Source organism: Bacillus sp. FJAT-45066 (genome assembly GCF_002335755.1).
Lineage (GTDB): Bacteria > Bacillota > Bacilli > Bacillales > Bacillaceae_I > Bacillus_CD > Bacillus_CD alkalisoli.
Genome location: NZ_NISQ01000001.1, coordinates 2,076,175 through 2,133,845, shown reverse-complemented (window position 1 = coordinate 2,133,845; position 57,671 = coordinate 2,076,175). Strand labels below are relative to the sequence as shown.

The following is a 57,671-nucleotide window of genomic DNA, read 5'->3' as shown; positions in this document are numbered from 1 at the left end:
GTAGGTCCAGGAATAGGAGGCTGGCTGGCCGAATATAATCTATCTTTACCTTTCATTTTTGCAGGAACTTTAGCAACAATTGCGGGTATTGTTTCTATACTTGTTTTACCTGAGTCGTATCCGAAAGAAAAAAGGGAGCAAGATAGACTGCAAGAAGCGGGAGTAAAACAAAAAAACCAATTTGTCATGATGGCAAATGCCATTAATAGTCCTGTAGGGTTTTTGTTAATATTAGTTTTTATTATGAGCTTTGCATTAGCAAACTTCCAATCAATCTTTGGTTACTATACAATGATTCGATATGAGTATACACCTAGTCAGGTAGGGTTAATTGTATTACTTGTAGGTCTAGTTGGGACTATTGCACAAGGAGTATTGGTAGGAAGATTAACTCGTAAATTCGGAGAACAAAAAGTGGTCATGTTTTCTCTACTGATAAGTGCAATTGGCTTTGTCATCATGACATTTGCAACAACTTTCTTACTCGTTTTACTAACAACAAGTATATTTTTCTTAGGCAATTCATTGTTACGACCATCTCTGAACTCTTTTATATCTAAATTAGCTGGAAAAAAACAAGGGTTTATAATGGGATTAAACAATTCATTCTTAAGTCTCGGCAACACAGTAGGACCAATATTAGCTGGGATTTTATTTGAAATAAATATCCATATTCCATATTTGTTTGGAGCTTTTATTTTACTTGTAGGCTTAATCGCAACAAAAGTATGGCTTAGTCAGAAAGCAAAACAAGTCGAAGTGACCACGTGATTAATAAAAATAAAGTGACGGAGGAGAACGATATGAAACAAAAGGGGATCTTAAATTACGAAGTTGGAGAACAAGTAGAATGTTTTCTCCTAATAAAATCTTCTACTAAAGGCATTGCTAGTAATGGCAAGCCATTTTTAACATTAATTTTGCAAGACAAAACAGGTGATATTGAAGCAAAAGTTTGGGACGTTTCTCCGGAAGATGAAACAGTATACGTTGCCCAACACATCGTTCGTGTATTAGGAGAGATTCACCATTATCGCGGGCGTAATCAACTAAAACTTAAGAAATTAAGATCAAAAGAAGAACATGAACAAGTAACACTAGCAGACCTATTAGAAACTGCTCCACTAAAACAAGAAGAAATGATATCCAAAATTACAACGGCAATATTTGAAATGGAAAACCCTAACATACAACGTATTACGAGGCATTTATTAAATAAATATAAAGAGGAATTTTTACAATATCCAGCTGCAACAAAAAATCATCATGAATTCGTATCTGGACTTGCTTATCACGTAGTATGTATGTTGGATTTGGCAAAATCTATTGCAGACCTGTATCCATCGTTAGATAAGGATTTATTGTATGCTGGAGTAATTTTGCATGACTTAGGGAAAGTAACAGAGCTATCTGGACCTATTTCTACAATGTATACGGTTGAAGGAAATTTACTTGGTCATATTTCTATTATGGTTAGTGAAATTAAAAAAGCGGCGGAAGAGTTAAATATTGATGGCGAGGAAGTAATGGTACTTCAACATTTAGTTTTATCTCACCATGGAAAATTAGAGTGGGGAAGCCCTAAACAACCAATTATAAAAGAAGCGGAAATCTTACACTATATTGATAACATTGATGCAAAGATGAATATGTTAGACAGAGCTCTACAACGTGTAAAACCTGGTGAATATACGGAACGAATATTTGCTATGGATAATCGCTCCTTCTATAAACCAACTTTTCATAAATAAGTAGTCATAGGTTTGTCCACTTCTTCATATACATCCTATTAAATAGCTTGTCTAATGAAGAAAGGATGAAGCATGATGGGTTGGTTAATCTTTTTAATTATTATAGGAATATGCTTTAGCGGTTATATGACAGTTAAATCAGCACGAGAAGACAAAGAAAAAGAAGATGTACAAATTGAGCAAGAAGGCAGAGTATACATGGAACGCATGGAAGAAGAAAAAGAAAAACGTCAATACTCTCAACAAGTTGGTTCTTGAAAACATAACGAAAAGAGGCATCCATATTCAAATAGTGGATGGCCTCTTTTTTATTTCTATTGTCAGTACTCCGAAAGGTCAAAAGCCTCTTTTAGAGAAGGATCATTCACCTTCACATTCGCTTCGTCTAAATGCTTTTGTACAGCTTCGTTAATTAGCTCTTGGTTAATTTTCTCTTTTATGACCTCTTCACGAAGCTGATCCTTCATTTGTTCAAAAGGCTGCCGCTCCTCTATGTCCACTACCTTGATTATGTGATAACCATAAATAGTTTCAACAGGATCACTTATTTCTCCAACTTCTAAGCTAAAAGCAGTTTTCTCGAATTGTTCTAACATTTTCCCAGGACCAAACCAACCTAAATCTCCTCCTGCTTCAGCCGTGGCTGGATCTGTTGAATTTTCTTTTGCTAGCTGTGAAAAGTCAGCACCTTCTTCTAACTTCTCAATAAGTAATAGGGCTGTTTCTTCATCATCGACTAAAATATGGTTTGCCTTAATGGGTAATTGGATATTATCGTAATAAGCTAGTAACTCTTCGTCTGTTACTTCTACTAATTCCATAGCAGCTTTTTCTTGAAGCATGGCTGTTCGTAATGTCTTTTTAAATTGTTCTTCCGATTTAAAACCACTTCTCATTAAAGCAGCTTCAAACTGTGCTCCTAAGTCCTCTTTAAATTCATCAAAACGTTCAATTACTTCCTCGTCCGTAAGATTAAACTGATGAGTTAATACTTTCTCATATACCAACTCACGCAGTACCTCTTCACCGAAGCGGTTTTTTAATGATTTATAAAACTCTTCTTTTGTAATGTTTCCGAACGTAGTTTCTACGACGAACTCAGGTGTGTCTTCTTCCTTCGATTCATTATTACAGCCTACAAGTGCTATGTATGTAAATAAAATTATAAAGAGTAGCCTACTTTTATTCATAATCTTTCAACTCCTTTGTATGGAAATATTTTACCAATACTATAACATAACAAATGTGCACTTAGGAATTTATGGAAAGAGCACATTACAATTTTTAGAATATAGGCATTAGTCCACACGATAAATACACCAATACATATGTATATATGGAAGCATGAAAACAAATAAAATTACGTAATCAAGTTAACCCAGGGAATAAGTAAAACATTTATTTGTAGGGCTTATGCCTATGCTTTTTGAGGAACAGACGCATAAGATAGCGTAACAACTCAAAAGGAGGTGTTACTCAATGGGTGCTTCATATGCAGGTGGATTTGCGTTAATCGTAGTATTGTTCATCTTGTTAGTAATTGTAGGTGCAGCTTGGTTATACTAACCAGTTAATTCGTGTAGTAAAAGGAGGAAAACGGAATGTCACATTCACACGGCGGCGGCTTCGCGTTAATCGTTGTATTGTTCATACTTTTAGTTATCGTTGGTGCAGCTTGGTTGTACTAATCTAAATCAAAAAAAAGCGATGAAGGAAATCTCCTTCATCGCTTTTTTCTTTTGGCTCTGTTAAACACCGCTGTTGATTTCCGCGGGCGGGCCGGGAGCCTCCTCGTCGCTAGTGCTCAAGCGGGGGTCTCCCGTTTCCCGCTTTTCCCGCAGGAGTCTTCGATATGCGCGGAAATCAACCGCTAGATTGACAATGATTCAACAACAAACTTTAACATAGCCTTTCTTTTAAAGATTGTTACTATAAGTTCAATTACTTGATTTACTATGTATTCATTACAAATTAACTACAGGGTGGAGAACAAAATATCAACGTAAGAAGAAATTAATAAAATTAAAATCAAGACATTAATAGTTCGGAACACTTTGCCTTGGCGTTCTTCTGGAATTTCTTTTTGTTCACAAAGTGCGTTCGTTAATTTGTTTATGTAGAAGAGTATGAATACAGCCACTGGAATAAATAAAATAGCCATATAGCTCCCCTCCTTTAATCTTTTCTATTTATTATTCTAATCAATTTCATAAATACGTTTCATTTAGTGAAAAACGGAAACTTTATTTACCAATTAAGTTGCTTGTTCCTACTTTGGTTACTTCTGATTAGAATTTATTGGTAATTTTTCGTTTTTCAAAAAGTAAACATATTTTTGAAACTCACTCACTTAACAATACCAAAGTTTTGCCAAAAAAGATAGGAATACGCAAGATAAAATATATATTTAATTTTACCAATTTTAAAAAACAGCTGTGTTATTAAATGTTTTTTATTGTGGCCTAAATACAAAAGTCGCTCCCATAAAGTTTAAAATATTATGGAGAGCGACTTTTATTTCATTTCACTATTGTTTATTAAGATGTCATATCCATCTTCTAATTCTTCGATCTGACAAGATTTTGGAGCAGACTTAATGTATGATAAAAACAATAAATCAGGTACAGAAAGCCCAACATTTAGTGCAATAAGCATCGAAAAATAATGAAAGTATGCTGGGAATATAAAGATTGCCATCAATAATACGCTAGTTATGAGTAATAATGGCATGGTAAAAATAATGTACGATTCAAGCTTTGAAAAAGATTTTTTTGTTTTAATTTCACAAATTGGTACAAGAAAAGAAAAATGCCATTTTAATCGAAATTTTCTTTTGGTAAACATTAGTGGAACTGCATGACATATTTTATGCACACTGAACATACTCACGATACTTAAGCAAAGTACCCAAAAGTAGCTAGATGATATGTCTACACCTGAAAATAGTAAACTAAAAGAAGTAAATAGTAGAATAAAAGTTAACAAAGATATGATAATCGAAATTATCGTAATACGCTGTACACCATATTCTTGGTGTACATTAATACTTTTCCAACAGTTCATGTTGCCTCACCGCCGTTGCTATTATATCAACTGAGTCCGTATCATAGTGTATGAATACTATCTGAAAAAAGTCATTATTACTAGTCATTAATAAAATTTAAGATCAAAATCAAACATTTTATATTAAAAGACTAGCAAAATCTATTTTTCAATAAACGAAGCGTAAATATGAAATTTACCCAGAAGTAATTTATTATTGAAATTACTAAACTACTTTACGATTTTATCAACAAAAAATCAATAGCAAAATTTATATTTTTTTGTCAAAATATGATGGTGAGATATAATAAGAAAGAGGTAAGATAATAAACATAAGCGATTTACATATTAGGAGAGATAAAATGGACGATTTACGTAAAAAAGTAGAACGGATGGAGTATCATTTAGAATTGTTATTAAAAAATGTGAAAATAGAAGAATATCCATTTGATGTGCTCATTATGAGAGAGAAGTGGGATAAAGATTCTGTAGACAAGATTTTAGAAGTATGTGAATATATGAGCAAAGAAATAAAAAATCAAAAAGCGGAAGGTTTTGTCAGCTTTCCATCACTTATTACATTGTTAGAAAAAACAATTCCTACAAATGTTCCAACAATAAAAGTAATGGAGGCTATGATTCAACAAAACGTACATGCTCCGCTTATGAAAGAATTACTACATACTATTACGAAGAGGAAGTAACTTTGTTATCTTCTTTATCTTTGTTGCCTTCGTTTAACTTTTTAGCTAGTTTACCATCTACTTCTGTGAAGTCAGCTTCTACATTACTGAAAGATCGCTCAAAGATCTTCATAAAGTCATCCCCATATACATTCTTAATGACACTCATAATGTCTAAAAACTCTGGGAACTTTCCATATAAATCTTTTAATGGTAAGGCTCCGTTAAAGATGGAATTGGAACTAGGATCATAGCTTTCCATTAATTCTAATAGAATCTCTTCTCCCTTATCCGTCAATTCAATGTACGTATTTCTTTTGTCATTCTCTTTTTTAGAAAACTGTAAAAGTCCACGCTCTTCCAACTTCTTAGAGAAGTTAAAAGCAGTAGAAACGTGCATTACTCCAAATTTAGCAATCTCTGATATACTTGCGCCTTTTAAATGATAAGCAATCCATAAAATATGATGCTCATTAATATTAAGATCATAAGGCTTTATCCAGTTCTGCCAATCTTTTTCTACCGTTTTCCATAATGCTTTACTAAGTTGAGCGACACGCTGACTAAAAAGCATAGCTTCCTTTAATGAATACTCGCGTTCATTTGTACTCACTTTTGCTCACCTACTTTTTACTAATATACTTCCTTCTATTATGACAATAAAGTAATAATTAATAAAGGTCAAAATATACAAAAAATTAAAAATTATTTTGTTTGGAGTGATTTTTCTAGTTTTTCTATTTCATCTTGAATCTCAACGATGTTTTTTTCGATTTTTTCTTTGTTAGGTTCAATTTCATTTTGCCACGTATAGAGTGAGGTCTTTAAGTCTTCTGAAACATCGGTAACGACAGATTTACCTACAAGGATCGCTTTATTTACTTGATCTTTTACGTTTATGCCTTCTCCTTTAATTTCATGAAAAGATTGTTGTAAATGATCTTTCGTTCTTTTTACATTAGTGCGAGCTTGCTTTCCATTTTGTGGAGTGGATAACAAAGTGGAAACAGAAGCAATTACACCACCGATTAGTACACCATATAAAAATGACTTCGTATTCACATCTATCACCTCGTAAAAGTTATTGAAATATAGTTCATTAATATAAGATTATTATATAATTCAACAATAATCAAAAGAATCCCTCTTTTCAATAAAAACGTTTTCATAAATTTAAAGAGGACAAAGCTACACAACTTGTTCATATGCTCCTCATTTTTGCATAAATATTAGTAAAGGGGGAGAGTTCGTTGGCTGGCATTTCGTTTGGTTTGTTTGTCATTAGCTGCTTATTAATTTTTGGAGGAGTAAATTATTTCTTTGCTTCAAAGCGAACGGGTGTTTATCCACCTAGAAAAGCACTTCAAGAAAGAGCCTTCGTGCTAGGTGGGGCAGGAGGTATGTTTTTATTTTTAGCTTTAATCGTTTACTGGATAAATTAAAAGGAAGGCCACCCGATCAGGATGGCCTTCCTTGTTTTTATTTTTTATGCTGCAATCGTTATGTTTGAACGCTTTGCAACATTTAAGACGATAGGATATATCAGTACCATTAATGCAGTATTCACAGCCGTAGTTGGTAGAACAACAGTAAGGAATAGGATGGAGAAAGTTGCTCCTCCAGGTAAACCTACTAGAAGTAATGCAGTGCTTAAAAAGATCGTTCCAGAAATTATTGTTCCAACCGCAGTAAGTAAGCCTGCATTAAAAACAGTGCCGACTTTATATAAAATTTTATATTTCGCTAACAGTGCCGCACCTTTATTTAGACTTAATAGCAGTAAGAAAAAAGCAAAGCCTGTTAATGGTTTGTCAACTAAGTTTGGTATTTGTCCCCCAGGAAAACCAGTTGTAATAGCTGAAATAACTCCAGTTGCCACACTAATTAAAAATACATTTTCCTTCTTAGGAAACAACAAAATACCTAAAAACATCATCGCTAAAGCTAAATCTGGTTTCATACCTAATATTGGTGGCACAACTGCATGTAGTACCGCTCCAATACCTACAAATAAGGCTAAAAATACAAGAGTCTTCGTGTTCATTCCTCATCTCTCCTCAACTAAACTTATTTTATTGTGTCATGAAACTCCACTAGTACACTCATTGTCTAGTGCGAATCTCATATTGTTAGTATACTTGTTTTAATTATAGATTTAAAGTGTTAAAGTAATAATTATTTCGGAAAATTTCAATAATAAATTCATCAGGAAGGACAGATATTAAATGTTTCGAGAAAATAAACCGTACGACTTAAGTCCATATGATCATCCAGATATATATCCAGGACCTAGAATAAATAGCTCTTTTTTGTTCTTTCAAAAACAAGCACATAAAATAGAGGAGATGGATGGGGTACCATTTGAAAAATCATTCGTACATATCTCTAATCAGGACGTTTTTTCAAAACCTGTATCGTTACAAGAAGTATTAAAGGAAAGGTCGATAGAAGACAAGGTTCCTGTAATAGGATATGGCTCCAACGCCTGCCTTGCACAACTGCGATACAAATTTTCTTTACGTCCAAAAGAGGATGACTTTACAATTTGTATGCGTGCATCAATAGAAGATTCTGATATTGTATATGGTCCTTTCTTAGCTCCATACGGCGCGGTCCCTGCAGTGATTGCTCCAGTAAAAGGAGCTAAAACAGAAGTTTGGATTAATTTTATGGATAAAAAACAATTACAATTAATGAACTCTACCGAAAAAGGCTATGAACTGCGCGAACATGATGGAGGAAAAGTGAGATTAGTGAATGGGGAAGTTTTTGAAAAAGTGTACGCCTATTATGTTCCAAATGCATTGTCTTGGAAAGGACAATGGATTAGGTTTACAGACATACCTGGAGAATCCCCTTTAGAAAGTTTTTGGCAAGCGGATATTCTAGATGAAATAAAATTAGCTTTAGCAAAAGAGGCGACTCGTGAAGAGTTTATACATTTACTAAGATGGGACACAACATTTAAGAATAAGGTGATGAGCTATTTGGCAAGAATGTCAGATGAATTTGATCACCCTGACTTCCATTCATGTGAAGACGTATATTCGTTAGGGGAGATGAAAAGGGATTTTTAATAAAAGAAGCTGTATCGGATTAAAGGTCCGACAACAGCTTCTTTTTTATCAATTGATTCCGTTTGAAATTTGGTTCGCAATGTCTTTTAACATCTCTGGAGTATAGTCGCTCTGATTAGATTTCCAAACAGCACCGAATCCATCGCCCTTACCATAACGAGGGATTATATGTATATGATAATGGAACACAGATTGACCAGCATGTTCTCCGTTATTGTTTAATAAATTTAAGCCTATCGGATTAAATTGCTCTTTAATGGAGTTTGCAATCCTAGGTACGACTTCAAATAGGTTGCCTGCAATTTCTGGTGTTAGTTCATAAATGTTTTCTTTATGTACTTTCGGGATTACAAGTGTATGTCCTTTTGTTACTTGGCTAATATCTAAGAAAGCAACAACATGTTCATTTTCAAAAACCTTTGCAGCCGGTATGTCTCCATTTACAATTTTACAAAAAATACATTCATGCATAAACTTTCACCTCATCTCTATTTTGTAGTATTTTACCATATTTAATCGTAGGGTACTAAATTTGTGAGTGAAAGTTTAGGTTTGAATGTGGATATGTGTTTAGGGAGGTGGATTGAAACAGAAAAGCAGGAAATTGAAACACAAGTTGGGAAAATTGAAACAGAAGGAGCTAAGATTGAAACACAAACAGAGCGGTGTGAAATTTAGAATGAGGATTGAAACAGAAAAGTAGGAAATTGAAACACAAACTGAGAAAATTAAAACAGAAAGAACTAAGATTGAAACACAAACAGAGCGGTGTGAAATTCAGATTGAGGTTTGAAACAGAAAAGTAGTAAATTGAAACAGAAAGAACTAAGATTTAAACACAAAATAATAAACCACTCAGAAACAGAACCATTTCCGATAAATTAAAAGCAGAAGCAACATAAATGTTACTTCTGCCTAAAAGAAGAGGAGGTGGCTGAAACCTTAACATCTATATAAAGCCTCTCGGTCGAATAAGAGAAGCGAAGTACAAACATTTTTTACAAATAATTGTGTTTGATAAACACCTCATTCATTAAAAAATGTGCTAGTAGTTAGCGCCTTCGTTCAATCGAACCATCCCCTTGTTACTTTAGTTTTAAATAACTTTTAGTAACGAAGTTTCAGACTAAATTGTCCTTGATGAACACCTCATTTTCAAAATGAATCGTATACAGGCAATTAATTAGCATTAGCTTAACTGTCGCCCACAAACACCTCATTTAGGTCATCAAAAGTGTTCATTGATGATTGTTTTTTCGGTTATGGTGGTTAAGTCCCACAACACACGAGAGATAAATTTAGAAAGATACGAACCTGTCTGCGACAAGCACCTCATTCCAATTTTAGTTGAAGGCTCATTTCCGCCTCCTCTTCTTTCATTATGATGCGCAAATCGATTACAATTATACAAAAAACCATAAAAGGAAATATGTGTTAATAATAAAGAACTTCATTTGAATTATTGATGTTTATAAGAAGGAATTTCCTCTTTCTTGTAGTAGACTACATATAATACTTTATTTAGAAAAAGGAAGGACTGGATCATGACAAATTTATTAGAAATTAATCAGCTAACAGGTGGTTATACAAATCAAGCTGTTATTAAAAATATAAGTTTTTCCGTTAAGCCTGGAGAGTTGGTTGGGCTCATTGGATTAAATGGAGCAGGTAAAAGTACAACAATCAAACATATTATTGGCACGATGGAGCCGAAAAAAGGGTCCATTACGATTGATGGAACGGCTATTCACGAGGACACGACCAAATACCGATCACAATTTACTTTTATACCTGAAACACCCATACTCTACGATGAGCTCACATTATACGAGCATCTTGAGTTAACGGCAATGGCTTATGGATTGTCAAAAGAACAATTTGAAAAACGTCTTCAACCTCTGTTAAAGGAATTTCGTATGGAAAAGAGGTTAAAGTGGTTTCCTGCCCATTTTTCTAAAGGAATGAAGCAAAAAGTAATGATTCTTTCTGCTTTTTTAATTGAACCGAAACTCTACATTGTTGACGAACCTTTTGTTGGATTAGACCCACTGGCGATAAAATCATTGTTAGAACTTATGTCTAAAGCAAAAGAAAATGGGGCTGGAATTTTAATGTCCACACATATTTTAGCAACGGCGGAGAGGTATTGTAATTCATTTGTTATTTTACATAACGGAGAAGTGAGAGCGAAGGGGACGCTAATCGAGCTGCAAAAGCAATTTAACATGTCAAACGCAACATTAGATGATATTTATATTGAATTAACGAAGGAAGATTCCCATGTTTAACGTTGATCAGTTTTGGAAGACTCGCTTCGTTCAATACGTAGATGATAATCGCCGTTATTTACGTTATATGTTTAATGATCATTTAGTCATTGTCATGATTTTTCTATTAAGTGGACTTGCCTTAGCTTATCAAAATTGGTTGGAAGTAGTACCTCCAACTTTTCCGTACGAATGGTTAATGGGAATTGTTTTGGCTTTGTTATTGACGAGAGGAAGCATTCATACATTATTGAAGGAACCAGACTTAGTATTTTTACTGCCATTAGAAGAAAAGTTAAAACCTTACATTAAAAAGTCGTTTAACGCTTCAGTTGTATTAGAAAGTTATTTTCTTTTAATAATCTTTGGTATATCCGTACCGTTGTTTTTAAAAGTAACAGAAACTACGATGCAATCCGTACTTATCGTTTTCGTTTTATTAATATTACTTAAAATATGGAATTTATCGATGAAATGGCATTTAGATTTTTATACGAATAAGAAAAGTCATTATGTCGATCTTTTAGTACGTCTGGCTTTAAACTTTGCGTTCCTTTTCTTGTTGTTTTCAAAAGCGTATCTATATGCTGTTGCGATTGCAGTCATTATGATGGGATACTTCCTTTACTTCCGTCAATCTACTAAAAAAATGAATTGGAAGTGGGATAATTTAATTCAAAATGAAATAAGCAGGATGCAACTGTTTTATAGAGTAGCAAACTTGTTCGTCGATGTACCCGGTTTAAAAGACAAAGTGAAAAGAAGAAAATGGCTTGATTTCATGTTGGGCAATATTCGTTTTCAGAAAGAAAGTACTTTTACGTACCTATATGCGAGAACCTTTTTACGTTCAGGTGATTATTTCGGACTGTACGTGCGATTATTTGTCATTGGTGCAGTGTTATTAATAACATTACCAGAAGGCTATGCAACGTATTTTGTACCTCTGTTCGTCCTATACTTAACTGGTTTTCAGCTCGTACCTTTATGGAGACACCATTACAATAAACTTTGGTTAACGATTTATCCTATCGATCCCACTGTACAGAAAAAATCGTTTCTTAAGCTGTTACTAACGGTGTTGATTGTTCAAACGTTACTTTTAGCCATTATCGTTGCGGTAACATCTACAATCGTTAACATGTTAGTTGTCCTTGCAATAGGAGCAGCATTTTCTTATGTTTTTGTACATTTTTCAGCAAATAAAAGAATATCGACTATTATATAAAGTATTTAATGGCCTCTCTTTAGTAATTTAAAGTCGTGCCGGTTGTGTGGTCGCTTTCCGCGGGTGTCTAGGTTAAGCGGCTAGCCCCCTCGAGCCCAAGGGCTCTGTGGGGTCTCACATGTCTGCCCTCTCCCGCAGGAGTCGTCCACTCAACCGGCACTTTTATTTACTAAACTACACTTATAGTATTTCAAAAAAAATTGCTACAGCTCCAGTTATAAAATTCTAAGGGGTGAAACATGAAGGAGACAAAAGAATTTCACTTAAGTTTTTCCAACAAACGTGTTAGATATTGGTTTTACTTTAATACCCCTGCCATTATCATTTTTATCGTACTTACGTTCCAATTGCCAATGGACCAAAAATATATTAGCTCAATTCCACCTCTCGTAATAGGTTTCATTTCTTTCTTAGTAGATTCTTACTTAAAAAAGCAACAAGAAAATGAAACAAACTCTATCACGTAACGTAATATATAAAAGTAAGAATGGAACGGGAGGAAGAAAATGAACTACGAAGAAAGTGTAAAACATGAAATGGAAAAGTGGCGGCTAGAGATGGCTAGTAAGCCGAATCTATTCAAACGAATGTCCAAAGGAACACAAAATAAAGTGAATGCACTTATCCCTGAAAAAGTGCACAACTTCGTAACAGAAAGCATTAAAAAGATGGTCCAAGCAACATTAGTCGGAAGTTACATTACGACGAAGAAACAAGAGGATGTTTTTATGCTTTCCCTTCAAGAAAAAGAAAAAGTAGTTATGTCCAAATTAGATAAATATAAAAGAACAGCAGCAGTAGAAGGAGCGGGAACTGGTGCCGGAGGAATATTATTAGGACTAGTAGATTTTCCATTATTACTAACCATCAAGATGAAGTTTTTATTTGAAGTTTGTGCTTCTTACGGATTTAATCCAAGAAAATATGAAGAAAGAGTTTTTATTTTATATATATTTCAATTAGCTTTCTCTAGTGAAAAACATAGAAAAGACACATTAGAAATTATAAAGAACTGGGAATTAGAAAAAGGAACTCTTGCAAATGAAGATATGGATTGGAGAGGTTTCCAGCAAGAATACCGAGATTACATTGATTTAGTAAAAATGCTTCAAATGATACCCGGACTCGGCGCGATAGTCGGAGCTTATGCAAATTACAATTTGCTTGATCATTTAGGAAAGACCGCTATGAATTGTTATCGAATTAGAATTTTCCAGGTGAACAAATGGAAAGAAGGGGAAAGCAGTGTTTGAACATTTTGAAGTAACCATTACACCTTTAAATAGAACAAGAAAGATTAGAGTCTTTTTACCAAAAGATTACAATGAAGCACTAGAAAAGCGCTACCCTGTACTATACATGCATGACGGGCAAAATTTGTATAAAGACGAAGATGCAGGATATGGAATGGCGTGGGGGATTTCTGATTATTTATTGAAATCCGGAATACCTTTAATTGTGGTGGGAATTGATTGTAATGTGGAAGGAAATAAAAGATTAGATGAATATGGACCATGGCCAAACGAAGATATGAAAAAAGTGTTTGATACGACCGATGAAGTCGGAGGAGAAGGAAAAGACTATATTGCCTTTATTGTGAATGAATTAAAACCATTAATTGATACAAAATACCGCACCAACCGTGAAGATACATCAATGGCTGGGAGTTCAATGGGCGGCTTAATTTCTACCTATGCAGCGTGTGTGTATCCACATGTGTTCAGAAAAATAGCATCTCTTTCTTCTGCTTACTGGTTTAATCAGAAGGAAATAGAGTCATTATTAATGAAAAGTGACTTATCTCCAATTGAAAAGTTTTATTTAGATATCGGAACAAAAGAATCGACTGGAACAGCAGATAATGAGAAATATATTGAATCGAGCAAAAATGTGTTTAATCTGTTAAATGGAAAAGTTAAATCGTGTCAGTTTAAAATTGCAGAAGGTGCAATACATAACGAATTAGCCTGGAAAGAAAGAGTGCCTGAAATTTTCACTTATTTATTTAAGGAGCATACAGATTAATGGACATTTTCTTATTTTTTATTATTCACTTATTCATTGGACTTTTTCTAGTCTTTTTTTACGGTAAATTACCGAAAGCAATTACAACATTTAGTGTTGTCTTTTTCGTAATGAGCTTACTATATTTCGGTGTTACCTTATTATCCTTTTATACTAGTGTATAAAAAAGTCTGTAGCCTTATACCGTTTTAGCGGAAAATGACTACAGACTTTTTTCTTATCCTTTATACTGAAGCGTTGCTGCACCGAGCGTTTTAGCTGCAACTAATAAAGATTGCTCATTAATATCGAACTTTGGATGATGATGTGGATACGCTTTTTCTACACCATCTGGTTTTGCACCAGTAAAAAAGAAAGTACCTTTCACATGGCGTAAGTAATAAGCAAAATCTTCCCCACCCATATGTGGCGGTGTTTCCTCAATAGAAGTAATCTCTTTAATATCTGTAGCAACGGAACATAAGAATTCTGTTTCTTCTTGATGGTTCACTACTGCAGGATAACCACGATGGAATTTATAATCATATGTGGAGCCGTTAAGTGCACAAGTAGCACCAACTACATTACCGATTTCGATTTCAATTTGATCTCTAATTTCATCATTAAACGTTCTAACTGTTCCTTCTAAATAGGCTGTATCAGCAATAATATTAAACGCATTTTCTGCTTTGAACGTACCAACAGAAATAACAGCTGGTTCAATAGGAGTTAAACGTCTACTTACTATTTGTTGTAAGTTAACAACAACCTGTGAAGCAGTTAAAATAGCGTCTTTCGTTGTATGTGGTTGGGCACCATGTCCGCCTGCTCCTTGAATATGTATTTCAAAACGATCGGCTGCTGCCATTACAGGGCCAGATCGATATTGTAAACCACCTAATGGGACACTTGCCCATAAATGCGTTCCAAAAATAACGTCAACACCTTCTAAGCAACCATCTTGAATCATTGCAACAGCTCCACCTGGTGCAAATTCTTCCGCATGTTGATGAATACAAACGACAGTTCCTTCAAGCTCATCTTTTAAAAGGTGTAGACATTTTGCTAAAACAAGTAAAGTTGCAGTATGACCATCATGGCCACATGCATGCATAACGCCTGGTACTTTTGACTTATACTCTACTTCTTTTTCATCCTGTATTGGTAGAGCATCGAAATCAGCTCGAAGTGCTACGGTCTTCCCAGGTTTAGAACCGTGAACTTTCGCTACAACTCCATTGCCGCCAACATTACGCATTACTTCGATACCGAGTTTCTCGTAAAATTCAGCAATGTAGTTAGCAGTATGAAACTCTTTAAAGGAAAGCTCTGGAAACTGGTGTAAATATCGGCGAATTTCTATCATTTCCTCATAATGTTCTTCTAATAATGAAAAAAGCTTTGTTGTTAACATGTACAAACCCCTTTCGATAAATATTTCGATAATGGAAATAAAATAGATTAATATTATAATATATGAATCTATGAGAAAATAATAGTCTGATTTTTATAAAAATAATGTATGATAGAAGTATTAGAGAAAAAAAAGTACAAGTAGGAGGGATTTCATTGCCAAATAGTAAAGTTCAAACAGAAAATGTAACTAGTACATACTGGTCTTATCGATTATTCATTATTTTATTTTCTGTAATATTTTTTAGTTGGTCATTTTATCAAGTAGTAACAGAAAAAATGTTTTTCTTTGACGATTTTGTTAGAAATGGGGCAACAACTTATACTCCAGAAATTATTGTTCAATTCTTTTATTATTTCACCATTTTAGGATCTAAAGAAGGTGTTATACCCATTCTTTTATTATCGGCGATTCTTATCATTTGGAAAAAGAAAGATTATATTGCAGCATCTGTTTTAATAATTGGAGTTATTTTAGTAAATGAACTTAATAAATGGTTAAAAGACCTTACTGGAAGAGAAAGGCCAATGATTGGCCCTGGTGCAGAAAGCTTAAGTTTTCCGAGTGGTCATGCGATGGTGGGTTTGTTCTTTTATGGATTATTGGCTTATTTTCTAATCATTTATACGAAGGATAAGTGGAATAAATCAGTAATATTAATTGGGGCTACACTATTTATCTTCTTACTAGGAATAAGTCGGATTTTCTTAGACTATCATTACGCTTCTGATATATTAGCTGGATACGCAGCGGGATATGTTTGTTTAGTAATATTTGTTTCTCTTTATGAATGGTTAATAAATAGGAAAGCTAAAAACGCAACACCTTAATTTGGTGTTGTTGTTTTTATTATAGGCTCTGTTAAAGCTTAGTGTTGATAAATAAATACTATTTTTCCTGTTGATTTCCGTGCAAGGCTGAGACTCCTGCGGGAGAAGCGGGGAACGGGAGACCTTACAGGCGCTTGCGCCGAGGAGGCTCCCGGCCCGCCCGCGGAAAGCGAAGCCTTGCACGGAAATCAACAGCGAACTTTAACACAGCATATTATAAGGAGTATTTTGATCATTTCCGTCTGAAGACTGATACATAAACTTACTTAAGGTTGTTTTGACTTAGTGTGTTTCATAGTAAACTAAGAAAAAATACAAAAAATCGTAGGGATTGGTTAGAGGTGAACTATGAAATCATTTAATCAAAAATTAATAGCGATATTACTAATGTTTTTCGGAGTTATGTTATTACTTGTAAATTTAGGTGTCATTTCCTTGGAAATAAAACAGTTTTTTGTCAATTTTTATCCCGTTTTAATTTTGCTGTTAGGAATAAAGTTCTTAATAGACGTACTAGTTAAGAAGAGTGATAACTACTTTTTCGGTGTGTTTTTACTACTATTTGGTGGCTTACTTTGTTTAGACCGATTAGCTCTAATTGATTTTAAGTTTATGATGATTTGGAAATTGTGGCCTTTTCTAATCATATATATCGGTATAAACCTGTTATTAAAAAGAAGGCCATTCAAAGTTACTATTGTGAAAGATGATTATACAAATGAGACAAAAATAGTAAAAGAATTAAAGTCTGAAGAAAAAGGTAAAAAAACGAATAAAGAAAAGCAAGTTTTTGCAGTTGGTGAAGTAAAGATGAATAAACAAAATTGGTCGGTTGAGCCGATGAAACTTTGGAATATAATTGGCGATTATTATTTTGATTTCTCCAAAGCGTACATTCCTGATAAAGAAACAACGATTCAAATTAAAGGAATGGTAGCAGACATAAAGATGCTAATTCCAGAAGATCTTCCGATAAAAATAGATGCAACGTTGAAAACAGGAGCGCTGTCCATGTTTGGTGAAAGTGCAACTGGAATGAATAGTAGAATGTTTTATGAATCACCAAACTACCCTGAAGCTACAAGGAAAGTAAATATTGTTCTAGAATTAAAAGTAGGGGATGTTCGAATTGACCGAGTATAAGCAAAAAAAAGGACTGTTTCGCCGGATTCAAAGTGTGCGTTTTTGGTTAATTCGTTCCCACTTAACTGTTACATTTATTGCATCACTTCTAGTGTTTATTTCTTTACAAGCATTATTGTTGTTCTATCCAGAAGGATTACAACTAACAGTAGGTCTCACTGTCCTTATTACATTAAAAATATTCATTTTAGGGTTCTTAACTAGTATATATGTAGGTTATAAAGATAGTTATTATGTGAAAAAAAGACTTGAGGATATATCTACATTTATTGCAACATTAAGTAGAGGGAAATTTTCAGAAACAATACAAGTTAGAGAGCAAGATGAACTAGGAAGATTAACAGAAGATATAAACCAACTAGCACAAAAAATCCAAAATCAAGTTCATTCATTACAAAAATTAGCAGAAGAGAAAAACCTTCTTGCTAAAAAAGCTCATTCAGCAGCAACTATGGAAGAGAGACAGCGTTTAGCAAGAGATTTACATGATTCCGTCAGCCAACAATTATTTGCCTTAAGTATAATGTCTAGTGCAGTTATTCGTATTTTTGACTCGAAACCAGAGATTGCCAAGCGACAAATTCAAGACATTGCTTCCATAGCAGCCAAAGCACAGGCGGAAATGAGGGCGCTATTACTTCATTTACGACCTGTCTCTTTGACGAATGAAACATTATGTAGGGCAATTGAACAATTAATTGAAGAGTTAGAAAGAAAAACACCAATTACTTTTCACCGAAATATTGAGACGTTAAATACCTTATCCAATGCAACTGAAGATCATTTGTTTAGAATTATTCAAGAAGCACTAGCTAACATTTTGAGACATGCCGATGCATCAGAAGTGGATATAGAAATTCATGAAAAAAATGACTATGTATATATTTTCATTAGTGACAATGGTATCGGCTTTGAATTAAATCAACAAAAACTGGCTTCATATGGTTTGCAGACGATGAGAGAACGTTGTGAAGAAATTGGTGGTACATTTGAAATTAAAAGCAAGCAAGGCGAAGGAACTCATATAGAAATACATATTCCAGTACGAAAGAGGGGGAGAAACAATGAGTAGTAATATTAGAGTAGCTGTTGTGGACGATCATGATATGGTCAGAAAAGGTTTATTAGCTTATTTAGTGACTGAACCTCATATTGAAATTGTTGGTGAAGGGGCAAGTGGTAATGAAGCAATAGAGATTGCACGAAAAACAAAGCCAGATGTCATGTTGATGGACTTACTTATGGAAAATGGCACAGGTATTGATGCTACACGAGAAATAGTGAAATTTCATCCAACTTGTAAAATTATTATTATTACAAGTTTTTATGATGATGAGAAAGTATTCCCAGCCATTGAAGCTGGAGCATTTAGTTACTTATTAAAAACTGCGCAAGCGGAAGATATTATAAAAGCAATACATAAAGCAATAAATGATGAACCAGTAATTGAACCGAAAGTGGCAAGTAAAATGATGAATAGATTTAGGACACCTTTGAAGCAACTGCATGATGATTTAACAGAACGAGAATTGGAAGTGTTAATGTGTCTAGGAGATGGATTATCAAATCAAGAAATTAGTGACACATTGTTTATTGGTGTAAAAACAGTTAAAACGCATGTGAGTAATATATTAAGCAAGCTTGGTGTAGCAGACCGCACACAGGCGGCTATTTATGCAAACCGTCACGGAATCTTACGCAAGAATTAAAGAAAGATGCCATTATCCCTTTTTGAGGATGTAATGGCATCTTTTTTGAATACTATCATTCGCTTTCTGTTACACCACGGTAGGTTGTAACGTAAGAAGGACGTGGGAAAATTTGTTGCTGTTTATCAACGCCTTCTTCCGTACCACGTTTTTTATGTGCATTTTCATATGCTTTTGATTCTTGCCATCTTTTGAAAGAAGCTTCTTCTTCCCAGAGTGTTAAGATTACGTATGTATCAGATTCATCTGTTGGACGTAACACTCGAATAGCTACAAATCCAGGTTCTTCTTCAATTAATCTAGCACGCTGGCTGAATCGGTATTCAAAAACAGGACGGCCTTCTTGTGTTACTGGAATATTATTTAACACAGCAAAATGTCCATTTTGGAAATTGCCTACTCCGTCTAGCACCTCGAATTTTTTACCAGCTGAAAAGCTAGATTTTTCAGTTGTCTCGTGCATTAAAACAGCATTTTCTTCTCCAGCCATCAGCAAAAGTTCGCCATTGTCAATTTGTGACTTTAATGTTTGTAAAAAATCTTCTGTACCGAACGTCATATAGAAATTCAACTTTTATCACTCCTTATGTTTATTATATGCATTCACGTCGCAAAATAAAAATATTCTAATTTTGTCGAAACTACTTTAATATATAATACGTATTACCTAATAAGTACAAATTTAAACACTCTTTGATTGAAGATTAGAGTTAGAAACGTTGAAGTTCATTACAGGTACAATGGCTTTCCGCAGGAGTCTCGCACCTGTAGTGAACTTCAACTAATATTTGTTTTTAAAGCATTGCTTAGAAAGGAAGATACTATAAAAATTTGAGTTATTTGAGTCCGTGTCATAATGTATTAATACTTTATTAAATACAACTTTAAAGACGAATAAATAACTCCGCATATTAGTAAAACATTCTTTTTTCACTAAACGAATCGTAATTATGATATAGATTCATTTATATGATTAAAAATGATACGAAGAAAAAGGGGTGAACGTTATGGAGAGGTCAACTGCTAAAAGGAATAAGACAAAAAAATGGAACTTACCAGAATGGTTTTCACCTTTTAAAAAATATAGATGGTTATTACTTATTCCAGCTTCTGCTTTTACTTTATTAGCCATTAGTTTAATAGGCTACTTACTTATAATCTATGCTGGAAATTATGTAATAGATGAGAGAAAGTTAGTGATGGACTCAGCCTCTTCTCTAGTAGATGAAGAGGGAGAGTTAATTACAAAAATATTTACAGAAAACAGGAATATCGTATCGATCGATCAAATACCCCAACACGTACAACAAGCATTTGTGGCAGTAGAAGATAACCGATTTTACACACATCGCGGAATAGATGGTAGGGCAATTTTACGTGCGCTTTATCGTGACATTGTTGCTAGAAGTAAGGTTGAAGGTGGAAGTACGATTACGCAACAGCTAGCTAAAAATATTTTTCTAACCAACGAAAAGTCTTGGTTAAGAAAAACGAAAGAAGCCGTCATAGCGATCAATTTAGAAAGAAGATACACGAAAAATCAAATTCTAGAAATGTATTTAAATCAAATATATTTTGGTCATGGAGCATATGGAATTGACTCAGCAGCCAATCTTTACTTTGGAGTAAGTGTAGAAGAGTTAGCTGTAGAGCAAGGTGCCCTTTTAGCAGCACTACCAAAAGCGCCAAATAGCTTTTCTCCTATTAATAATATAAATGCAGCTAAAAACAGGCGAGACCTAGTTATTACGCTCATGCACCAACAAGGGTACGTTTCCGCAGAAGAGGCTGTAAAACTACAAAGAAAAACAATCGCTTTGTCAGTAAAAGAAGATAACGACTTAAAACCATATTTAACGTATATTGATATGGTAATAGACGAAGCCCAAAGTCGTTACGGTTTTTCTCATGAAGAATTATTAAAAGGTGGATATACTATTACAGTTCCGATGGCACGTGAAGTTCAACGAATTGCATACGAACGTTTTCAAGATGATAAATATTTTCCAGGCACAACTGAAAATGTTGAAGGTGCTTTTGTATTAATGGAGCCAGACGCTGGTGGTGTCCTTGCAGTAATTGGTGGAAGAAATTACGTAGCAAGAGGATTAAATAGGGTAAATGTAAAAAGACAACCTGGATCGACTTTTAAACCACTTGCAGTTTTTGCCCCTGCTATGGAAGAGGGTTTATTCGAACCTTACTCATTATTAAAGGACGAGCTATTAACGTACTCTAATGATTATACGCCTAGAAACTTCAACAATGAATATCAAGACACTGTTTCTATGTATGATGCGATTAAAGATTCCTTAAATGCTCCAGCCGTTTGGACATTAAACGAGATTGGCATTGATAAAGGCAAAGATTACTTAAATAAAATGGGTATCCGTTTACCTGATAATGGGCTTGCCATCGCATTAGGTGGATTAGAAGAGGGGATTACGCCACTAGATTTAACAAAAGCATACCGAAGCTTTAGTAATGATGGAAAAGTCATCCAACCATATTTTATAAGAAAAATAACAGACCAAACCGGTAACGTTGTTGCCCAATCAAGCAAAGTGGAGAAAGCAGTGTTTAGCAAACAAACAGCATGGTATATGACAAGAATGTTAGAAGGTGTCGTTACGTCAGGAACAGGACGAGCTGGCGAAATAAGAGGAGAGTTAGCAGGGAAAACAGGGACAACTAACTTCCCACTAGTTCCACGAGCAAACCGTGATACATGGTTTGTAGGATTTAATGAAAATGTAATAGGTACTGTTTGGATGGGCTATGACCGGACAACAGAAAATGAATATTTAGTCGGTGGAGGAAGCTACCCAACAGAACTTCTTAAAGACATTTTAAGAGAGGCAGAGTTAGATAATGTTGCATTTTCTATTCCCTCAGGTGTTAAAGAATTAGAAAGTCCTATTCAATTGCCAGAAATTCAATCATTACATGCTTCTATTTCTTTTCATCCACTACGATTATTTTATGTCAATCTTAAGTGGGAACATGAAGGAGATGAACGAATAGTGTACAGAGTTTACTCTGTAAAAGATAATGAGGAAACGTTTCTTGGCGAGGTAGAAGGCGCAGATACTTATACTGTAAATAGTATTAATATTTTTAATCCACCTAAGTTTTATGTAGTCCCATACAATACACAAACAAAACAAGAGGGAACACATTCCCCTGTTGTGTTACCTACAATGCGTTAATGTCATAAAAATAGTATGGGAGCGATACTCAAGGTGGAGGAACGATCGACCTGTCACTTGAAGACAAAGAAGAACATGTCTTTATTACAATAAAAGACCATGGAAAAGGTATTCCACAAGAAATCTTAGATAAGGTTGGTCAACCTTTTTTTACGACAAAAGAAAATGGAACAGGATTAGGACTGATGGTTACCATGAAGATTATTGAAAATCACGGTGGTTCCTTTTTTATAAAGGGTGTGGAAAATAGCGGAACTACTGTAAAAATAATACTTCCAAAAAACGAATAAATCGTCTATTTTATGAACAATGGCGCAGTTTGCTATACATAGAAGTTAAAAATCGGTATATTGTTATCAGATATATTGAACGATGGATGAGCCATAATGCGGCCGAAAGGGGACTATTCAAGTGAGTAAAAGACAAATTAATGAAACATTTCTAAAAGCATGTCGTGGAGAAAAAACGGATTACGTACCTGTATGGTATATGAGACAGGCGGGACGTTCCCAACCAGAATATAGAGAAATTAAACAAAAATATGGTTTATTTGAAATTACACATCAACCAGAACTATGTGCATATGTTACTCGTTTACCAGTTGAACAATATAACGTGGACGCAGCCATCCTTTACAAAGATATTATGACACCGCTACCAGCGATTGGTGTAGACGTAGAAATTAAATCAGGTATTGGACCAGTTATCGATAACCCAATTAGAACCGTTCAAGATGTAGAGAAATTAGGGGAAATCACTCCTGAAGAAGATATTCCATATGTATTAGACACGATAAAATTATTAACACAAGAACAATTAAATGTTCCATTAATCGGATTTGCAGGAGCACCATTTACACTTGCTTCTTACATGATTGAAGGTGGACCTTCTAGAAACTATCATAAAACAAAATCGTTCATGTACACAGAACCAAAGGCTTGGTTCGCATTAATGGATAAATTAGCAGACATGACAATTGTTTATTTAAAAGCTCAAATTAAAGCTGGAGCGAAAGCTATTCAAATTTTTGACTCGTGGGTTGGAACGTTGAATGTAGAAGATTACAAATTTTATATTAAGCCAGTAATGAGTCGTATTTTCTCTTCTTTACGCGAAGAGGGCGTACCTATGATTATGCATGGAGTTGGAGCAAGTCATTTAGCGAATGAATGGCACGACCTTCCTATAGATGTAGTTGGATTAGACTGGAGATTGTCTATTAAAGAAGCACGCGAGCGCGGTATTACAAAAGCTGTTCAAGGTAACATGGATCCATCATACCTTCTTTCTTCTTGGGAAGTTATTGAGCAACATGCAAAGTCAATCATCGACCAAGGAATGCAACAACCAGGATACGTATTTAACTTAGGGCACGGTGTATTCCCAGAAGTAAATCCTGATACACTAAAACGTTTAACACAGTTCATTCATGACTACTCTAAAAGTAAAGCAACACATTAATACTAGCATTGAAACGTGAAATTTCGGTTTAATATAGGACGTACAAAACAAATCGAGGTGTAAAACATGGCAAAGAAAAAAATGGGACTATTAGTAATGGCATACGGTACGCCTTACAAAGAAGAAGATTTAGAACCTTACTACACACATATTCGTCACGGAAGGAAACCTTCAGAAGAAAGCTTGCAAGATTTACGTGAGCGTTACGATGCAATTGGTGGTATTTCTCCACTTGCTCACATTACGCAAGAGCAAGCTGACAAATTAGGTGCACACTTAAACGAAATTCAAGATAATATTGAATTCAAAGTTTATTTAGGATTAAAGCACATTGATCCGTTTGTAGAAGATGCAGTAAAACAAATGCACGAAGATGGAATAGAAGAAGCGGTTAGTATCGTATTAGCACCACATTTCTCTACTTTTAGCGTGAAGTCTTACAATGGCCGTGCAAAAGAAGAAGCAGAAAAACTAGGTGGTCCAACAATCTACTCCGTAGAAAGCTGGTACGATGAGCCAAAATTCATTCAATTTTGGGTAGAAAAAGTGAAAGAAACGTTTTATGGCATGTCTAGCGAAGAACGTGAAAAAGCAGTACTAATTGTATCTGCACACAGCTTGCCAGAAAAAATTATTCAAGCAGGAGATCCTTATCCTGCTCAGCTACAAGAAACAGCTGACCTAATTGCAAAAGGTGCAGGCGTTGAAAACTACGTGATTGCATGGCAAAGTGAAGGAAACACACCAGAACCGTGGTTAGGACCAGACGTACAAGATATTACTCGTGATCTTCATAAAGAAAAAGGTTACACATCATTCGTTTATACACCAGTAGGTTTTGTTTCTGACCATTTAGAAGTGTTATACGACAATGATTATGAGTGTAAAGTTGTAACAGATGAAATTGGTGCGAAGTACTATCGTCCAGAAATGCCAAACTCAGGTTCCTTATTTATAGATGCAATGGCAACCGTTGTTCTTGAAAAGTTAAAGCAACACAATCAATAAAACTTTGTTAAAGGCGATGATAAAAATGTTAGAAAACAAAAAAAGAGTCGCCATAGTAGGTGGCGGCATAACTGGGTTAGCCGCCGCTTTCTATTTACAAAAGGAAATGAAAGAAAAAAATTTACCGTTTGAAATTACACTGATTGAGTCGAGCAATCGACTAGGTGGAAAGATTCAAACGTTTAGTAGAGATGGTTATACCATCGAACGAGGACCGGATTCATTTCTAGAGAGAAAACAAAGCGCAAGCAAGCTAATCAGAGATGTAGGACTAGGAGACAAGTTGATTAACAATGCAACAGGTACTTCTTACATTTTGCTAAAAGGCAAGCTTCATCCAATCCCAGAAGGTGCTGTAATGGGGATCCCTACAAAGCTATCACCATTTATCACAACTGGTTTATTTTCCCCGTTAGGAAAAGTAAGAGCTGCGGCTGACCTTGTATTGCCAGGCGGAAAAGTAGAAGGTGACCAATCACTTGGATCCTTTTTCCGACGCCGCTTAGGTGATGAAGTAGTGGAAAACTTAATAGAGCCATTGTTGTCAGGTATTTATGCTGGAGACATTGACCAGTTAAGCCTTCGCGCTACATTTCCTCAATTTCAGCAAGTCGAGAAAAAATATCGCAGTTTGATATTAGGATTAGGTAAAACGATGCCTAAACCTAAGCAGTCTGGTGGAGTTAATAGTTCACCAAAAAAAGGTATGTTTCAAACACTCTCCTCAGGATTAGAATCGCTAGTCGAAGCTTTAGAAGAAAAGCTAGATTCTGTAACAGTGATGAAGGCGGTTAGAGTTGATCATGTTACAGGAACGGGTCCTTATACGCTTTCTTTAAGCAACGGCGCGAGAATGGAGTTTGATAGTTTGATTGTGACAACCCCGCATCATTCATTAGGAAAGATGTTATCAGGCTTTAATTGGACACCTGCTTTTTCTGAGATGACTTCCACTTCTGTCGCTACGGTCGCAATGGCTTTCGACGAAAATGTATTGAAGGAAAACATAAATGGTACAGGATTTGTTGTTTCCAGGAATAGCGATTACACCATAACAGCTTGTACGTGGACACATAAAAAATGGCCACACTCCGCACCTGCTGGCAAAGTGTTATTACGTGCCTATGTAGGACGTGTTGGAGATGAAGCAATTGTTGATCAAAGTGACGATGAAATTAAACAGGTAGTACTGGATGATTTAAATAAGATAATGTGTATTAATGTCGAGCCCGATTTTACACTAGTGTCTCGCTGGAAAAGTGCAATGCCTCAGTACAATGTTGGCCACAAAGAACGTATTGCCGAGTGGAAGAAAATACTAGATAGTGAATTACCAGGAGTATTCATAGCAGGAAGTTCCTTTGAGGGTTTAGGTCTGCCAGATTGTATTGACCAAGGTGTAGCTGCAGTTCATGAAGTAGTGGAGTTTTTGAGTGAGCGGGAGAATTAGAGTTTTGATGTGTAACCAGTCCTTATTTAGGGCTGGTTTTTTATTTGCATGTAAGGTGATAGGGGGGAACACGAACTAAGTGGATTGAAACAGAAAAGAAGAAAGAGTAGAGAAGAGGATGAAGTTGAAACACAAACTAGTAAGAACAAAGTTGCATTTCTTAAAGCTGTTAACGAGATGATTTTACTTTATGGAAACGAAATAACGAACAAACAATTTAGTAATTTCTTAGAAATACCTTCTAGAGTTACATCTTATAGGCATATTACTAATTTAGCTTGTAGTACAATAGGATTTTCGAAGTCTCGAAAATACCACCTATCCCTCCAAAACCAATACCCAATATTAGCCCAACAGTAAAAATTTGTCCCAACCCCCTTAATCTATTAATCTATTATCCAAGCTCTGAATATACTTAAATACAAAGGGGGAGTATTATGCAGAATCTGAGGAGACGACCACGTGGCCCTTTGCCGCTAAAATATGTATTCTTAATTACATTCGTATTTTTCAATATTTTTACTGTTATCAGTTTATTAGTTATCAATAAAGGAATTGAACCATTCTTAATGAGTATCGCAGAAACAAAAGCTAGACAAATAGCTGCTCAAGCAATTAATGATGCGGTATCCAAAAAAATAACGGATAACATTGATGTAAAAGAATTATTTATCAAAATTGATGGGCAAAATGCTTATATTGTTAACTCACAGGTGGTAAACAGAGTATTATCCGAAACAACGCTTAGAGTACAACGATATTTAGATCTTGTAGAATCGGGAGACTTACAAGAATTAGAGTCGTTCAAAAATGATATAAATATAGATTATGAACAATCAAAAAAACAAAACGGGATTGTTTACTCTATTCCTCTAGGGATGTCTACGGGTATCACGTTATTTTCAAACTTAGGTCCTAAAATTCCAGTAAGATTTGAAATTCTCGGGGACGTCGTTTCACAAGTTGAAACCGTTATTGTGGAACGAGGAATTAATAACACATACTTAGAAGTAAACGTAAATGTTACGGTACAAATGAATGTCATCATACCTTTATTACAAAATCAAATTGAAATTTCCAACCCAGTCAAAATTGGAGATCTACTAGTAATGGGTGAAGTACCGCAGTTTTACCATGGAGGTGGCGGAAACGGTAGTGGTTTTGTTCCAGTCATGGTACCAGATGAAAAAAAAGACGAAGATAACGAGTAAGTTACGAGGCGCCCGCGATTATAGCGAGCGCCTTTTATGATATACGGTTCAAAAAAATTATATTGAAAACACTTTCATTTCCTTTTATACTAGTAATTATGAAAACGATTTCATGTCCTAGCAAATAATGAATCTAAAATAAATAGGTGGGGTGGCTCATGGCGACGATAGAAGATGTAGCAAAACTAGCTGGGTTATCACGTACAACAGTTTCTCGTGTCATCAATAACCACCCGTATGTGGCAGAAAAAAAGCGGGTACAAGTTTTAACTGCAATGAGTGAATTAGGGTATGTTCCAAACTCTTCTGCAAGAAGTTTAAGAAGTCAGCAGACGAAGATGATAGGGTTATTGATTCCTAGGGTGACGAATCCATTTTTTAGCAAACTAATTGAGCAAATGGAGATGGCAGCATCAGACAACGGCTATCAATTAATAGTTTGCCAAACTAGGTATTCTGAGGAACGAGAGTTAGAATATTTAAGTTTACTTAAAACAAGACAAGTAGATGGAATGATTTTATCATCCTTACAAAATGATTGGAAGAAGATTGAACCATTTTTAGAATACGGTCCAATTGTCCTTTGTAACGAGTTTGAAGAGAGAGCTCACGTACCAACTGTTCGTTTTAACCAAACAGATGGCGGCTATATTGCTACAAAGCACTTAGTAGAGCTTGGTCATAAAACAATAGCATATTGTACAGGTGGTTATAAAAGTAATGTAGCGGAGAGTAGAGAAAGAGGCTTCCATAAAGCATTACGAGAACGTAACTTACAGTTCAACAATCAATACTTTTTCAGTGATGCATTCACTATTGAGGATGGAAGAAGAATTTTGCATGATATGTTGAAACTGCCAATTAAGCCCACTGCTGTTTTTACTGGTGGAGATGAAGTTGCAGCGGGCATTGTATCAGAAGCAAAACGATTAGGTATAAATATTCCAGAACAATTAGCGGTAGTTGGTTTTGATAATCAGGCAATTACAGAGCTATTAGACCCTCAGATTACTACGGTCGACCAACCAGTTCAACTAATGGCGAAAAAAGCATTTGATATTATGATTGAAAAAATTCGAACGAAACGTTATACCGATAAAGAAATTTATGAATATGAATTAAATCTTATCGTAAGAAATTCAACTGTTAGGCACGGAGTTTTAATATAATCATATAATTAATATAGATTGCGACTTAGTTTTTCCAAAAATTGAGTCGTTTTTTATTTGTAAAAATGTAGAAATATGTCGATTTCTCCCTGTTATTATGTTACATTATTATTACATAAATAGGTGAAATGAACTGTAAATGAGCCACGTCATAATGCGTTACTACTATTTAAAGATTACATTAACAAGGAAAATTAATAGGTTCATATTGTATTAAACAAACGAATCGTATTTATGAAAATAACTAAAATAATAATTAAAGGTGGAAGTTTTTTTGAAGCCCATTTTTATGAACGATGAGAATCGACAATTTTTTAATATTATACCCTCGATGTTATTTTTAATTGACAAAAATAGAATAATTGTTGATGTGAACCAAATTGGTGCATCTACTTTAGGTTATACGCGTGATGAACTTATTGGGAATGTATCGGATATGTTAGTTTTTGATGAAGACAAAGCTCAAGTAAAGAATAGAATAAACGAAGTATTAAATTCTACCGAAGTCAACAATTCTACGAACCTAGTGTTTAGAAAGAAGAAGAAAGACGAGTCAACATGTTGGGTGCAAGAGCGAATTGTACAGATAAAAGCAGAAGATGGAGAAACGCTGTTTTTATTATCTTGTGAAGACATTACAAGACAAAAAATAGATGAGATTTTATTACAAAAGACAAATCATATACATGAGTTAATTATTAAAGGTAGTGAACTATCTTTGATATTAACAGAAATCATTACTACGGTTGAAAGTATTAATAGAAAAGTAAAAGGTTCTATATTACTATTGAATAGCGATAATACCCTTTACCACGGAGCTGGTCCAAGCCTCAATAAAGAATACATTGATTACATTGATGGAGTAGAAATCGGACTAAATGTTGGTTCATGTGGTACGGCAGCCTATACAAAACAGCGAATTATTGTAGAGGATATAGAAGATAGTATATTATGGAAACCTTATTCCCACAAAGCTATTCAATATAAATTGCGTGCATGCTGGTCTGAACCAATTATAGCCTCTACAGGTGAAGTATTCGGTACGTTTGCTTTATACCAAAGTATTCCTGCTGCACCAACGGAATTAGATATAAAATTAATCGAAACGTTTACGTCATTAGCAAGTCTAGCGATCGAATATAACAAAACAAAAGAAAATTTAATAGTAAGCGAACATCACTTCAAGCCACTTTTTCAAAATAATTTAGACGCAGTTTTTACGTTGGATTTAAATGGGATAATGGTAGATTGCAATCGGTCTATGGAAAAATTAACTGGATATGACAAAGATGAAATTCAAAAAATGCACTTTACTCAATTTATAGACCTAAAAGATATTAATTATACAAGAGATGCTTTCCAGCGAAGTTTGCAAGGAACACCGGTTCAAATAGAATGTCTTATCGTTAGGAAAGATCGTACACAGCGGTTTATAAATGTAACAACAGTGCCAGTTACAATTAGAGGTAATTTAACCAGTGTTTTTGGTATTGCTAAAGATGTGACAGAGCAGAAGAAGAACGAAGACACAATTATAAAAATGGCTTACCATGATTCATTAACTGGTTTACCTAATCGAAGGTTACTTTTGGAAAGGTTAGAGGATACGATAACGCAATCAAACGAAACAAAACTACCTTTCTATGTGATATACATTGATTTAGATCGTTTCAAAAATGTAAATGATTCGCTCGGTCATAAATATGGAGATATGCTCTTAAATGTTATCGCCAACAGAATACTACAATTAGTAGAACCAAATGATACTGTTTCGAGAGTCGGTGGGGACGAGTTTATTATAGTATTGCGTTCTGAATCTTGTATAGATAATGTACTTGCGAAATGCGAGCAACTTTTATCTGAATTAAAAAGACCAATAAAAATTGCTCAACATGATTTAAGAATTACTCCTAGTATTGGTGTTACATCTTACCCTTGTGAAACAGATTGTACTTGTTCAATCGATGTGGAACGAATTTTAAACAGAGCTGATTTAGCAATGTATAAAGCAAAAGCGGAAGGTGGTAATAAGTACCTTCTATATAAAGAGGAAATGGCGGTTGAACGCCAGCGCCATATCCATTTAGACAATTATTTAAGATTTGCATTAGAAAAAGAGGAGCTCTCATTAGCTTATCAACCAATTCTTGAGGTGAAATCGAGGAAAATTGTTGGTGCGGAAGCTCTTTTAAGATGGTATTGTCCAAAACTAGGCCAAGTATCACCTGTCCAATTTATTCCAATCGCTGAGGAATCAGGATTTATTGTTGAATTAGGTGAATGGGTTATCCAACAAGTGTGTAAACAACATGCGTATTGGCGAGACGAAATGCAAGTATGCCTTCGCATTGCAGTAAATATTTCCATGCATCAGTTACAAGAAAAAGATTTCTGGATGAATGTTGAGAGAATCTTACGAGAACATCATATAGAGCCGTCTTATCTAGAGGTGGAAGTTACGGAAAGCACAATTATGCAAGATGAGCGAAACGTTCTATGTAATATTAAAGAGTTAAAAAATCTAGGAGTAAAAATATCGATTGATGATTTTGGAACTGGGTATTCTTCTTTAACTTATTTAAAACAGTTTTCCATTGATAGCTTAAAAATTGATAAATCTTTTATTACCGATTTGCCTGAACACAACTTTAACAAAGCGATCACAGATACGATTTGCTCTTTAGCACAAACATTAAACATTCGTTTAATAGCAGAAGGAGTAGAGGAAGAAGCGCAATATAATTATTTAAAACAAATTGGTGTACATGAAGCACAAGGCTATCTGTTTAGCAGGCCTTTGCCAGTTTCAGATTTCACGAAACTATTATAAAAAAGGTTGACCTGGAAAGTTTGGTGTAAATTAGACTTTCCAAGTCAACCTTATTTGTTTTCTTATTTTATTTCTAGACACTTAGAACATGTATTGCCATAACACTCATGTTGTTCTTCCATTTCATCTTCACATTGAGTACAATTTTTTGGAGGTAAATTTCTTAAAAATTCAGACATTTTCACTAACATCTTATCACTTCACCTTCCTGGCTAATTTAAATATATTGTATTATAACAGTACTTGTCCAGTCAATAACTGTTTTACTACAAATCAAAAAATAGTAAAAAGTGATTATAAATTTTCAATATGATAAACTGATATTGTGTGAAGAATTTAATGCTTCAGTTAAAGAAAAAGTGAGGGTGAAGTAAATGAAAGTTACTGTTGTAGGCTTTTGGGGCGGCTACCCTGGAGTAAATAGTGCAACGAGTGGATATATTTTTGAAAGTGATGACTTTCAGTTATTAGTAGACTGTGGTAGTGGTGTATTAGCACAGCTACAAAATTACACGGAGCCAACAAATTTAAATGCAGTGATTCTTTCTCATTATCACCATGATCATGTAGCAGATATTGGCCCGCTTCAATTTGCTCGTCTAATTGCAACTTTTTTAGGTAAAGGTACAGAAACTCTTCCTATTTACGGTCATGGAGATGACAAAGAAGCCTTTGAAAAATTAACTCATAAAAATATTACAAAAAGTATGGAATATAATCCAAACGAAATATTACATATAGGCCCGTTTTCAATAGAATTTTTAAAAACGGCACATCCAGTTGTTTGCTATGCTATGAAAATTAAAACAGGGGATGCAACAGTTGTTTATACAGCAGACTCTAGCTATCTTGACTCGTTTATTCCGTTTACGAAAGATGCGGATTTGTTTATTTGTGAATGTAATTTTTATGCAGCTCAAGATGGTAAAGGGGCTGGCCATATGAATAGTCACGATGCTGCAAAAATTGCCAAAGAGGCTAATGTGCAAAAACTGTTATTAACACACTTACCACACTTTGGTGAACACGAACAATTAGTAACAGAAGCAAAGACACTATATGATGGCGAGGTCAGCTTAGCCCATGCTGGACTCGTTTGGGAGAAAGGAACGATATAATATGTTATTTATCGATAATAAAGGAATTACAGATCCAAGGATAAACTTAGCGATTGAAGAGTTTGCGTTAAAAAACTTACCGATTGAAGACACATACTTACTTTTCTATATAAACGAACCATCTATTATTATTGGCAAAAATCAAAACTCAGTAGAAGAAATTAATACAAAGTATGTAGAAGACAATGGAATACATGTAGTTCGACGCCTTTCAGGTGGTGGAGCAGTGTACCATGATTTAGGTAATTTGAATTTTAGTTTTATTACAAAAGATGATGGCGAGAGCTTCCATAACTTCAGAAAATTTACGGCACCAGTTATTGAAGCATTAAAGAGCTTAGGAATTAATGCTGAGCTAAGCGGAAGAAATGACATTCTTGTAGAAGGGCGCAAAATTTCAGGAAATGCTCAATTCTCTACTAAAGGTAGAATGTTTAGCCATGGTACATTACTGTTCAACTCCGAAATTGAACATGTTGTTTCTGCGCTTAACGTTAAGAAAGAGAAGATTGAGTCTAAAGGTATAAAATCAATCAGAAGTAGAGTGGCGAATATTAAAGAATTTATGAACGATAATATGACAATTGAGCAGTTCCGCACTCTATTAATACAAGCAATTTTTAAAGGGGAAGAAGTTCCTCACTATACACTAACAGAATCTGATTGGGAAAAGATACACGAGTTGTCTAAAGAACGTTATCAAAACTGGGATTGGAATTACGGTAAATCACCTTCTTTCAACGTACAACATTCTCATCGTTTTCCAGTTGGACAAATAGATATTCGTTTAGAAGTGAAAAAAGGACAAATCGAAAAGTGTAAAATATACGGTGACTTTTTTGGTGTTGGTGATGTTATCGATATCGAAGCAAAACTTCAAGGTGTCAAATACGAAAAATCAGAAATTGAAAACGCCTTGTCCCAACTTGACGTACAACATTATTTTGGAAATGTAACAAAAGAAGAAATTATAGAGTTGATTTATTAATTACAAAGAAGCTGTCTTTAATTTGTAGACAGCTTCTTCTTTATTTCAGAAAAAAGTAGACTGAAAATTAAATATTTACAAACTAATCGGATGACATTTCGAAGTTATTGTCCTATAATGGTAATGGGAGAAAATGAATGATTGTTCATTCAAAAAACTACTATACATATTAAAGGGGAGAAACAGATTGAATATTTCTTCGCAACTTTCGCTAACAGCACAAATGAATCCAATGAAAGAAGCGTATTTATTCGAAGGGGAATCGAAAACTTACGCAGAATTGAATGCAGCTGTAAATGCTTTTGCATCTGGCCTTGAAAAAATGGGAGTAACAAAAGGTGACCACGTTGCGATATTGTTAGGTAACTCACCATATTTTATTGTTGCCATGTATGGAGCAGCTAGATTAGGTGCTACTGTCATACCAGTAAACCCAATTTACACCCCAGATGAAATTAGTTACATCGTGAACGATGGGGATGTAAAAGCAATCGTTACGCTAGACTTACTAGTACCACTGTTTGAAAAACTTCATCATTACTTACCTAAAGTAGAGTCTTACATCACATGTGAAACACCTCAAGGACAAGAAAAATCAAAAGATTTGCCAGTGGAACAGCTAACAGTTTTCCAAAAAATGAAATCGTTTACATCCATACTTGGCGCAGGTAGCTACCAATATGAAGGCCCAGATTTACACGAGGATGATGTAGCCATTATTCTTTACACTTCTGGAACAACTGGGAAGCCAAAAGGAGCTATGTTAACTCACAAAAATTTATATCGCAATGCAAAAGATGTGGCTGATTTTTTAAAAGTGAATGAATCGGATCGTGTTATTGCGACTTTGCCGATGTTCCATGTTTTTTGTTTAACTGTAGCACTTAATGCACCACTTATGAATGGAGCAACAGTTATTATTGTTCCTAGGTTTAGCCCGCAACATATTTTTGAAATAACAAAAAAGCATGAAGCAACTGTATTTGCTGGCGTGCCAACAATGTACAACTTCTTATTGCAACATGAAGGTGTAGACGTTGAAGATTTATCTTCCTTACGTTTATGTATTTCTGGTGGAGCTTCTATGCCTGTTGCTTTATTGAAAAACTTCGAAAAGAAATTCAACGTTATCATTTCTGAAGGGTATGGTCTTTCTGAAGCGGCTCCAGTAACATGCTTTAATCCACTTGATAGACCTCGTAAAGCAGGATCAATTGGTACGAGCATCGTAAATGTGGAAAATAAAGTAGTAAATGAGCTTGGAGAAGAAGTAGCGGTAGGTGAAGTAGGAGAGTTAATTGTATGTGGTCCAAATGTTATGAAAGGCTATTACAATATGCCAGAAGAAACCGCTTATACAATAAAAGAAGGATGGCTATACACAGGGGACATGGCGAAAATGGACGATGAAGGATATTTTTACATTGTCGATCGGAAAAAAGACATGATTATCGTTGGTGGATATAATGTATATCCACGAGAAGTGGAAGAAGTACTTTACAACCATCCAAGTGTAATTGAAGTAGCCGTAGTTGGTGTACCTGATGCAAACTTAGGGGAAGCGGTAAAATGTTTCATAGTAACAAAAGAAACTATTACAGAAGAAGAACTTATCACTTACTGTAGAGAATATTTAGCGAAATATAAGCTACCTTCATCTATTGAGTTCTTAGATGAACTTCCGAAAAATACGACAGGTAAAATTTTGCGCAGAGCGTTAAAAGAAAAACTAGGAGTCTAGTTTTTGCAGGAAAAAACAACTCCTTAGAGAATATAAAAAAAGACGTGTAAACGCTAACAATCTCAAGGAGGATAAAAATGAATTATATCAACTTAGAAATTAATAATTATATTGCCACTGTTACGCTTAACCGCCCTGAAGCGATGAATGCGTTTAATTATGATATGTTAGTCAAGTTAGGGGAAGTAGCAGACGAATTAAGAACGAATAGTGATGTACGTGTTGTGGTAATTACTGCTGCAGGAGACAAAGCTTTTAGTGTTGGAGCAGACTTGAAAGAAAGAAGAACGTTAACAGAAGCACAAGTTCGCCGGAATGTATTTAAAATAGGTGATGTATTTAATAGAATTGCAACGCTTCCTCAACCGACAATTGCCGCTATTAATGGATATGCTTTTGGTGGAGGAATGGAACTACTACTAGCATGTGATTTCCGCATTGCTGCACATGATGTGAAAATGGGCTTAACAGAAACTAGCCTAGCTATCATTCCAGGTGCGGGTGGCACGCAACGCCTACCTCGCATCGTTGGAGAAGCGAAAGCGATGGAGCTTATTCTTACGGCAAGAAGATTTACTGCGAAAGAAGCATACGATTGGGGGCTAATTACAAGACTAGTAGAAGAGCCTTCCCTAGTTTTAATAGAAGCATATGAGTTTGCTGGAGAAATTTCTAAAAATGGCCCACTAGCGGTTCAACAAGCGAAGTTTGCGATAAGACAAGGGATGAGCGTTGACGTACAAACTGGTTTACAAATAGAAAGAAAAGCATATGAGGTCATTATCCCAACCGAAGACCGTGTAGAGGCACTTGTCGCTTTTCAAGAGAAAAGAGCGCCACAATTTAAAGGAAAATAGAAGAATACTAGTAAAAGAGAGCAAACCTGAATGAAAAACAGGTTTGCTCTTTTTACGGTTATCGAAATAATTTTATTTACATTCTTCCTATAACACTAGTATATTATTTATAAAACAAACACTAGTCAGGGGGAGTGTGAATGGCTACAACCGTTGTTTCACATCATGTCACGCCTTTTCGAAAAGGTGTTCAAGCAGGACTTGCCATTGCAATAGGGTACATTCCGATAGCCATTACATTTGGGCTTTTAGCAAAATCAGTTGGATTAACAGCAACAGAAACAGTGATGATGAGCTTATTCGTTTTTGCTGGTGCTGCACAATACATGTCATTAAACATGTTAGCGCTAGGGCTTGGCACGTTTGAAATTGTGTTAACAACATTTATTTTAAACATCCGCCATTTTTTAATGAGTACCACTCTAAACGAAAAAGTAGAAGAAGATTCCCTTTGGAAAAAAGCATTATATTCTTTTGGTATAACGGACGAAACATTTTCCGTCGCAGCTACAAAAGAAGGTACTATTCAAACAGGATACATGTTTGGTGTTATTACGGTTTCCTTTTCTAGTTGGGTAATTAGTTCAGGAGTGGGCCATGTAATAGGAAGTGGCTTACCGTCTACTTTACAAGAAAGTATGTCTATTGCTTTATATGCAATGTTTGTCGGACTGTTAGTACCTTCGTTAAAAAAACATCGTAAAATAGTCGTGTTAGCTGGGACGGCAGCGGTGTTAAATACTTTCTTTCTGCATATAGTACAATTACAACAAGGATGGGCTATTATTTGTGCAACGATTATAAGTGCGGTTGGAGTAGAGTTTCTCTTTCAACGTTTCCAAAAGGGGGCGATAGCAAATGAATAGCACAATTGTCATCTTAATAATTGGTATGGCAGTAGTAACATATTTGCCTAGACTTATACCATTTGTCATGTTCAAAGGAAAAGAATTGCCGCCATTTTTGCAAGCTGTTTTGAAGAATGTCCCTTATGCTATACTGGGAGCTTTAATTGTTCCGAGTGTTTTTTATATAAATGATGATATTATGTTTGGAATTATTGGCCTTGCAACTGCGTTTGTTGTGGCATACATAGGAGCTAATGTTATTTTCGTTGTTTTAAGTGCTATTGTTGCGCTAACTATCTATTCTTGGATATTAGGTTAAAAAAATGAGCCAAAACACATTAAGGCGCTTTGACTCATTTTTAAAAAGCTATTTGTTTGTATTAATTTCATAAGGCTCTTTTCTAAAAGATTGTTGATTTTGGATATATATTCTATCCGTTCCTTTTCGCTGCAGGAACCTGCTTTCCGCGGGGAGCGACGGGAGCCTCCTCGGCGGTAACCGCCTGTGGGGTCTCCCGCTTCGCTCTATGTCCCGCAGGAGTCAGGTTCCTTCCGCTCCAATCCACTCAAGGTTTTTAATTATTTGCATAACAACAAGCTTTGCAAAAATAGCCTTTTTATCAACTATTTATTTAGTAATTTTTGAATTCTATTAAATATCTTTTCTTTATCAAAACCGTTATCCCCCATACCATAAACAGCTACAACATTGTTTTGTTGATCAAGCAAGTAAGTGGACGAAGTGTGAGTAATCATTCCGTTTCCGGGATCTTGATAGTAGTAATCAAATGAACGGGTTAAAAGTTCGATCTCACTTGCTTCTGCACGAAGTACTTTCCAACCGTCGTTTGTATCAATATTAAATGTTTCTGAGTATTCCATTAAAACTTCTTTTGTATCTCTTCTAGGATCTATTGTAATAATTAAAAATTCTACTTCTTCATTTGTAATGCCAGACTCACGTAAATCAGCTTTTAAATCTTTCATGTGCAATGTAGTTGTTGGGCAAATATAAGGGCATTTTGTGTAAATAAATTCAATAAATCGCACCTTTTTAGGAGCGCTATCAAATGAAAAAGTATCACCATCAATAGACTCCAGGACAATATTCTCAGGAATCTCCATGGCACTCACTTTATGAACTGAAAAATAATATATCCCAAAACTAACACCTAACATAATAATAAATGCACTAAAAGCAATCCAATTTTTCATTATCTTTTCACCTCAATGTTAATATCATTTTGACGTTGTGTATATTTCTATAATATAGGAGACTAAAGATGTGTAATATAGGATTTATAAGAAAAGAATGAACATTGTATGAATGCCACGTTTAGCACTATAACTATAGTGAAAAAGGGGGAAGTTATTTGAAAAAGATAATAGTTTCCATTATTGGTGCTTACATCGTTTACGCAGTCGTAATGTACATTTATTTATCCTTACCAGGCGTAGGTGACTTACCAGAACATTTAATTGGTACAAGGGCAGATCCTGCCACATTTTTAACAACCGAGCAATTATTTATGTCACAAGAATATTCTAAAGTACGCAATTTTCTTTATTTCTTATCTGTGCCTTTTGAATGGATTGTCTACTTTATTTTACTAATTACTGGCGTTGGCCGATTATTTCAACATATGGCCGAAAAATCGACGAGACGTAATTGGATACAAGCGGGAATTTATGTTTTCTTTCTTTCACTCTTAGTAACACTTGTAAGTTTCCCTTTAAAGGTTGTCCGTTATTTTTTAGTAAAACAGTACAATATTTTGGTGCAATCCTTTCCACATTGGATGCGGGATCAATTTATAAGTTTTTTGGAAGGTTTTATTTTACTTTGGATTGTTGTTTTAGTCGTTTATTTTGTGATAAGAAAGTTTCGTACATATTGGTGGGTTATCACATGGTTACTGTTTATTCCGTTTATCTTTTTCTTTATGTATATTCAACCTATCTTTATAGATCCTTTATATAATGACTTTTACCCTCTACAAGATAAACAATTAGAAGCGGAAATTTTGAACCTTGCCGAGCAAGCGAACGTTCCAGCTGATAGAGTGTTTGAGGTAAATATGTCTGAGAAAACAAATGCAATAAATGCGTATGTAACAGGGGTGGGAGGTAACTCTAGGATTGTGTTATGGGACACGTTGTTGCAAAACTTAACGAAGGAAGAAATATTATTTATTATGGCACATGAAATTGGCCATTACGACATGAATCATGTAACGATAGGTGTTTTTGGATATGTTATTTTTTCACTACTTGCCTTCTTCCTTATCAATCTCGTTGTAACAATGGTAATTACAAAATGGGGTCTTTTAATTCATATTAAAGATAGAAGGGAATACGCATCTTTACCTCTGTTTATATTAGCTTTTTCTATACTACTGTTTGTCGTTAGTCCGATAACAAATTATATTTCAAGACATCAAGAACATACGGCAGATGTGTATGCTATTGAACTTACAAACAATACTGATGCAGCAATAGGTGCATTTCAAGAGCTAACAAAAGCTAGCTTGAGTGAAGTAAATCCGCCCCGCTTAATTAAGATATTTCGATATACGCATCCTCCAATGGCAGATCGTATTCATTACTTAGAAACATATAGAAGAGAAGAGTAGTAAAACAGAAAAAAGACCCAAGCCTGTAAATATGAATACAGGATTGGTCTTTTTTACGTACCTGGAATGATTGTAAATAGTTGAATTGAAATTAGTTGTTGGACCATTGGGTTAAAAAGTGATTATATTCTTTGGATAGGGAGAGAAATAGAGTACGATTATTGGAGTCTAATGCGGAATCAATTTTTGATTGAAGTTTATTTTTTCGATAAAGGAATAGGGATTCATCTAATATCATTTGTACGTAGACGTTCATCACATAGTTTTCGGGGGAACTCTTTTTTGCTTGTTGTTTTTTTAGTTTCATCAACTCTGTATAAGACTTTTCATTTTTCACAAGTCTTCACCTCTAATACCTTTTTCTTATTATATGGATTTAATTTTATAAAAACAACAATTTTTAAAATATTCTGATAAAAATATTTTGTTAGCCAATATCCAATCTCATTCGACAATAATTTCTTTTATTTCAAAAAATTCTAACAATATATGTACTTTTATAGCAAAATTTGCTATAATCCATCTTGAAATTACATAATTTTCAAATGGGAGGGGTTTAAATGTCGTATTTTCGTAAGTTTTCTGATTACAAAATTACTGCGCAAACAATGGCAATTTTTCCTTTCGTAGAAAAGGATACGATTATTTCACGTATATTAGAGGTTAATAGAGAATTGTTTGTTTCACTTACACCACAAGAACTATTAAATTCAGGTTGTTTGTTCTATGGTTCCAGTTATAGTGGAAGAAAAGAGGCTTCTAAATATATTGCAGCAATTCAATATAAAGTTCCTATTATAATGGATAGCTCAAAAGGAATGTATTTTTTCCCTACTACATCTCCATCTAAAGAAGAATGTATTTGGATTTCCGAACCGCATGTGTTGACCCAAGAAAAGCAATCACGGCTAGGGACATTAGTCACATTTGTAAACGGAATTAATGAAGTAGTCCCTGTTTCCTTAAGTTCTTTTAAGAAACAAGTAGAAAAAACAGTCTACCTACGTTCTAAATATGAACAGAACATGAAAATGTTAAATGATACTACAAATAAACTAGTTAGCGAACCTGTTTGGTTATATGAGTTTAGTACACATAGTAGTAATAAAGATCGTATGATAAAAAAGAAATAATCCTTTTCTGAGTGCACAATTTTATATTGTGTACTCTTTTTATTAGGCTGTGTTAATGGCCGCTGTTGATTTCCGTGCAAGGCTTCGCTTTCCGCGGGCGGTAAAAAGGAAGGTTATTTTCACTGTCGTGAAAAAACCTACTCCTCGGCACAAGCGTCTGTGGGGTCTCCCGTTCTCCGCTTCTCCCGCAGGACAAGGAAGGCTATGGGAGCAACGCATCCTTCGTAAGAAAATGCGGTAGCATTTTCGAGGAGTCTCAGCATTGCACGGAAATCAACAGGTAAGCATTTAAATAACAACACTAAGCTTTAACACAGCTTTTTATTAAAGAAACTATTTCTGAAAGATGAATAGCTTTTTCCTTCTTGAAAAACATATAAAGAAGGAGGTTGTTTATTTTGGAACTTTTGTTTGACTTGTTAAAGGTCTTATTTAGGATTTTTACTATTCTGCCATTAACTTTAATATTGGCACTATATATGGGAAAACGGTCAGTAGGAGAACTACCAGTTTTTGATTTTTTAGTTATTATTACGCTTGGTGCAGTTGTTGGAGCAGATATAGCCGACCCTAGTATTCATCACTTGCATACAGTCGGGGCTATTATTGCTATTGCAATCTTACAAAAGTTTATTGCTTGGTGGAAGATTAAAAATCGTCGAGTTGGTAGGTTTTTAACTTTTGAGCCAACATTAGTAATTTATAACGGTCAATTTCATGTGGAAAACATGCGGAAAATTAGTTATTCTATCGATAACATTTTACAAATGTTAAGACAAAAAGAAGTGTTTCATGTATCAGACGTCCAATTCGCCTTTATTGAAGCAAATGGTGAACTGTCTGTAAAAGTAAAACTAGAAAAAGAACATGCAAGAATAGAGCATATTCAATTGAATCCAAAAAACACTGGAGTAGAAATTCCAGTCATCATTGACGGCAAGCTTTATGTGGAAGCTTTAGAATTCCAAGGATTGAACGAAGCATGGTTGCGTGAAGAGCTTTTAAAAAGGAAGATTGCTAAAATGTCTGATGTTTTTTATGCGGCGGTGAATGCCCAAAACAAGTTACACATCTCGTTAAAAGAGCAAACTCCGCCTAAGTCTGTTCCAATTTTTCATTAACCATATATCTGTTTGTAAATGCTTGAATCAACATATCGTTAACTTTGTTACGAATGCGAGGATTAAAATAATTATGATGTTCTTCGTAACCATTAAATAAAAAGGCGTACAAAGTAAATGATTCATCCTGGTTAAGTTTATGGAGTTTCATGTTCTGTTTTTGCATAGCGCTTTTTACGGTTTGAAGTTGTAACTGTATTCTTTTTAATAAAAGGTCTATTAGTTGAACGTATGGATCTTTTAATTTAATTTTACTATCTTTAATTGCTACCAAATCACGTTCAAGAATGATAATTAGTAAAGGTAAGTAAATAGCCTGTTCAAACAAGGCGATTTGTTCATTAGATAATCTTGTCATTGTTCACACACTCCTCTCAACTAAAGAACGTTTGTTCGTATGATTATTTTATACGAACTTCTTTTATTTATGCAACTATTTTTGAAAAAATATATAAAAGGATTTTTAATTCGTTTGTTGAACTAAATAACGTAACAAAGAAGAGGAGATGAGTTACATATGACGAGGAAACGTAAGGTTGTGTCTCAAGATTTGTTTCAATTAAAGTCAGTTATAGATCCGCAATGGCATACAAGTACAGAAAAATATGCTTATGTTCAAACACATATAAACGAAGAGGATAATAAATACATTTCGAACATATACGTAGGGGAGATAGGAGGAAAAGTTACTCCATACACATTTGGTGAATATCGTAATCACGCTCCAAGATGGTCGCCATGTGGGGAAAAATTAGCGTTTGTATCAACTCGAAACGACAAGTCACAAATCTACACACTAAATGTTAATGGTGGAGAAGCAGAACAGCTTACATACTGTCCAAATGGAGCATCAAATCCAGTGTGGTCACCATGTGGTAATCAATTGCTGTTTTCCACTTCGGTTACACCTGAAGATGACTTAACTGGAAAAGCAACAAAAAAAGAAGAAAAGAAAAAGCCAGAGCCATTAGTAGTGGATCGTTTAATATATAAATCGGATGCAAAAGGGTTCATTGATGAAAAAAATGATCACCTAGCCTTGATTAATTTACATACAAAAGAAGTTACTCTACTAACTGAGGGAAATCGTGACCACGGAAGTGCTGTTTTCTCACCTGATGGAAAACATGTAGCATATGTAACAAACCAAGAAGACGATCCAGATACATCTCTCGTAACAGACGTATTTATAATGAATATTTCAAGTAAAGAGACAAAGAAAATAACCAATAGTAACGGTTTTTTCTCTACTATTTCATGGTCTCCAAATGGAGAAAAGCTAGGGTTCTTAGGACACGAAAAAGAGTTCGATAGTGCAACCTTAACGAGAGTCTGGGTATATGATGTGAATGCAGAGAGCCTTCAATGTTTAAGTGGAAGTTTAGATATTGAAGTTGGAAATGTAGCAATTGGTGATCTTCATTCAGGTACAGTTAATCCAGGTCTTATATGGACAGAAGACAGTGAAGGATTTTATTTTTTAGTTAGTGATCAAGGTAGCACTGGCCTGTATTACGGTTCTCTTGATGGAGCTATGTATCCAATTGTTTTAGAACAAGAAAATATATACGGAATTACAATGAAAACTTCTAGTCATGAGGCAATCATAGCAACTAGTACACCTGTAAGCCCAGGCGAACTTTATCATTTAAATTTAGCTAGCCAAACGAGAACACAGTTAACGAACGTAAATGAAGAGTGGTTAAAAGAAGTAGAGATAAGTTCAGCCGAGTCATTTACATTTCATGCTCCTGACGGATGGGAAGTACAAGGTTGGATAATGAAGCCAGTCGGTTTTAAGGAAGGGGAAAAATATCCTTTAATATTAGAAATTCATGGTGGTCCGCATGCAATGTATGCCAACACTTATTTTCATGAGTTTCAAGTATTAACTTCACAGGGGTTCGCAGTATTATTCACGAACCCTCGTGGAAGTCATGGATATGGACAAACATTTGTAGACGCTGTAAGAGGAGATTATGGAGGGAAAGATTATTTAGATGTAATGAGTGCGGTTGATTACGCATTAGAAAACTTTGATTGGATTGATGAAAATAAGTTAGGTGTTACAGGAGGAAGTTACGGTGGGTTTATGACTAACTGGATTGTTGGTCATAGTGACCGTTTTAAAGCAGCTGTAACGCAAAGATCCATTTCAAACTGGATTAGTTTTTATGGAGTTAGTGACATTGGGTATTATTTCTCAGAATGGGAAGTTGGAGGAGATATGGGAGAGAAGATGGAAAAGCTTTGGAATCACTCCCCGTTAAAATACGTAAATAATATAAACACTCCATTATTAATTTTACATGGTGAGAGAGACTACAGATGTCCTATTGAACAAGCAGAACAACTGTTTATTACATTAAAAAGACAAGGGAAAACAACAAAATTTGTGCGCTTTCCAGGTGCAAACCATGAATTATCAAGAAGTGGTGACCCAGCACTCAGAATTCATCGCCTAGAATATATTAAAGACTGGTTTGTTTCATATTTATAAAATTAAGGTATAAAAGAAGTGACGCTTTACTTAGTAAAGCGCCACTTCTTTTTAGGTAAAATCTAAGATGTACTAATTATAATTTGTAAGATTGTTATTTTTATGTATCAATATTGTAAAATTATGACTTATTCTACTAAATATGATACTATTTCATATAAATAAGTCCGTTTCATAAAATATACTGATAAACGAATACATAATAGGAGATAAAGCCCTAAATGGAATATATTACTTTACTTAAAGAATGGCTTACACTTGAACATTTATTAGAAGTTCTACAAGAATATAAATCGTTTGGACCCATTCCAGGATTTTTACTTGTCATTTTGGAAGCTTTTTTACCGTTCTTACCTTTGATTGTAATCGTTTTGACAAATGCCGCTGCTTTTGGCTTATGGTATGGGTTTCTCATATCATGGAGCGGTTCTGTGGTTGGAGCTACTATTGTATTTCTATTAATAAGAAGACTACAAAATAAAAGTTGGATGCAGAAGTTTTTGAAGAGAGAAAATGTTCAAAAGACGATGAGTTGGGTGGAGCGACACGGTTTCGCACCAATATTTTTATTGTTTTGTTTCCCTTTTTCTCCATCATTCTTAATAAATGCAGTAGCTGCCTTATCAAAAATGAAGTTCCATTCGTTTTTACTTGCGCTAACAGCAGGGAAAATGGTCATGATATTCTCCATTAGTTATGTTGGCTATGATATTGTTTCTTTCATAAGTAAACCAACCAAAACAATAATCGTCATATGTGTCATGCTATTGTTGTGGTACATAGGAAAAAGAATAGAGAATCGATTACAAACAGTTGAAAATAACTGAGAATGTATTTATGAAGATAATTCCATTAACTTTCCTTCAAAAAAATGTAGTCAGATAATTGAGAAAATGGTACAGTAATAGTAATAAAGAACTAAACCTTGGGGGAGTGTCTAGGTGGAAGTAAAACATCAAAGAACTAGCCTATCTAGATGGAAAATGGTTTTTATTTGTTTACTAGTAATCATAACTTTTCGAGTAATTTTTATATCTAATTACATTGTAGAAGGTCATTCCATGAATCCTACATTAAGTGATGGGCATTATGTTAGCGTAAATACATTAATCTACACATTTCAAAAGCCAGAACGGTTTGATATTGTTGTTTTTCAACAAGGAATACAAAAGCTAACCTTCGTCAAAAGAGTAGTAGGACTTCCAGGTGAAAAGTTAGAATATAAAAATGATACTTTGTATATAAATGATGAGCCTGTTCATGAAAATTTTCTGAAAGATGTTAGTAAAAATGTTGTAATAGGTAATTTTACTGGTGATTTTTCATTAAAAGAATTAACAGGAAAAGAAAGAGTACCAAAAGGACATGTTTTTGTTGTAGGTGATAATCGTCTAGGAAGCTTTGACAGCAGACACTTTGGGTTTGTGAAAATTGAAGATTTAATAGGGAAAGCGAATATACGAACTTGGCGTTAACAATGATGAAAGAATAATGATGAAGATTTGTCTTCATGGTTATTCTTTTTCTTTTTGAATAATATCATGGTAAAATTAGTTAGAAGATTATGAATTATTTAGAGGTGAAGGGGGAAAAGTGATGCGTAATGTTGTAATTGTAGCTGCCAAAAGAACGCCAGTTGGGGCTTTCGGTGGCGCATTTCAAAGATTGCTACCAACCGATTTAGTAGTACCTGTTATGGAAGCTGTTATTCAAGAAAGTGGTTTGGATAAATCGGATATACAAGAGGTTATATTAGGGCAGTGTATTCAAAGAACAGATCAACCTAATACAGCTAGAACGGCAAGCTTACTAGCAGGGTTACCTCCTGAAACGACAGGTTTTACGATTCAACGCCAATGTGCATCAGGACTTCAAGCAATCCTTACTGGTGCGATGCAAATTCAAACAGGGCTAAATGATGTAGTAATTGCTGGTGGTGTGGAAGCGATGAGCACAAGCCCTTACATACTGAAAGAACAAAGATGGGGAGCAAGGCTACAACACTCGCAAATTTACGACAGCGTTTGGGAAGTATTAGAAGATCCAATTCATCACATTATGATGGGAGAAACTGCAGAAATACTAGCAGAAAAATATGAGATTACAAGAGAAGAACAAGACAATCTAGCACTTCTCGGTCATGAAAGGGCAATAGCTGCGCAAACTAAAGGATACTTTGATGAGCAAGTAGTTCCTATTACAATAAAAGAGAGAAAAGAAGAAAAGAAGATAACGTTAGATGAAGGACCTAAAAGCAATATTTCTCTAGAAAAATTACAATCATTGCGACCAGCTTTTCGAAAAGATGGAACAGTAACTGCTGGGAATGCTTCAAGTTTAAATGATGGAGCGGCCTGCGTTGTGTTAATGGCAGAAGAGGTGGCAAAAGAAAAAGGTATAAAGCCACTAGCTGTTATTAAAGGGTTCCATGTCTCTGGAGTAGATCCGAAAGAAATGGGAATTGGTCCAGTGCCGGCAATTCGCCAAACATTGCAAAAGACGAATAGCAATCTTGAAGATATTGATTTATTCGAAATAAACGAAGCATTTGCAGCCCAATACATCGCAGTAGAAAAAGAATTAAAACTTGATCGAAACAAAGTAAATGTCAATGGAAGCGGAATAAGCCTAGGCCACCCTGTAGGTTGCACAGGAACTAGAATAGTAGTTAGCCTAATTCATGAACTAAAAAGAAGACAAATAAAAAAAGGTATTGCATCCTTATGCGTCGGCGGAGGCATGGGTGCAGCATTATTATTAGAAATAAAATAGAAAAGTTTAGGGTTTTTGCGAATTGCTTTAGGTTGTTAGCAATTCGCTTTTTTATGCTTTGTTAAAGTTAATTTTGAATTCTCAGAAAATCAACAACGGTGTATAACAATCTTATTTTAGAGAGCTGAAAGTTGCACATTCACGATTAAAGGGGCTATTCTGTGATTAGAATAGAAAAATATAGTCACAATTGAATGGAGGAAACAAGTGTGTTCGACGCGCTTATTAAAAAACCAAAAGTAACATTAATCTTTTTAACGTTACTACTAGTAGTTGGTTTATTAACATATTTTCAACTTTCTAAACGAGAAGTTCCAGAAATCACTATCAATGTAGGAACGATTACAACAGTTTATCCTGGTGCTGAACCAGAAGTAGTGGAAAGTGACATCACCTTTCCTTTAGAAGATGTACTATTATCCATTGATGGAATACAATCCATTTCATCTGTTTCAGGTGTAGGAATATCTAATATTGTACTAGAATTACAAGATTCTGCTAATAGAAATGAAGTTTTCTCCTTCGTTCGCCAAGCAGTATCTGACGTAAGTAGAGCTTTTCCAGAAAATGCTTTTGAACCAGTAGTGAACTCAGATATTCAAATGGGTGTATTATCTTCCTATCATATTTTACATAATGATCGAACTAGGTTGTTACAATTAGACGATCAACTTCTTTCATGGGTAAAGGAACTTGAGAAAATTAATGGTGTTCGTAAAGTTTCTATTAAAGGACTTGAGACAGAAAGTTTCTTCTTAACGCTTGATTCAGAAAAAATGGCTGAAAATGAAGTGATTTTACCTGATGTCATACAAGCAATTCAAAATGAATTGGAAGTAACCCCATTAGGGCTCAAAGAAGTTAATAATAAAAATGTCCAACTTTCTATGGAACATATAAATAAATTAGATGAAGTAGAAAATGTTTTTGTTAAAAGGTTAGATACTGAAACAGACGTTTATATTCGTGATATCGCTACACTTAATTCAGTACAAACTGAACGAACAGACCTTGTATTATATAACGGAACTCCAGCCGTTACCGTAACCATTATGCAAGAAAAAGGTGTCGATATTCCGAGGTTACATCGTCAAGTAGATGATAAAGTACAACAACTATCTACAGCTCTACCGAGTGATGTAAATTTAGAAATGTACTATACACAAAATAATATTGTAGGAAAAATATTTAAAGATTTAGGAATTTCCTTTTTAATATCTATTTTTGCCGTAGTTATTATTACTTTCTTCGGATTAAATGCAATTTCTGCTTTGTTAGTTGCCATTTCGATTCCGGTTTCCATTGCACTTGGACTTATTCCATTGCCTTACACTGGAGTGGATTTAAATCAAATTTCTATTATCGGAATGATTATTGCGCTTGGGATATTAGTTGATGACGCTATTGTTGTAAATGATAATATTCAACGACGATATCAGTTAGGTGATAGCTCTTTACAAGGAGCACTTACTGGAACGAAAGAAGTACGTGTATCTATTATTACGTCTACTTTAGCGATTGTCTTTACGTTCTTACCATTAACATTTATTTCTGGAGCAAACGGTGCATTTATTTCCGCCTTACCTACCGTCTTAATCGCAACGATTATTGCGTCCACAATAGTAGCCTTAACGGTAGTTCCAATTTTCTTAACATGGCGTCATAGCCGATCTGTTAAGAAAAATAAAAAATTAAACGATGGTGTCCTTGGGAATCAATTTAGAAGAGTTAGTGAATGGTATAGTGATAAAGTCTTAACGAGAATTATTAAAAAACCATTATTAACCGGCTTTGCTGTCTTACTATTTTGTACAGCATCATACGCATTAGTTCCATTTATCCCAGTGGTATTTTTCCCGAGTGCTGACCGTGAAGAATTGACAGTATCGGTAACATATCCTGCTGGTACGACATTAACGCAAACAGAAACGAATTTACGCGAGATGGAAAGTTCTCTGCTTCAAGATGATGCAATCTATGAAACGACTATCTTTGCTGGAAAAGGTGAACCAGGAATCTTTGGAAGTGTTTTATCGAATGCAAGTGAAAATACAGGTCAAATAGTGGTTAGATTAGATAGAGACATTCAAAGTGCTGAAGCAACAATTGCAATCTGGCGAGATAAGTTAAGAGCAGAATTTCCAGAAGCAGTTATCATGCTCTCTACCATTGAAGCAGGTCCACCTGTTGGCGCACCAATTGCTTTAACTGTAAAGGGAGACAATATTGATCAACTTATTAATGTAGTAAATGAATTAAAAAAAGACATCTCCAAACTTGAAGGCAGTGGAGCTGTAATTGATGATGTTGGAAGTCCTTTACCTACAGTCGTATATGTACCTAATCGTGATATGTTACGACAACACGGTATTACTGTACAAGAGATTAGTAATCAAATTAGATTAGTAACAGAAGGTATTCCGATAGGTTCTTATAATACGAAAGAAACGGAAAGAGAGTTATTAACTATAATTCAAGATGGAGTTCTCGCTGGAAAATCCATTAATTTATCGACACTCGAACTTCCGAGTAAATCAGAACAAACGGAATTCGGTGCACCAGTATTGGTACCTTTAAATGAATTAGTAACAGCTGAAGAGGAAGAAAGACTACCGTTAATTCCGCATAAAGACGGGGAGAGAACGGTAACAGTTAGAGTATATCCAGGTGAAGAAAATAAACCAACATTAGAAACACAAGTAAACGACATCATTACAAACTATGTTTCAGATGAGATTTCCATTTCTGTTGGTGGAGAATCGTCGGCTAGAGCGGACTTTTTCATAGAAATTGGAAAGTTGTTTTTAATTGTAATATTCCTTATTTACATTCTAATGGTCGTTCAATTCAATTCCTTAAGAATTCCATTACTCATTATGAGTACAGTGTATTTAGCTGTTTCTGGTGCAGTAATTGGCTTATTCCTTACTCAGACTGGTTTAGGTTTTATGGCCATGATGGGAATTGTTTCATTAGCAGGTATTGTTGTTCGAAACGCTACTGTATTTATTGAATTCATGGAACAAAGGTTAAAGGAAGGTGCCACTTTATCAGAGGCTGTACTCGAGTCTGGTAAAGCGAGATTACGTCCGGTAGTCTTAACTGCCTTTACGTCTATTGCAGCGTTGTTACCAATAGCGTTCAGTGGAGATGTTTTATTTACTCCACTAGCAATTTCCATTATATCTGGAATATTCTTTTCTACATTCTTTACTTTATTATTCGTTCCAGCCTTCTATACAGTATTAAAACGAAACAAAGTTAAGGCTTTATAAAAAACGAAAAAGCATGGGACTACATTCAAAGTGTATGCCCCATGCTTTTTTTATTTAAATTCACTTTCTTCTCTTGATAAACTTCGACTCTACTAAGTGCAAAAATATTTACAACATACCATGCTATAAAAAATACAAGTAAAGCTGGAAAGGCAAATCGATCACTAATGATTGGTCCAATACTTGCACCAGTCAATAAGGTAAACGAATATAAAGAGATAGCAATCGCGCGTTTCGACTGAGCCATTAAACCGATGTAAGATATGATAGATGGAATTAATATCGACAGGCTTGCAACGAACAATATAGAAAAAATAGAAAATACCCATAACGAAGGTATTAAAAACATCATAAAGAAAGATAAGATAATTAATCCTATACAGACTATCATCGTTTCATTAATCCCTAGTTTCTTTGTAAAATAGCTTGTAAGTAAAGAAGAAAAAGTCCCAATCAATCCAATTGCATGTACGACATGTAAAAAATCACCAGTAAAGTGCGCATGTAAATGACGATAAAAACTATCAAAAAAAGCAACAAAAGAAAGCAGTAAGGAAAAAACAACAAAATAGCTTCTACGTAAATTACGATTTTTTAATAAGTCGTAAAAGGAACTAAATGGTAAGGGGTTTGTATTTCTATGTTTTGCAGAAGGGCTTAAAAAAACAATACATAAGACAAAAATGAGTAAGTAAAACAAGCTATAGGAAAAGTAGACACCTTGCCAACTCCAACTAGTTAAAATGGTATAGCTCAAAAGCGGACCTATCATTCCAGACATTAAAAAACCTGTGTTAATTAAAGAAATGACGATTGTTCGCATTCTTTCTTGATAATGGTCAAAGCAGTAAGCGAAGGCAACAGGAGCAAAAGATCCTAGTAAATAGCCTTGGAGAGATCTAAAGAAATAAAGGGTAGTTAAATTATTCGAGTATCCAACTAAAGCAGTAGCAAATGCAGCGCCTAAAATACCAAACATTAAGATGTTTTTACGTCCTAATCTTTCTGATAATGCACCAAAGCTCAATAACCCTATAGCATAGAAAAGAGTAAAAAAACTACTACCAATTACAACATCTGATACCGTAACGTTCCACTGTAAGGAAATGACAGTATATAATGGTAATAGTGTATAAATGTTACAAGCTACCAAAATCGCCATTAACACTAAAAGGATGCCAGACCCATAATAGCGTATAGATGAGAACATAAAACACCTCCCCATCTATAACGATATGCGCATCAAACAAAAAAGGTGCCTACATTCACTTTAACGTCACAATGCAAGTAACGGACGCCTATACCAAAACCAGCTTACCTTATAAATAAAAAATCGGTTATACTTTCATTAAAAGAGAAATGTAGGTTTTGGATTATTATGGTGTGTTAAGAATTGTTTAAACGATTTTTAGTTGATTTCAGCTGCAGGTGTGAGACTTCTCGAAAATGCTACTGCATTTTCTTCGTGCGATGTATCGCTCCGGAGCCTTCCTTGTCCTGCGGGAAAGCGCGTCAAGGGAGACCCCGCAGGCGCCAAATGCGCCGAGGAGTAGGTTTTTTCACGACAGTGAAAATAACCTTCCTTTTTACCGCCCGCGGAAAGGGAACACCTGCAGTTGAAATCAACAATTAGAACCGTATTTACCTTATATTAATTTAGAGGAGGGACTACATGTCGAAGGTGAAATTTATAATTGGTCGTACCGGAAGCGGCAAATCGACTTGGTGTCAAAATGAAGTAATTAAACAACTAGAACAAACTCCAGACGGATCACCAATTATCTACTTAGTACCAGAACAAATGACTTTCCAAACAGAATACGAACTAGTCCGCACTAATACATTAAACGGAATAATTCGCGCGCAAGTGTTTAGTTTTACGCGTTTAGCATGGAGAGTATTACAAGAAGTAGGTGGCATTAGTCGCTTCCATATAGACCAAACAGGAATACATATGATGCTTCGCAAAGTAATCGAGGAGCATAAACAGCAGTTCCATGTTTTTGGTAAATCTGCAGAGCAATTTGGATTTATTGAACAGATGGAAGGGATGATCACGGAATTCAAGCGATATTGCGTAACTCCAGAGCTTTTACAAGAAAAAATTCATCGAATGGAAACCGACGATATGATTGCTGACCACGAACGAATGTTAGCAAAAAAACTAACGGATATTTTGGTCGTTTATAGTCAATTGGATTCAATCTTACAAGGGAAATATGTAGATGGTGAGGATTACTTAACGTTATTAGCCGAAAAAATTCCTTATTCTAACTACCTAAAAGATGCAACAGTATATGTTGATGGATTCCATAGTTTTACACCTCAAGAATATGAAGTAATGAAAATGTTAATGAAGCAATGCAAATCCATTAACATCTCTTTAACACTAGATAAAGAATACAATGAAGAAGCTCCATACGATTTACATCTATTCAGAATGACTGGTGTGACGTATCAAAAGCTAAGAAACATGGCACTCGATGAAGGAATAAAGGTAGAGAAATCATTAATGCTAGAACCGTTCCAACGATTTACAAACGCCTTATCCTTACAACATTTAGAGCAATATTTTGATGTGAGACCAACTGTCGCTTATAGTGGCAAGTTAGAATTATCTATTTTTCAATCTGTCAACAGACGAGCTGAAGTCGAAGGAATTGCTAGAGAAATCGTTCAACTAGTTAGAGACAAAGGCAATCGTTATAAAGATATCGCGATCATTGTTAGAAATAGTAATGATTATAACGACTTATTGCACACCATCTTTACAGATTATGAGATCCCTCATTTTATGGATGCAAAAAAGACGATGCTTCATCATCCGTTGGTGGAACTAATTAGGTCAAGTTTAGAAACGATTACGCGTACCTGGCGATATGAATCAGTATTCCGCTGTATAAAAACAGACCTTTTGTTCCATCCAAAACAAAGACTTGATATTATGCGAGAAAAAACGGATAAACTTGAAAATTATGTTTTATCATACGGAATTCAAGGAAGTAAATGGACAAATGATAAGCCTTGGAAATATTTGCGCTATGCGAATATTGATACAGAAAGACCATATGTTCAAACAGATGCAGAGTTACGTTATGAAGAAGAGATAAATGAGTTGCGAGAATTAATTGTTCAGCCGATTTTAACTTTGCAAAAAAGATGGAAAAAAACAAAAACGGTTGAAGGATATTGTAGAGCGTTATATCAATTTTTAGAAGAATTGAAAATCCCGCAAAAACTAGAAGCTCGCATGGAAAAAGCAGAAGCGGAAGGACAATTGCAAAAAGCGAAAGAACATGAACAAGTATGGAAAGCGGTCATTAACATGTTAGACCAGATGGTTGAATTAATCGGAGACCATGCTGTTTCTGTATCCATGTTTTCAAATATGATTGAAAGTGGATTAGAAAGTATGCAATTTAGTCTAGTTCCACCTGCAGCAGACCAAGTAATCATTGCAAATTTTGATTTATCCCGTTTATCAAACATTAAACATACATTCGTAATTGGCGTTAACGAAGGCGTAATTCCAGCAAAAGTGAAGGATGAAGGCTTTGTCTCGGAGGAAGACAGAGAATTTTTATCCTCCTATGGCTTAGAACTTGCTCCAGGTAGTTTAGAAAAGCTATTAGATGACCACTTTTTAGCGTATATTGCTTTTACAAGTGCAAAGGAAAGACTTCATATTACGTATCCATTAGCAGATGAAGAAGGGAAGACGATGTTAGCTTCTTCCTATATAAAAAGATTAAAAGAAATGTTTCCAGAGTTAAAGGAAAGGTTAATTTTAAACGAACCAACGGATTTACCAATAGAAGAACAATTAGGGTTTATCCACTCACCATCTACTACACTTTCTCATTTGGCAGTAGAACTGCAAGCATGGAAAAAACATTATCCAATCGAAGACATCTGGTGGGACGTTTACAATGAGTTTCTTGCTGAGCCAACATGGAAGCGTAAAGCAGATATTGCACTAAACAGTTTATTTTATCGTAATGAAGCTGCGAACCTTAAGGGAGAAGTTAGCCAACAATTATATGGTGATCACATTCAAGCGAGTGTGTCACGAATGGAGAAGTTCCAAGCTTGTCCATTTTCCCACTTTGCCTCACATGGCTTAAAGCTAAAGGAAAGAAAGACATATAAACTAGAGGCACCAGACATAGGTCAGCTTTTTCATGCAGCCTTAAAGCAAATTGCTGATTCACTGCGTAAGCAAGGATTAGATTGGAGAGCTTTATCAAAGTCCGAATGTGAAAGATATGCTTATGAAGCGGTAGAAATGTTAGCACCTAAGCTACAGGCAGAAATATTACTAAGTTCTAACCGTTATCACTATATAAAGCAAAAACTCCAAGCCATTGTCAGTCGAGCATCCTATATTTTAAGCGAACATGCGAAAGCAAGTAAATTTACTCCGATAGGGCTTGAACTTGGTTTTGGGCAAAAAGAAGAACTTCCACCAATAAGCTTTACACTTCCAAATGGTACAACGATGGAGCTGATAGGAAGAATTGACCGAGTGGACAAAGCGCAAGGTGATAACGGACTTTTATTAAGAATCGTTGACTATAAATCCAGTGATAAAGGATTAGACTTAACAGAAGTTTATTATGGATTAGCATTGCAAATGTTAACGTATTTGGATGTCGTCATAACGCACTCTGAAAAATGGTTAGGCGAAAAGGCAACTCCTGCCGGGGTTCTGTACTTCCATGTGCACAATCCGTTAATCAAGACAAAAGGAATGGTAGCCGAGGATATAATTGAGGACGAAATCTTTAAAAGTTTTAAAATGAAAGGACTAATGCTCGGAGACGAAGATATTGTTCGGCTAATGGACCAAACGTTAGAAACAGGGACCTCAAAAATTGTATCTGCAGGAATCAATAAAAAAGGCGGATTTAGTGCTAGTTCCTCCATAGCTTCAGAAGAAGAGTTTACTGCATTACGTGAACATGTAAGAAACTCCTATATGAATATAGGTACTAACATAACGAGTGGTGAAACTAGCATTACCCCGTATAAGTTGAAAAATAAAACACCTTGTACATTTTGTTCTTACAAATCGATATGTCAGTTTGATACATCGTTAGAAGAAAATGAATATAGAATGTTACAACCTTTAAAGAAGGAAGAACTTTTAGCAAATTTAAATAAAAACAAGGAAGGAGGAGAAGTAGAATGATAGAAATGTATCCAAAACCAAAGGATAGTCAATGGACAGATGAACAATGGACAGCGATCGTCTCCACTGGCCGAGATATTTTAGTTGCCGCGGCTGCAGGATCTGGAAAAACAGCTGTATTAGTAGAAAGAATGATTCATAAAATTGTAAATGAACATGTAGATGTCGACCGATTGCTAGTGGTTACCTTTACGAATGCGTCTGCGGCAGAAATGCGTCATCGTATTGGTGAGGCGCTAGAGAAAGAGCTACAAAAAAAGCCAGCTTCTCTGCATTTACGTAGGCAATTAAGTCTTTTAAACCGTGCGAACATTTCCACTATCCATTCATTTTGTTTAGAAGTTGTTCGAAAATATTATTATTTAATTAATATTGATCCGAGCTTTCGAATTGCTGATACGACAGAAACACAAATTATTCAAGAAGAAGTGTTAGATGCACTATTAGAAAGTGAATATGGACAAGAAGATAATGTTCGTTTTTTTGACTTAGTAGATCGCTTTACAAACGACCGATCGGATGCGGCATTACAAACAATCATTTTAAAGTTACATGATTTTTCTAGAGCGAATGCCAATCCAGATAGTTGGTTAGATGAATTAGTAAATCGTTATAAGCAAGGAGCAAACGTATCGATAGATAGACTGCCTTTTATCTCTATGTTAAAAGAAGACATTTCGTTGCAATTAGAAGGTGCGAAGGCTATGCTCCATAGCGCTATGGAAATTACGAAACTTCCAGGTGGACCATACCCTAGAGCTGTAAATGTTGAGGAAGATTTAGCACAAATATTTCGCTTGGAAGAAGCATTAAAACATTCATGGGAAGAAACGTATCATGCCATGCAGTCGATTGACTTTCCGCGAGCGAAAACCTGTAAGGGTGACGAGTTTGATAAAGAAATCGGAGAGCGATGGAATAAACTAAGAAATAAAGCAAAGAAGGTAGTAAATGACTTAAAGGACGAATTATTCACTCGTAAGACAGAATCATTTTTAAAAGATCTAGAAGAGCTAGCACCAGTTATGGAAACGTTAGTTCAAGTTGTACGTAAATATGGTCAGAGTTTTACGAAAATGAAACAAGAAAAAGGGCTCGTTGATTTCTCTGACTTGGAACATTTGTGCTTAGCCGTTTTAGGAGTGGAAAATGAAGACGGAACAATAATTCGTTCTGAAGCGGGAATACGTTATCAATCACTATTTAAAGAAGTGATGGTGGATGAATATCAAGATACGAATATGGTTCAAGAAACGATTCTAAAGCTTGTAACAAAAGATGAAGAACAGTCAGGAAACATGTTCATGGTAGGAGATGTAAAACAATCTATTTATCGATTTCGACTTGCAGAACCTTTCCTATTTTTAAGTAAATATAAACGATTTGCGAAAGATGCTGAACAGATGGGGCAAAGAATTGATCTTAACCGTAACTTCCGTTCTCGAAAAGAAGTACTAGATGCAACCAACTATATTTTCAAACAAGTAATGGGAGAAAAAGTTGGGGAAATCGACTATGACGATCAGGCTGAACTTAAATGGGGAGCTAAAGATTATCCAGAGCATAATCAGACATCTGCAGAACTTATTTTAATTAATAGAGAAAGTAATCAAGAAGCAGAGAGTGATGAGTTGGATGAACATGTTGCAGGTGAAGCTACTTTTGACAAAGTAGAATTAGAAACGGCACAAGTAGAAGCCAAATTTATTGCCAAAAGAATAAAAGAATTAGTTCAATCTAAATTTCAAATTTATGATAAACATTTAAAAGGTATGCGTGCAGTTACGTATCGAGATTTTGTCATATTGCTACGTTCGATGCCATGGGCACCTCAGTTTACGGAACAATTTAAACAAGAAGGTATACCACTATATGCAAACCTTAGTACGGGTTATTTTGAAGCAACTGAAGTCGCTGTGATGATTTCACTTTTAAAAATCATTGATAACCCATATCAAGATATACCGTTAGCTTCTGTGTTGCGCTCACCTATTGTTGGCTTAGATTC

Annotated in this window: 57 protein-coding genes and 1 pseudogene (2 of these 58 only partly in view); 44 read left to right on the top strand and 14 right to left on the bottom strand. The window is 35.0% G+C overall.

Annotated elements, in window-relative coordinates; translation table 11 throughout:
• The 3 genes from CDZ92_RS10840 to CDZ92_RS10830 form a co-directional block, all read left to right on the top strand.
• A protein-coding gene (locus tag CDZ92_RS10840; RefSeq protein WP_096155255.1) for an MFS transporter crosses the window boundary here: on the top strand, positions 1 to 771 show its 3' portion. 453 nt of this gene lie to the left of the window's left edge; only the last 771 of its 1,224 coding nucleotides appear in the window; its start codon lies off the left edge, out of view; it ends in the stop codon at positions 769 to 771.
• A gap of 32 nt (positions 772 to 803) precedes the next feature.
• The gene (gene yhaM / locus CDZ92_RS10835; RefSeq protein ID WP_096155254.1) at positions 804 to 1,751 is read left to right on the top strand and encodes a 3'-5' exoribonuclease YhaM; all 948 of its coding nucleotides are present in this window, start codon (positions 804 to 806) and stop codon (positions 1,749 to 1,751) included.
• A 72-nt stretch (positions 1,752 to 1,823) separates the two neighbouring features.
• Positions 1,824 to 2,009 carry a sporulation YhaL family protein gene (locus tag CDZ92_RS10830; RefSeq protein WP_227521520.1) on the top strand — a complete coding sequence of 62 codons (186 nt, stop codon included), beginning with the start codon at positions 1,824 to 1,826 and terminating at the stop codon, positions 2,007 to 2,009.
• 62 nt (positions 2,010 to 2,071) lie between these two features.
• Here CDZ92_RS10830 and CDZ92_RS10825 read toward each other — a convergent pair whose 3' ends face one another.
• The gene (locus tag CDZ92_RS10825; RefSeq protein ID WP_096155252.1) at positions 2,072 to 2,941 is read right to left on the bottom strand and encodes a peptidylprolyl isomerase; all 870 of its coding nucleotides are present in this window, start codon (positions 2,939 to 2,941) and stop codon (positions 2,072 to 2,074) included.
• Positions 2,942 to 3,230: 289 nt separating this feature from the next.
• Between CDZ92_RS10825 and CDZ92_RS10820 the strand changes: the two genes are divergently transcribed.
• Together CDZ92_RS10820 and CDZ92_RS10815 are read left to right on the top strand one after the other, a co-directional pair.
• Positions 3,231 to 3,317 carry a YjcZ family sporulation protein gene (locus tag CDZ92_RS10820; protein ID WP_096155251.1) on the top strand — a complete coding sequence of 29 codons (87 nt, stop codon included), beginning with the start codon at positions 3,231 to 3,233 and terminating at the stop codon, positions 3,315 to 3,317.
• 35 nt (positions 3,318 to 3,352) lie between these two features.
• A complete protein-coding gene (locus tag CDZ92_RS10815) occupies positions 3,353 to 3,439 on the top strand; it encodes a YjcZ family sporulation protein (protein WP_096155250.1) in 87 nt (28 codons plus the stop codon).
• A gap of 287 nt (positions 3,440 to 3,726) precedes the next feature.
• Here CDZ92_RS10815 and CDZ92_RS10810 read toward each other — a convergent pair whose 3' ends face one another.
• Positions 3,727 to 3,912 carry a hypothetical protein gene (locus tag CDZ92_RS10810; RefSeq protein WP_096155249.1) on the bottom strand — a complete coding sequence of 62 codons (186 nt, stop codon included), beginning with the start codon at positions 3,910 to 3,912 and terminating at the stop codon, positions 3,727 to 3,729.
• Between the two features lie 353 nt (positions 3,913 to 4,265).
• Positions 4,266 to 4,814 carry a DUF3267 domain-containing protein gene (locus CDZ92_RS10805; RefSeq protein ID WP_096155248.1) on the bottom strand — a complete coding sequence of 183 codons (549 nt, stop codon included), beginning with the start codon at positions 4,812 to 4,814 and terminating at the stop codon, positions 4,266 to 4,268.
• A gap of 341 nt (positions 4,815 to 5,155) precedes the next feature.
• Here CDZ92_RS10805 and CDZ92_RS10800 point away from each other — a divergent pair, with 341 nt between their 5' ends.
• The gene (locus CDZ92_RS10800) at positions 5,156 to 5,497 is read left to right on the top strand and encodes a DUF1878 family protein (RefSeq protein ID WP_096155247.1); all 342 of its coding nucleotides are present in this window, start codon (positions 5,156 to 5,158) and stop codon (positions 5,495 to 5,497) included.
• Here CDZ92_RS10800 and CDZ92_RS10795 read toward each other — a convergent pair.
• Both CDZ92_RS10795 and CDZ92_RS10790 read right to left on the bottom strand, forming a co-directional pair.
• On the bottom strand, positions 5,481 to 6,089 hold the full coding sequence (locus CDZ92_RS10795) for an HTH-type transcriptional regulator Hpr (RefSeq protein WP_096155246.1): 609 nt from the start codon (positions 6,087 to 6,089) through the stop codon (positions 5,481 to 5,483). The two genes, CDZ92_RS10800 and CDZ92_RS10795, sit on opposite strands and share 17 nt — an antisense overlap.
• Before the next feature lie 92 nt (positions 6,090 to 6,181).
• On the bottom strand, positions 6,182 to 6,538 hold the full coding sequence (locus CDZ92_RS10790; RefSeq protein WP_096155245.1) for a YtxH domain-containing protein: 357 nt from the start codon (positions 6,536 to 6,538) through the stop codon (positions 6,182 to 6,184).
• A 188-nt stretch (positions 6,539 to 6,726) separates the two neighbouring features.
• Here CDZ92_RS10790 and CDZ92_RS10785 point away from each other — a divergent pair, with 188 nt between their 5' ends.
• Positions 6,727 to 6,918, top strand: a complete 192-nt coding sequence (locus tag CDZ92_RS10785; protein WP_096155244.1) for a hypothetical protein — start codon at positions 6,727 to 6,729, stop codon at positions 6,916 to 6,918.
• A 44-nt stretch (positions 6,919 to 6,962) separates the two neighbouring features.
• On the opposite strand, the gene CDZ92_RS10780 is transcribed toward CDZ92_RS10785, so the two are convergent.
• On the bottom strand, positions 6,963 to 7,520 hold the full coding sequence (locus tag CDZ92_RS10780) for a tryptophan transporter (protein WP_096155243.1): 558 nt from the start codon (positions 7,518 to 7,520) through the stop codon (positions 6,963 to 6,965).
• 181 nt (positions 7,521 to 7,701) lie between these two features.
• Here CDZ92_RS10780 and CDZ92_RS10775 point away from each other — a divergent pair, with 181 nt between their 5' ends.
• Entirely contained in the window at positions 7,702 to 8,553 is an 852-nt protein-coding gene (locus tag CDZ92_RS10775) for a hypothetical protein (RefSeq protein ID WP_096155242.1), read from the top strand.
• A 48-nt stretch (positions 8,554 to 8,601) separates the two neighbouring features.
• Here the strand turns inward: CDZ92_RS10775 and CDZ92_RS10770 are convergent, their stop codons facing one another.
• On the bottom strand, positions 8,602 to 9,024 hold the full coding sequence (locus tag CDZ92_RS10770) for an HIT family protein (RefSeq protein ID WP_096155241.1): 423 nt from the start codon (positions 9,022 to 9,024) through the stop codon (positions 8,602 to 8,604).
• Between the two features lie 63 nt (positions 9,025 to 9,087).
• Between CDZ92_RS10770 and CDZ92_RS20000 the strand changes: the two genes are divergently transcribed.
• The 7 genes from CDZ92_RS20000 to CDZ92_RS19995 all read left to right on the top strand — a co-directional run bounded on the left by CDZ92_RS20000 (position 9,088) and on the right by CDZ92_RS19995 (position 14,237).
• Positions 9,088 to 9,231, top strand: coding sequence for a hypothetical protein (locus tag CDZ92_RS20000; RefSeq protein WP_157842754.1), 144 nt, complete (start codon positions 9,088 to 9,090; stop codon positions 9,229 to 9,231).
• 866 nt (positions 9,232 to 10,097) lie between these two features.
• Positions 10,098 to 10,841, top strand: coding sequence for an ABC transporter ATP-binding protein (locus tag CDZ92_RS10765; RefSeq protein ID WP_096155240.1), 744 nt, complete (start codon positions 10,098 to 10,100; stop codon positions 10,839 to 10,841).
• On the top strand, positions 10,834 to 12,048 hold the full coding sequence (locus CDZ92_RS10760) for an ABC transporter permease (protein ID WP_096155239.1): 1,215 nt from the start codon (positions 10,834 to 10,836) through the stop codon (positions 12,046 to 12,048). Before CDZ92_RS10765 ends, CDZ92_RS10760 begins: the two co-directional genes overlap by 8 nt.
• A 239-nt stretch (positions 12,049 to 12,287) precedes the next feature.
• Positions 12,288 to 12,515: a hypothetical protein gene (locus tag CDZ92_RS10755; protein ID WP_096155238.1), complete on the top strand. Its 228-nt coding sequence runs from the start codon at positions 12,288 to 12,290 to the stop codon at positions 12,513 to 12,515.
• 39 nt (positions 12,516 to 12,554) lie between these two features.
• A complete protein-coding gene (locus CDZ92_RS10750; protein ID WP_096155237.1) occupies positions 12,555 to 13,301 on the top strand; it encodes an EcsC family protein in 747 nt (248 codons plus the stop codon).
• A complete protein-coding gene (locus tag CDZ92_RS10745; RefSeq protein WP_096155236.1) occupies positions 13,294 to 14,073 on the top strand; it encodes an alpha/beta hydrolase in 780 nt (259 codons plus the stop codon). The genes CDZ92_RS10750 and CDZ92_RS10745 overlap by 8 nt, the downstream gene beginning before the upstream one ends.
• Entirely contained in the window at positions 14,073 to 14,237 is a 165-nt protein-coding gene (locus tag CDZ92_RS19995) for a hypothetical protein (RefSeq protein WP_157842753.1), read from the top strand. The genes CDZ92_RS10745 and CDZ92_RS19995 overlap by 1 nt, the downstream gene beginning before the upstream one ends.
• A 53-nt stretch (positions 14,238 to 14,290) precedes the next feature.
• Here CDZ92_RS19995 and CDZ92_RS10740 read toward each other — a convergent pair whose 3' ends face one another.
• A complete protein-coding gene (locus tag CDZ92_RS10740; protein ID WP_096155235.1) occupies positions 14,291 to 15,466 on the bottom strand; it encodes an amidohydrolase in 1,176 nt (391 codons plus the stop codon).
• A gap of 155 nt (positions 15,467 to 15,621) precedes the next feature.
• Between CDZ92_RS10740 and CDZ92_RS10735 the strand changes: the two genes are divergently transcribed.
• The 4 genes from CDZ92_RS10735 (at position 15,622) to CDZ92_RS10720 (ending at position 19,148) form a co-directional block, all read left to right on the top strand.
• Positions 15,622 to 16,296 (top strand): phosphatase PAP2 family protein, encoded by a 675-nt coding sequence (locus tag CDZ92_RS10735; RefSeq protein WP_157842752.1) that lies wholly within the window; start codon positions 15,622 to 15,624, stop codon positions 16,294 to 16,296.
• A gap of 348 nt (positions 16,297 to 16,644) precedes the next feature.
• Positions 16,645 to 17,439 (top strand): cell wall-active antibiotics response protein LiaF, encoded by a 795-nt coding sequence (gene liaF, locus CDZ92_RS10730; RefSeq protein ID WP_096155233.1) that lies wholly within the window; start codon positions 16,645 to 16,647, stop codon positions 17,437 to 17,439.
• Positions 17,426 to 18,511 (top strand): sensor histidine kinase, encoded by a 1,086-nt coding sequence (locus CDZ92_RS10725; RefSeq protein ID WP_227521519.1) that lies wholly within the window; start codon positions 17,426 to 17,428, stop codon positions 18,509 to 18,511. The genes liaF and CDZ92_RS10725 overlap by 14 nt, the downstream gene beginning before the upstream one ends.
• Positions 18,504 to 19,148 (top strand): response regulator transcription factor, encoded by a 645-nt coding sequence (locus CDZ92_RS10720; protein ID WP_096155231.1) that lies wholly within the window; start codon positions 18,504 to 18,506, stop codon positions 19,146 to 19,148. Before CDZ92_RS10725 ends, CDZ92_RS10720 begins: the two co-directional genes overlap by 8 nt.
• 55 nt (positions 19,149 to 19,203) lie before the next feature.
• Here the strand turns inward: CDZ92_RS10720 and CDZ92_RS10715 are convergent, their stop codons facing one another.
• On the bottom strand, positions 19,204 to 19,719 hold the full coding sequence (locus tag CDZ92_RS10715; RefSeq protein ID WP_096155230.1) for an antibiotic biosynthesis monooxygenase family protein: 516 nt from the start codon (positions 19,717 to 19,719) through the stop codon (positions 19,204 to 19,206).
• A gap of 436 nt (positions 19,720 to 20,155) precedes the next feature.
• On the opposite strand from CDZ92_RS10715, the gene CDZ92_RS10710 reads away from it, so the two are divergent.
• From CDZ92_RS10710 to CDZ92_RS10670, 9 genes and pseudogenes are all read left to right on the top strand, one after another.
• Positions 20,156 to 22,357 carry a transglycosylase domain-containing protein gene (locus tag CDZ92_RS10710; protein ID WP_096155229.1) on the top strand — a complete coding sequence of 734 codons (2,202 nt, stop codon included), beginning with the start codon at positions 20,156 to 20,158 and terminating at the stop codon, positions 22,355 to 22,357.
• Between the two features lie 41 nt (positions 22,358 to 22,398).
• Positions 22,399 to 22,647: pseudogene (locus CDZ92_RS10705) on the top strand (ATP-binding protein); the annotation flags it as partial.
• 121 nt (positions 22,648 to 22,768) lie between these two features.
• Complete coding sequence (gene hemE, locus CDZ92_RS10700; protein ID WP_176483753.1) at positions 22,769 to 23,818, top strand: uroporphyrinogen decarboxylase; 1,050 nt, start codon at positions 22,769 to 22,771, stop codon at positions 23,816 to 23,818.
• A 66-nt stretch (positions 23,819 to 23,884) separates the two neighbouring features.
• A complete protein-coding gene (gene hemH, locus CDZ92_RS10695; protein WP_096155227.1) occupies positions 23,885 to 24,826 on the top strand; it encodes a ferrochelatase in 942 nt (313 codons plus the stop codon).
• Between the two features lie 25 nt (positions 24,827 to 24,851).
• On the top strand, positions 24,852 to 26,276 hold the full coding sequence (gene hemY / locus CDZ92_RS10690; RefSeq protein ID WP_096155226.1) for a protoporphyrinogen oxidase: 1,425 nt from the start codon (positions 24,852 to 24,854) through the stop codon (positions 26,274 to 26,276).
• Between the two features lie 84 nt (positions 26,277 to 26,360).
• Positions 26,361 to 26,636 carry a hypothetical protein gene (locus tag CDZ92_RS10685; RefSeq protein WP_096155225.1) on the top strand — a complete coding sequence of 92 codons (276 nt, stop codon included), beginning with the start codon at positions 26,361 to 26,363 and terminating at the stop codon, positions 26,634 to 26,636.
• 77 nt (positions 26,637 to 26,713) lie between these two features.
• Entirely contained in the window at positions 26,714 to 27,487 is a 774-nt protein-coding gene (yunB, locus tag CDZ92_RS10680) for a sporulation protein YunB (protein ID WP_096155224.1), read from the top strand.
• Between the two features lie 158 nt (positions 27,488 to 27,645).
• Positions 27,646 to 28,656, top strand: coding sequence for a LacI family DNA-binding transcriptional regulator (locus CDZ92_RS10675; RefSeq protein ID WP_096155223.1), 1,011 nt, complete (start codon positions 27,646 to 27,648; stop codon positions 28,654 to 28,656).
• A gap of 274 nt (positions 28,657 to 28,930) precedes the next feature.
• Positions 28,931 to 31,486: an EAL domain-containing protein gene (locus CDZ92_RS10670; protein WP_096155222.1), complete on the top strand. Its 2,556-nt coding sequence runs from the start codon at positions 28,931 to 28,933 to the stop codon at positions 31,484 to 31,486.
• Positions 31,487 to 31,548: 62 nt separating this feature from the next.
• Here the strand turns inward: CDZ92_RS10670 and yhfH are convergent, their stop codons facing one another.
• Positions 31,549 to 31,677 carry a protein YhfH gene (gene yhfH, locus CDZ92_RS10665; protein ID WP_096155221.1) on the bottom strand — a complete coding sequence of 43 codons (129 nt, stop codon included), beginning with the start codon at positions 31,675 to 31,677 and terminating at the stop codon, positions 31,549 to 31,551.
• A 183-nt stretch (positions 31,678 to 31,860) separates the two neighbouring features.
• On the opposite strand from yhfH, the gene CDZ92_RS10660 reads away from it, so the two are divergent.
• The 6 genes from CDZ92_RS10660 to CDZ92_RS10635 all read left to right on the top strand — a co-directional run bounded on the left by CDZ92_RS10660 (position 31,861) and on the right by CDZ92_RS10635 (position 37,357).
• A complete protein-coding gene (locus CDZ92_RS10660; protein WP_096155220.1) occupies positions 31,861 to 32,604 on the top strand; it encodes an MBL fold metallo-hydrolase in 744 nt (247 codons plus the stop codon).
• A gap of 1 nt (position 32,605) precedes the next feature.
• On the top strand, positions 32,606 to 33,592 hold the full coding sequence (locus tag CDZ92_RS10655) for a lipoate--protein ligase (RefSeq protein WP_096155219.1): 987 nt from the start codon (positions 32,606 to 32,608) through the stop codon (positions 33,590 to 33,592).
• 187 nt (positions 33,593 to 33,779) lie between these two features.
• Positions 33,780 to 35,333, top strand: a complete 1,554-nt coding sequence (locus tag CDZ92_RS10650; protein ID WP_096155218.1) for a fatty acid--CoA ligase family protein — start codon at positions 33,780 to 33,782, stop codon at positions 35,331 to 35,333.
• Between the two features lie 77 nt (positions 35,334 to 35,410).
• Complete coding sequence (locus CDZ92_RS10645) at positions 35,411 to 36,190, top strand: enoyl-CoA hydratase-related protein (RefSeq protein ID WP_096155217.1); 780 nt, start codon at positions 35,411 to 35,413, stop codon at positions 36,188 to 36,190.
• A gap of 140 nt (positions 36,191 to 36,330) precedes the next feature.
• Complete coding sequence (locus CDZ92_RS10640) at positions 36,331 to 37,056, top strand: AzlC family ABC transporter permease (protein ID WP_096155216.1); 726 nt, start codon at positions 36,331 to 36,333, stop codon at positions 37,054 to 37,056.
• Positions 37,049 to 37,357: an AzlD domain-containing protein gene (locus CDZ92_RS10635; RefSeq protein WP_096155215.1), complete on the top strand. Its 309-nt coding sequence runs from the start codon at positions 37,049 to 37,051 to the stop codon at positions 37,355 to 37,357. The genes CDZ92_RS10640 and CDZ92_RS10635 overlap by 8 nt, the downstream gene beginning before the upstream one ends.
• A 305-nt stretch (positions 37,358 to 37,662) precedes the next feature.
• On the opposite strand, the gene CDZ92_RS10630 is transcribed toward CDZ92_RS10635, so the two are convergent.
• Positions 37,663 to 38,253: an SCO family protein gene (locus CDZ92_RS10630; RefSeq protein WP_096155214.1), complete on the bottom strand. Its 591-nt coding sequence runs from the start codon at positions 38,251 to 38,253 to the stop codon at positions 37,663 to 37,665.
• A 158-nt stretch (positions 38,254 to 38,411) separates the two neighbouring features.
• Here CDZ92_RS10630 and CDZ92_RS10625 point away from each other — a divergent pair, with 158 nt between their 5' ends.
• Positions 38,412 to 39,671, top strand: coding sequence for a M48 family metallopeptidase (locus CDZ92_RS10625; RefSeq protein ID WP_096155213.1), 1,260 nt, complete (start codon positions 38,412 to 38,414; stop codon positions 39,669 to 39,671).
• Positions 39,672 to 39,762: 91 nt separating this feature from the next.
• On the opposite strand, the gene CDZ92_RS10620 is transcribed toward CDZ92_RS10625, so the two are convergent.
• The gene (locus CDZ92_RS10620; RefSeq protein ID WP_096155212.1) at positions 39,763 to 40,008 is read right to left on the bottom strand and encodes an IDEAL domain-containing protein; all 246 of its coding nucleotides are present in this window, start codon (positions 40,006 to 40,008) and stop codon (positions 39,763 to 39,765) included.
• A 223-nt stretch (positions 40,009 to 40,231) separates the two neighbouring features.
• Between CDZ92_RS10620 and CDZ92_RS10615 the strand changes: the two genes are divergently transcribed.
• Positions 40,232 to 40,804 (top strand): competence protein ComK, encoded by a 573-nt coding sequence (locus CDZ92_RS10615; protein WP_096155211.1) that lies wholly within the window; start codon positions 40,232 to 40,234, stop codon positions 40,802 to 40,804.
• Positions 40,805 to 41,202: 398 nt separating this feature from the next.
• Entirely contained in the window at positions 41,203 to 41,925 is a 723-nt protein-coding gene (locus CDZ92_RS10610) for a DUF421 domain-containing protein (protein WP_141395213.1), read from the top strand.
• On the opposite strand, the gene CDZ92_RS10605 is transcribed toward CDZ92_RS10610, so the two are convergent.
• Positions 41,900 to 42,283, bottom strand: a complete 384-nt coding sequence (locus CDZ92_RS10605) for a hypothetical protein (protein ID WP_096155210.1) — start codon at positions 42,281 to 42,283, stop codon at positions 41,900 to 41,902. The genes CDZ92_RS10610 and CDZ92_RS10605 overlap by 26 nt on opposite strands.
• 159 nt (positions 42,284 to 42,442) lie before the next feature.
• On the opposite strand from CDZ92_RS10605, the gene CDZ92_RS10600 reads away from it, so the two are divergent.
• From CDZ92_RS10600 to CDZ92_RS10580, 5 genes are all read left to right on the top strand, one after another.
• The gene (locus CDZ92_RS10600; RefSeq protein WP_096155209.1) at positions 42,443 to 44,425 is read left to right on the top strand and encodes a S9 family peptidase; all 1,983 of its coding nucleotides are present in this window, start codon (positions 42,443 to 42,445) and stop codon (positions 44,423 to 44,425) included.
• Positions 44,426 to 44,646: 221 nt separating this feature from the next.
• Entirely contained in the window at positions 44,647 to 45,252 is a 606-nt protein-coding gene (locus CDZ92_RS10595; protein ID WP_096155208.1) for a TVP38/TMEM64 family protein, read from the top strand.
• 114 nt (positions 45,253 to 45,366) lie between these two features.
• On the top strand, positions 45,367 to 45,900 hold the full coding sequence (lepB, locus tag CDZ92_RS10590; protein ID WP_227521518.1) for a signal peptidase I: 534 nt from the start codon (positions 45,367 to 45,369) through the stop codon (positions 45,898 to 45,900).
• 121 nt (positions 45,901 to 46,021) lie between these two features.
• Positions 46,022 to 47,197: a thiolase family protein gene (locus CDZ92_RS10585; RefSeq protein WP_096155207.1), complete on the top strand. Its 1,176-nt coding sequence runs from the start codon at positions 46,022 to 46,024 to the stop codon at positions 47,195 to 47,197.
• 209 nt (positions 47,198 to 47,406) lie between these two features.
• Entirely contained in the window at positions 47,407 to 50,472 is a 3,066-nt protein-coding gene (locus tag CDZ92_RS10580) for an efflux RND transporter permease subunit (RefSeq protein ID WP_096155206.1), read from the top strand.
• Positions 50,473 to 50,497: 25 nt separating this feature from the next.
• On the opposite strand, the gene CDZ92_RS10575 is transcribed toward CDZ92_RS10580, so the two are convergent.
• The gene (locus CDZ92_RS10575; RefSeq protein ID WP_176483751.1) at positions 50,498 to 51,682 is read right to left on the bottom strand and encodes an MFS transporter; all 1,185 of its coding nucleotides are present in this window, start codon (positions 51,680 to 51,682) and stop codon (positions 50,498 to 50,500) included.
• 462 nt (positions 51,683 to 52,144) lie between these two features.
• Between CDZ92_RS10575 and addB the strand changes: the two genes are divergently transcribed.
• Both addB and addA read left to right on the top strand, forming a co-directional pair.
• The gene (gene addB / locus CDZ92_RS10570; protein ID WP_096155204.1) at positions 52,145 to 55,663 is read left to right on the top strand and encodes a helicase-exonuclease AddAB subunit AddB; all 3,519 of its coding nucleotides are present in this window, start codon (positions 52,145 to 52,147) and stop codon (positions 55,661 to 55,663) included.
• Positions 55,660 to 57,671, top strand: the 5' portion of a protein-coding gene (gene addA / locus CDZ92_RS10565) for a helicase-exonuclease AddAB subunit AddA (protein ID WP_096155203.1). Its footprint extends 1,753 nt past the window's final position; only the first 2,012 of its 3,765 coding nucleotides appear in the window; it begins with the start codon at positions 55,660 to 55,662; its stop codon lies off the right edge, out of view. Before addB ends, addA begins: the two co-directional genes overlap by 4 nt.

What these genes read in the sequence shown, in the direction of transcription:
- CDZ92_RS10635 (WP_096155215.1), top strand. Translation starts at nt 37,049, where the DNA reads ATGAATAGCACAATTGTCATCTTAATAATTGGTATGGCAGTAGTAACA.
- CDZ92_RS10770 (WP_096155241.1), bottom strand. Translation starts at nt 9,024, where the DNA reads ATGCATGAATGTATTTTTTGTAAAATTGTAAATGGAGACATACCGGCT.
- liaF (WP_096155233.1), top strand. Translation starts at nt 16,645, where the DNA reads ATGAAATCATTTAATCAAAAATTAATAGCGATATTACTAATGTTTTTC.
- hemH (WP_096155227.1), top strand. Translation starts at nt 23,885, where the DNA reads ATGGCAAAGAAAAAAATGGGACTATTAGTAATGGCATACGGTACGCCT.
- CDZ92_RS10825 (WP_096155252.1), bottom strand. Translation starts at nt 2,941, where the DNA reads ATGAATAAAAGTAGGCTACTCTTTATAATTTTATTTACATACATAGCA.
- CDZ92_RS10710 (WP_096155229.1), top strand. Translation starts at nt 20,156, where the DNA reads ATGGAGAGGTCAACTGCTAAAAGGAATAAGACAAAAAAATGGAACTTA.
- CDZ92_RS10815 (WP_096155250.1), top strand. Translation starts at nt 3,353, where the DNA reads ATGTCACATTCACACGGCGGCGGCTTCGCGTTAATCGTTGTATTGTTC.
- hemY (WP_096155226.1), top strand. Translation starts at nt 24,852, where the DNA reads ATGTTAGAAAACAAAAAAAGAGTCGCCATAGTAGGTGGCGGCATAACT.
- CDZ92_RS10765 (WP_096155240.1), top strand. Translation starts at nt 10,098, where the DNA reads ATGACAAATTTATTAGAAATTAATCAGCTAACAGGTGGTTATACAAAT.
- CDZ92_RS10830 (WP_227521520.1), top strand. Translation starts at nt 1,824, where the DNA reads ATGATGGGTTGGTTAATCTTTTTAATTATTATAGGAATATGCTTTAGC.
- CDZ92_RS10775 (WP_096155242.1), top strand. Translation starts at nt 7,702, where the DNA reads ATGTTTCGAGAAAATAAACCGTACGACTTAAGTCCATATGATCATCCA.
- CDZ92_RS10810 (WP_096155249.1), bottom strand. Translation starts at nt 3,912, where the DNA reads ATGGCTATTTTATTTATTCCAGTGGCTGTATTCATACTCTTCTACATA.
- CDZ92_RS10645 (WP_096155217.1), top strand. Translation starts at nt 35,411, where the DNA reads ATGAATTATATCAACTTAGAAATTAATAATTATATTGCCACTGTTACG.
- CDZ92_RS10740 (WP_096155235.1), bottom strand. Translation starts at nt 15,466, where the DNA reads ATGTTAACAACAAAGCTTTTTTCATTATTAGAAGAACATTATGAGGAA.
- CDZ92_RS10575 (WP_176483751.1), bottom strand. Translation starts at nt 51,682, where the DNA reads ATGTTCTCATCTATACGCTATTATGGGTCTGGCATCCTTTTAGTGTTA.
- addB (WP_096155204.1), top strand. Translation starts at nt 52,145, where the DNA reads ATGTCGAAGGTGAAATTTATAATTGGTCGTACCGGAAGCGGCAAATCG.
- CDZ92_RS10655 (WP_096155219.1), top strand. Translation starts at nt 32,606, where the DNA reads ATGTTATTTATCGATAATAAAGGAATTACAGATCCAAGGATAAACTTA.
- CDZ92_RS10755 (WP_096155238.1), top strand. Translation starts at nt 12,288, where the DNA reads ATGAAGGAGACAAAAGAATTTCACTTAAGTTTTTCCAACAAACGTGTT.
- CDZ92_RS10595 (WP_096155208.1), top strand. Translation starts at nt 44,647, where the DNA reads ATGGAATATATTACTTTACTTAAAGAATGGCTTACACTTGAACATTTA.
- yhfH (WP_096155221.1), bottom strand. Translation starts at nt 31,677, where the DNA reads ATGTTAGTGAAAATGTCTGAATTTTTAAGAAATTTACCTCCAAAAAAT.
- CDZ92_RS10820 (WP_096155251.1), top strand. Translation starts at nt 3,231, where the DNA reads ATGGGTGCTTCATATGCAGGTGGATTTGCGTTAATCGTAGTATTGTTC.
- CDZ92_RS19995 (WP_157842753.1), top strand. Translation starts at nt 14,073, where the DNA reads ATGGACATTTTCTTATTTTTTATTATTCACTTATTCATTGGACTTTTT.
- CDZ92_RS10660 (WP_096155220.1), top strand. Translation starts at nt 31,861, where the DNA reads ATGAAAGTTACTGTTGTAGGCTTTTGGGGCGGCTACCCTGGAGTAAAT.
- yunB (WP_096155224.1), top strand. Translation starts at nt 26,714, where the DNA reads ATGCAGAATCTGAGGAGACGACCACGTGGCCCTTTGCCGCTAAAATAT.
- CDZ92_RS10800 (WP_096155247.1), top strand. Translation starts at nt 5,156, where the DNA reads ATGGACGATTTACGTAAAAAAGTAGAACGGATGGAGTATCATTTAGAA.
- CDZ92_RS10585 (WP_096155207.1), top strand. Translation starts at nt 46,022, where the DNA reads ATGCGTAATGTTGTAATTGTAGCTGCCAAAAGAACGCCAGTTGGGGCT.
- CDZ92_RS10720 (WP_096155231.1), top strand. Translation starts at nt 18,504, where the DNA reads ATGAGTAGTAATATTAGAGTAGCTGTTGTGGACGATCATGATATGGTC.
- CDZ92_RS10600 (WP_096155209.1), top strand. Translation starts at nt 42,443, where the DNA reads ATGACGAGGAAACGTAAGGTTGTGTCTCAAGATTTGTTTCAATTAAAG.
- CDZ92_RS10675 (WP_096155223.1), top strand. Translation starts at nt 27,646, where the DNA reads ATGGCGACGATAGAAGATGTAGCAAAACTAGCTGGGTTATCACGTACA.
- CDZ92_RS10760 (WP_096155239.1), top strand. Translation starts at nt 10,834, where the DNA reads ATGTTTAACGTTGATCAGTTTTGGAAGACTCGCTTCGTTCAATACGTA.
- CDZ92_RS10640 (WP_096155216.1), top strand. Translation starts at nt 36,331, where the DNA reads ATGGCTACAACCGTTGTTTCACATCATGTCACGCCTTTTCGAAAAGGT.
- CDZ92_RS10780 (WP_096155243.1), bottom strand. Translation starts at nt 7,520, where the DNA reads ATGAACACGAAGACTCTTGTATTTTTAGCCTTATTTGTAGGTATTGGA.
- yhaM (WP_096155254.1), top strand. Translation starts at nt 804, where the DNA reads ATGAAACAAAAGGGGATCTTAAATTACGAAGTTGGAGAACAAGTAGAA.
- CDZ92_RS10805 (WP_096155248.1), bottom strand. Translation starts at nt 4,814, where the DNA reads ATGAACTGTTGGAAAAGTATTAATGTACACCAAGAATATGGTGTACAG.
- CDZ92_RS10630 (WP_096155214.1), bottom strand. Translation starts at nt 38,253, where the DNA reads ATGAAAAATTGGATTGCTTTTAGTGCATTTATTATTATGTTAGGTGTT.
- CDZ92_RS10605 (WP_096155210.1), bottom strand. Translation starts at nt 42,283, where the DNA reads ATGACAAGATTATCTAATGAACAAATCGCCTTGTTTGAACAGGCTATT.
- CDZ92_RS10750 (WP_096155237.1), top strand. Translation starts at nt 12,555, where the DNA reads ATGAACTACGAAGAAAGTGTAAAACATGAAATGGAAAAGTGGCGGCTA.
- CDZ92_RS10615 (WP_096155211.1), top strand. Translation starts at nt 40,232, where the DNA reads ATGTCGTATTTTCGTAAGTTTTCTGATTACAAAATTACTGCGCAAACA.